The sequence below is a fragment of the Bacillus sp. JJ675 genome, from assembly GCF_036963165.1.
Classification (GTDB): domain Bacteria; phylum Bacillota; class Bacilli; order Bacillales; family Bacillaceae; genus Bacillus; species Bacillus glycinifermentans.
This window is the reverse complement of record NZ_JBALMR010000076.1, coordinates 56,974-112,052: the sequence shown is the minus strand read 5'-3', so window position 1 is coordinate 112,052 and position 55,079 is coordinate 56,974. Positions and strand designations below refer to the sequence as shown.

The following is a 55,079-nucleotide window of genomic DNA, read 5'->3' as shown; positions in this document are numbered from 1 at the left end:
ATGCTTCTCCTCCAAAATTTTCGATTTATTTTTCACTGAATCACACTCCTATTGAATATTCTTTAGGGCGTTTAACACTAATCAACTGATCCCAATTATATATCAAATCACTCCCTGCTTACCTTTCTATATACATTATATACTTTTAATTTGCTTATGTCTATAATTATTGAGCTGAATTATTCATCCAGCTCAATAATTTCAAATAAATCGGATAGCTCACAATTTAGGACAGACATTAATCTTATAGCATATGGAAGTGATGGGGGAGAGCTACAATAACCCTTTTTTCTGTATTCTCTAATTCTTTTTTGGTTAGAACCTTACCTTCCATACAACAACCTCCTTATTTTCATTTAGTAACTAATAAGGGTATTGTAACTTTTTATCCAAGGATTGGATAGTGAACTTGGTTGATTATCGTTGAATTATTTGTAATGAATTATGATGCTATCGTAATGAGGAGAGAGAATAGATGAAAAGACTACAACGACAAAGGATTTATGTGTTTTTTTATTGGGGAAGGGGGAGGATGAAAAATGTTTGTACCCAGGAGGTGAATTAAAGTTAAGGGACTGATTCATAAATATGGCTTCTGTATCAGTCCCTCTATAAAAACTCGTTATTTTTTTGTCATTTTGTCTAATAATTTTTCATCGTATTTTGATATATCAATAATATCAAAGCCAACAAATTCTTGAAATTTATCATCATTAAAACAAAAGGAAATCCCAAAAGCGTTATAAGTTTTATTTATTTCTTTATCAGATAGTCTAAAACTATAAATTAGACTATTGTTATCTTTATTTAAAGATTTGGAATATATTTTTTTAGCACCTGCAAAATTGGCTAAAGCATGTGCTGTATCTCCAAATAACTCCATCCCGACAATTCTATCCTCACTGTCAATATCAAGCATGATATCCTCATTGACTTCTAATTCATCTGTAGATTCAATTTTAGATTTCCTGGAAGGGGGTAAAACATATATATATCCTAACTCGGCTTCCATGTCAAATGTTATTAGTGATCTCATTTAGAACCTCCTTCTTATTTCCATCGTTTTTTCGGTGTTTTTGAACGGTAAGTAGTCGTTAAAGTACCACCTTTTTTTGCCACTGCAACACCTTTATAATAATAAACTGTTGATTTATACTTTGGATCATAGTATTTTTTTCCTTTTCTAAGAGCGTCAAGTACATCACCTGGAGATATATTTCGTTGAACCATACGTACTACCAAATGAAATGAAACTTTAACGGCTTTAAATCCAAACTTTTTTAATAAAGATTTAGTTTGAGCAAGCAAAAGCCTTACTGCTAATCCTGCAAATTGCCCCTTAACCTCTGTAAATTGTTCTTCATCTATATCTTTATCCATTTGATCAAGACTATCTAGGTCTATATCTGGATTAATAGTGTCTATGTAGGCTAAAGTTTCATCATCAATCAGAATATCTGATTCAGTTAAATTTTCTTCTATTTTCTTTTCAGCTTTATTTACTTCTGTTGTAGTTGGACTAGGGTTTTCATCTTCAATGTAAGACACTAACTTTTTATCTTTAATTAAGTCATCAATGTCAAGATCCAGCAACTCTTTGTTAGATAGGTTTGTCTGATTTTCTGGTTGAGTTATTTCTTTTTCTGGTGTACTCTGAATTGCTTCTGCTACTGATGTTCCAATAACACTAAAGAACATTACAAAAGCAGTTAAAGAAAAAATAAGTTTTTTTGAACTTTTAAGCATCCTTCTCCTCCTAAAATAAAAAATACTAGATTATTATACCATCATTGGTTTATTATTCAATAGTGTAAAGGAACTTTTATTCTTAATTTCATAATAAAAGGAGAAATAGATGAAAAAAGAATTAATTTTATCATTGATTTTAACTGTTATTTTTTTGGTTTGCCCGTTTCGCGAGACATATGGATTATCTAACGAAGTGTATTTAAAAAATCAATATAAAGAAGTGATAGGAAATAGAGAAAAATATAATGTTAACGGAGATGGAATATCAATTGCCTTGCTTGACTCAGGCTTTAGTAAAAAAAAGAACAAAGAAATAACTATGAAAGGTGGAATATCATTTAAAGAAACGAATAATTATGAGGATTTAAACGGGCATGGGACACATTTAGCAGGAGTTATTAATTCAATTGCCCCGAAGGCAGATATATATGCGGTAAAGGTTTTAGACAAGAGACTTTCAGGAAGTTATGATGATTTGATTAAAGGTATTGAATGGGCAATTGACAATAATATCGATATCATTTCTATGAGTTTGGGAGGTGAGAAGGAATCTGAAAGCTTACATAAAGCTATAAAAGAAGCACATGATAAAGGAATCATAGTAATATCATCTGTAGGGAATAATGGTTTTTCTATAAATGATACAGTTACATACCCAGCTAAATATGATGAAGTTATAGGTGTTGGGGCTCTAGGGAAAAATAAGAAAAGATGGTTTAGAACTAGTCGAGGAAATGGCATTGATATTTTGGCGCCAGGAGAAGATATATTAAGTAACTCTCTAGATGGGAAATACATAAAAAGAAGTGGTACTTCAATAGCCGCAGCATATGTGGCAGGCGTCGTTGCTCTTATTATGGAACAGAATGAAAGTCTATCAAATGATGAGATTAAAAACATACTCTCAAAAACAGCTATACCTATAGGAAGCAAATTAGAATATGGCAATGGGGTGTTAAGTATTAGTAAAGCTTTAGATCAGTCTAATAAAATAAAACTGCTTAAAAATATTGAAACTGGAGGGATGTTATTTTTATTGACAACTTTAGTTATTGTTTTTTTCTTTATTCGAAAAAAACGCAGAAAAGTTTTATTAGAGAGAAAATAACACTGAAGGAATGTGCGATTTTTTAAAACAGAACTTGTCAATAATCTGAATTTTATTTAGGTGATCAGCAATGATCATCTCTTTTTTTGTTTATTATGGTCAAAGATGCCATCGTGATGAGATAAGAAAATTTGAGGAAAGGCAACGGTGACAATAGTTTTCTAAGTTTTTTTAGGAGATATGAGGGAAGTTAATCGTAAAACATTTGGGGGAGAAGGGATTGGGAATGATTTGACATAGGATTTAGAGTGTTTTAGGGGGAGGGGATACGATGAAATGTGTTGATATTAATGAATTTTACGATAGCAATTACGATTGAATTTTGGCTGAAATCGAAAAAATGATCCTGGTGTGGAAATGGAAGTGCTAGGGGCGAATATAACCCTATTTGACGCAATTTGGATGTTAATATACCCCCTCTATAACCTAATATATGGAATCCATTTACGGTTATAAGGACTGTTATAACTGGATTTATTGAACCGTTATTCAGGAATTAACTGAGATCACATATTAATGAAAAGTCAATAGTTTGTGTGAATATTTTTCAAAAAAATTTTATTAATGTTCACAATAACCCTGAAACATTTCTTTTTTATTTATAATCGTGAGAATAACAGCAAGCCGCGAGCCGAAGACTTATTTTCTTTTTAACACATTTGTACTATATTAATTAATCCTCTCATCATTACACCAACACACATGTATCATAATCCTCTCATCAAAAAAGAGACCAGCCACAAGACTGATCCCCTTTGTTATTTATTCTATAGTTAACCATTTCGACCTAGCTTCATATAAATTCTCTCCGTTTGATGATTTTTTCAAGCCTACATATACAATAGCATCTGTTTTTTCTTCCGGATGTATGATAGTTATAGATTTCAAAGGAGTAACGGAAGTAAACGAACCTGTTGGCAGATTTTCACCCATTCCTATTGACCAATCTCCTTTCCAAGACAAAAACATTTCATAATAAATAGTCCCGCATTTACCGTTCTGTTCGGCTTTCACATCAACTGTCTTAGCTCTAGATGAGTAGTTCAATGCATCAGTATACACGCGAACTTGACATCCTTGTTTAAATCCATTAAAGCTTTGCCAATCTGACCAAGCCGCAGAAGCATTCTGAGGTGAGAACCCTAATAAGATCGCCATACTCACACCGAACAACACACATAGTTTTAATACTTTTTTCATCTCTTAACTCTCCTCCTTTTTGATGGAACTTTACATAAATAATTCCATCTGATGAAATCATAGCCTAGCAACTCTCTTAATTCAATGTGTCAATAGATTGGTATTTTATGTATGTTGAGAATCCAAACATAAACAAATTAAAAATAATTACATGATATATATTGACTATCTTTAATAGTCGTGATACAATTTAAATATAGTTAATCGATACATATATAACCGAAAGGGGAAATGAAAAATGGCAAAAGCGATCAAATTTATGGGTCAAAATGAAAAATTCGAGAAATGTTTAAATGAAGCGTGGGGGCTGCATTTAGATGAATTCGCGCCCGAACTTGATAACCTTGAAAGCAAAACGATTTCTAGTGTAATGTTTAAGGTTTTATCTGAGCGCGACCTTGCGATTGAGGGACATACGAATGTGCCTTCAAAACACATCAACAAAGTAGATAAATTCCTTTCCAAGTGGAAAAATCACATTGAAAACGATGATGAGAAAGCAATGTATAGGATCTTTTAAAAAAGGGATATGGCCCTTTAAATTTTTCTCTTTTATTTCATACTCATTGAATATATAATATGTTTAGAGGAAGGAGGATAATTTTGAATCATTCGCGAAAAATCTCGCAAGCGTTCGTTAAGACTTATCCAATCCGGTAAATGGTTTAAAGAGTTTGCCCATGCTGAATATAATAACGATCTAAACGTTATGACTCTTTTGCGTTTCTGTTGGGGCTTAGATGATTCAACTAAACAATGGGCAAAGTATAGGCTGTCAGTTGCAAAAGGTGAATGCCAGGAAATCAAAGCAACACGAAGACTGAAAGGTCTAGTAAAGGAACGAAACAAGAAAGGGATTCATAAAATGACAAAAACAAATTAAAAATAGAAATAAAACACGACTCAGTTTTATAACTGGGTCTTTTTTATTTCTATTCTAACCACCTTTACAGCCTCATACAGACGTTACAATCAAATCCTAACCCAAATACACTCATCAACTTTAATCCTTGTTATATCGAACGTAAACACTCTTTATCTATCATCCTAAAAATTATAAACAAATTAAAAATAATGATTGACTATTTAAAGGAGTCGTGATAAAATTAATATATAGAAAGGAGGGGAAAATGTGCTTGATAAGGTAGGTGTTGTATTGGCTACCGTCCTTTCTTTATCAACGTTAACACTTAATATCTTAACGATCATTGAGAAGCTGACAGCGATAAGAAAGGAACGCCAAAAACAGCAAAAGAAAAGGCGTATACATAAGCGAATCCGGGCAAGGCATCGCAGACGTACACGCCAATAATACAGCAAGGCTAGGGGAGACTTCTCCCTTAGCTACACCTACAGTATAACACAATCAAGCACATGATAAAACATGAAGCGTAATCCATTATGGCTAACACATTTATTGTTTATTGTTTGCTTTGTTCTATTCTTGTTCAATAAACAATACTTCAGCAGCACAACACAGATCATTATTTATACGGTGTTTATTGTTACGCTTGTCCTTATTGTGGTTTCATGGTTTGTTTACTTTGGAATCAAGCGTAATCAAAAAAGATGAGTGAAGGTAATCGCTCATCAATACATAACATAAATTAAAAGGAGATAGTGAATGACAAAAGTTAAAGTAATTGATTCAATAATGGGAAGCGGCAAAACAACGTATGTAATTAATATGATGAATAATTCTTCAGAAGATGAACACTTTATTTTTATTACGCCTTATCTTGATGAGGTGGCAAGAATAAAGAAATCATGTACGAATAGAAAATTTTATGAACCTAAAGTTCACAGCGAGGAAGGGGAAACAGTATATAAACTTGATTCACTTCACAAATATTTAGCAGAAAACAGAGATATTGTAACAACACACGCATTATTTAGCATGGCTAATGAAACAACAAAAGAACTTATTTATTCTGGTAACTATACACTAATCCTAGATGAAGCTATGGAGGTTGTAAAAAAATTAAACATATCAAAAGATGATTTAGATATGCTGTTTAAAAACAAATGGATTATAAATAATAACGGTCAAATTGTTTGGAATGCAGAACATGAAGAAAAGTTAAACAGGGAATACAAAGGAGAATTTCAAAACCTTAAACAATTAGCATTGAGCAGAAATTTAATTTTACATAACGACAGCGTTCTTTTTTGGCAATTTCCAGCCGATATCTTTAAACAGTTTAAACAGGTATATAATTTAACTTATTTGTTTGATGCCCAAATACAAAAATATTATTATGATCTGAATAATATTCAATACAGTCTATACACAGTAATTAACGATGGGAATGAATATAAACTAATTAACTATAATAAAGACAATGATAAGAAAATAAAAGCGGATCTAAAAGACAAAATAAAGATATATGAAGGGCAATTAAACAAAATAGGTGATGACAAATATGCATTATCTAAAAACTGGTTTGAAAGACGTTCAGCACTACATAAAAGACTTAAAAATAATATCTTAAATTATTATCAAAATATTATTAAATCAAAATCAAAAGATAATCTTTGGACAACATTCAAAACACATAAAAGCAAATTGAGCGGGAAGGGATACACAAAAGGCTTTTTACCTTGCAATACAAAGGCAACAAATGAATATAGCCACAAAAAGACATTAGTCTATTCAATAAACAGATTTGTCAATCCAGCTATTGACGATTATTTCAGATCAAAAGGAATATTAATTAACCAAGATATCTATGCGTTATCTGAGATGATTCAATGGATTTGGAGATCAGCTATACGAAACGGAGGAACAATAAATATATATGTTCCATCTGCAAGAATGAGGGGATTGTTAAAAAACTGGCTTGAAAACAAAATTTAAAAGAAGGATATGAAAAAAAAAGCAATAAACCATTTTTAAAAAGCTTGATACACAAGGGGTTTTTAGGCTTGTCTCGTAAAACAAAGGATGTATATAAATTAAAAGAATAAACAAATGAAAACCTTGGGATGCTGACAAACATTTAAAACAGCTTCGCTGCCTTAAATGTTTTGGTCTGCACCATCCCAAACCCTTCACAGACTAATACATAAATAAATTAAAAATAATACATAAATAATTATTGACTATCTAAAATAGTCATGATAATATAATGGTAGGTCGAATGAACAAATTAAAAGGAGATATTTATAATGGCATTATCTTATTATGATAAAAGAACGGCAAAAGTTGAAATCATGTGTGAACTTAAAAAAAGGGGTTGGAATGTATTCGGATATAAACCGGACAACAGTGATCCAATGACTGACTATTTTGATCCTGCATCATGGGATGGTATTGCAGAAAAAGACGGCTACATAATTCTGATTGATATTTATAAACACGATCTAAGTATGTCAGGCAAAAAGGTAACAAAAAAAGGTTACACTATTGATCATGCTAAAATTGCAAAACTTCAAGCAACAATTAACGATAGTGCAGCAAGTGAAAATGAAAAAGAAACGTCCAGAAAAATCATTGAAAAAATGAGACAGAAAGAAGAAATGGAAACTGTTGTTGTCTCTCAATATCCAGTCTTTAAACATGCCAACCCAAGCCGAACAAATTGGCATATCGAAAAAGATGGGGAAATCATTGCTAAAGGTAACCGCGCTTTTTCTTTCTTTGATTGGAATAATAAAGAAGAATCACAAGCTAAACTTGTGAAATTCATCGACGGTTTAGAAAACAAAATCAATGAACAATCAAAACTAATTCCAGTCAAAAAACAAGTTATCAAAAAAGTTGTCAAACCTGTATCAATTGATCTGACTATTGAAGAAGCTCAAGAGGGACAGACATACCTTGTAATTGATAAGCCTTTGACATATGGTGTACAACAAGGATATGTTTATAAATTAACTAGAAAACAAATGTTTAACGGTAAATTGTCTGTATCTTTCGTAAGAATGAATAAAAAATTAAATAAAGAGCTTACGGGTTCAAGCAATCCAGCAAACACTATGTACTTTTCCGAATCTAATTTCAAAAGACTTTTTGAAAAAGGGTGCTTTCACTTTGCAGAGTTGAAAGAGGTGGAAGAGGTCACGGAAAAGACTGTATATGTAAAGGCAAAAAGAGACACAGCCCAAAAAGAAAACCTTTTAACAGGTGAATCAGTCGAAACAACAAACAAAGCGGCAAATGAAAACGTGCAAGAAACAACAGAACAAGAAACAGTTACATATACACTTAACGAAGAGAAAAACGGTGTTGAAATCCGTTTCAGCTCTAAACCATCCGAAGAGATACGGGAGCAGATGAAAGCGGTCGGGTTCCGGTGGTCACGTTATTCTAAGTGTTGGTATGCTAAACAGTCAGACAGTACAATTTCACTTGCTAAAAAACTAAGCTCGAATGATCTTGAAAGCCAAGAAAACGCCTTTGAATATCCTGAAATAGATATTGATGATGTTGAAACATATGTCATTGATCAAACAATACAAGATCGCGAACATGATGCACATTGGATTTTTAGAACAACTAAAAGAGATCACACAAAGGAAATACAAAACCTGTTTAATTCTTGGAATGATGAAGTTAAAAAGCTAATTAAAACAACTGATAATCAAAGCATTATATACCATCTTAAAAAGGACTTGCAGCGGTTCAAAAAGCGTTATTATGATCTGTACGTGAAGTATTTAACTTTAAGGGGAAATAACCCTTCCTGGGCGGTAACTGGACGTGCTGGGCGTAATATGAATAGATATAACAAGCTAGTAGACAGAGAAAACTCCGTAATGCTTGAGTTTACGGGAATTCCGGAGGAATTTAAAAGAAAACTATCCGAAGCAAAGGACAGAATTAGACATACAAAGAAAGAAAAAATCAAAAAACTGGTTTCGAAGATTAATAATGTTATTGAGTTTAAAGCAGAAAATAAAGAATTTACTTTTATGAATAATCTAGAAAAAAAGCGGGTTTACACTCATGGGGATTGGTTTATCTGCAAGACATGTGGGGCTTTTAGGATTTTTTATAAAGGAAATGAAGTCCATACAATGCTAACAACAGAATGCTAAGAAATACGCGACCTATTTAATAAATCAATCCAATACAAAAATATCATAAACAAATTAAAAATAAGTATTGACTATTTAAAATAGCCGTAGTATAATAAAATCATAAGAGAAAGCGTTATTAAAAAACACTATAAACAAATTAAAAGAAAAAAACAAAGAGGGGAAGAAAATGAGAAATAAAAAGTTAATGAAAAAAGTAATTGATTTAGATACGCAAGTTTTACGAACAAGAGAGCAGAGTTTGAGGGTAATGATACAAATCGCAATAATTAGACAAGCGTTTGGAGTTAAAAACGATGAAACTAACCAGCCCGTTAGAGATTATGAACGAGATGTCATTCTATCCGATGATGAAATAAGAAAGCAATTCAATGAGGAATTAAATTGGCTAAACTTAGCTAAAGAAAGAAGTGATTTAGGGGACGTAAAAGAGTTTGAAAATAGAGTGCACTATTTTATTGACGGTGTAAGATTTTTTAATGCTAGCTTAGCAGATGAATTTGAAACATATGTTAATTGAAAAAGAATGGAGCGGTTAAACATGAGACATTTAGATTTAAAAACCATTGAGGAAATTTTAAGAGGTAAGATTTCAACAAATCCAAAACGGTTCGAATGTGCAAACGGAATTGTATTTTCATTGAACAATAGAAGTGGTAATGCCTTAGATTATTTGTCATCTAGAGGTATTGAAATCCATGAACTGGTTAAGGGCATTTATTACACTGAAACAGTTATGACCGTTATAGAGTTTGAAGGACTTGATTGCATTTCACATGTGATTCAGATTGCATAAAACAACAATTTTAAACTGAATGGAGAGAGCAAAATGAAAACAAATAAATGTACACTGGATTATCTCAAATTAAAAGAAGAGTTAGAACAAGAAAATATGATTATCGAAGCTGTAAGAAGTAGAAGAAATAGAAATCAGAAATTGACATATATCTTTCTAAAATCAATGTACATAAAATATTTTGTATTTGTTGATGGGGAAGGTTACTATTCAGAGGGAGAGGAAACTTGCGTAAACGTTTATTGTGGCAACGGTGATACTAAATACGGAGCGTGGTTTAGGAACTTTAGAGAGTTGGCGGCCGAGCTCAAGAAAATAAATAAACTTGGTTGAAATAAAACAGCAGTTTTATATGAAATGGGTTAAAAAGCCGACGGACTGGAAATAGTGAAATATTTAATAATCGATAAGGGAGAGGATTTATATGGAAAGTAAAATAATCAATAACCTGGTGATACTTGAGGCAGAAAAGGAGCGAGCTGCCCTACGATTAAAAGACCAAATAAGAACTATTCGAAATGCTTTAGATAACATGGAATCAAAAATGAATAACAACTAAGATTTGTATGATTCTGATGGTTTACAGGGCAATGGGGTATATATTGATGTTTATTTGAGTAAAGTGGTTGCATACGAAAGAGAGATCGAACGGTTTAAAGCGCTTTTGAGCAATGATGCGAAAATCTAAATAAAACATGAGTTTTAAACAAATAAAAAGGGGTTCAGTAAAATTGCTTGATCATATACATGATTGTTTTGTAAGTGTTTATGGAAGAGTTCCAAATAAAATGGAATTAAAAATTATTGCTAAGACTTTGCCCGCAGAAATTAAATTCCTTGCTGAACAATGGGGATGGAATGATACAGAAGTAGGGGACAAGGTTTTCTGTTGGATAGAGCAAATGAAAGCAGAAAGGGAGAGCCAAATATGAAGACAGAAAAAGAATATGCTGAAATGACTTATAGGATATGTCCAAAGTGTAAAAAGAAAATGCTGAAAGAGTTAGGAAAGGAATATCCTAAAACTGTGAAGTGTCCTAACGGTTGTATAACAACAAAAGAACTTGCTGTCTTTTATGCATAAACAAATCGAACTTAAAGGAGCGGCTTAAAATGAACTTACATAACACCCTATTCCACGAAACGACAGAACAAATCATACTTACTTACCCCATAATCCTGTGACATGACCAAAGAATGGGGGACGCAGGAGCAAGTGCTTGATGAACTTACTGAGGGATATATTGAATATAAAGAGGGATTCGGCGGTAGTATTAACGATTATCTTGAATGGTATGCAGAGTTGCCTTGCTACCATTAAAAACAAATTAAAAGGGGATATGAATAGTGAACAGGAAAGAACTTAGAGATTATATGATTAACATTAGTAACAACGGAATAGGAGACACGGCTAGAAAAGCAGCCCAAAGTGTTTTTAAGAAGGCTGATAAAACAAACGAGGATAATTTGATCATTACAAGCGCAATAGCTAAGAAGGCGTTTATTGATGCTTTTGATCTTGAATATGAACGCCTTTTTCTAATGGCTGAACTAGAAGAAAATATATTTGAATAAAAACACCATTTTAAAAAGAGTTTAAAGCAACCAAAAAGGGATACCCTTTATAAAGCGTATAACAGCTCTTATCCTTTTTTGCGGGCAAAATTTTGATACACAAATGGATTTTTTAAGATACTACATAGCTCACTAAAAAAATTAAAACAGTATAACAGCAGCGGTAAAAAGTTGCGGGCAATTTTTGCGGAAACGATATAACAGCCAACTTGAAAAATCGCGGGCATTTTCTTAAATAGGAAAATTTTGATTGACATTTTTAAATAGTCAAAGTAAAGTTGTATAAGAGGTGAGAAAAAATGATTAGATCAAATTTGAAGGCTATTGCAGATGAGGCAGGTATTTCAATTTCTCGATTAAGTGCCGAAATAAATCATGGGAAAGAAACCGTTAGAAAAATGTACAACGATGACATGGAACGATACCCACGGGAATTGCTTGATAAGCTTTGTAAGCATTTCAACTGTGAACCAGGAGATTTAATAAAATTCGAAAAAGATGAATAAATTAAATTTCTATTTTATTATTGACTATTTTAAATAGCCGTAATATAATTGAGTTATGAGGTTAAACGAATTAAAAATAATTTAATGGGGGATGAAATATGGTGAAATCAAGAGAAGATGTATTGAATTTATTGAAACGTAAAGGATTTGCTTTAAAGACATATGAAGATCAAGGACTTACATTTTATACAGTTACATATAGTGATCCTGGGATTGTAAAAGGGTTCATTGACAAGTTTTATGAACCGTTAGAAGAGGAAGAGGACTTCGATTGTACAGGTATTGAATTCGTTGTTGAGATTCGAGATGATTTTGAAACTCCTCAATGGTGCTTTGCTAATGGTTTAGAAAAATATCATATTTTTGATAGCGTAGATGAATTTGTTAAGTTCGTTGAAGAGCTGCCGAATATCTGAATGAAATCATACTTTTATGACAAAAAGGGGGGATATCCTTGGATCAGCTTATAAATCCAACGAAACATTCATTTTATTTTAGATTAAGTGAAAGAGACTGTTATAAAGTTCGTACAGGTAGATGTTCTTTGGATCTTAGTGATGAGGAATTTAAATCTTTAGAAGGAAAAGAATACGAATATGCACTTCGGTGTAGAAGATTGGCAGCACACTATATAAAACCTGATATGCATAAAAAACACTCTGGGATATTTGCAAGCATAAATGCTTGTGGGCATATTTCCTTTAGTGATGGCCAGCATAGAATGTGTATTTGTAAAAGATCAGGAGTAACTAAACTACTAGTATACCTTTCAGATAACGGCGATTATGTATGCCATATCTGTCAAGACAAAAACAAAAAGCTTACAGCGTTTGAAAAATTAAAACAACTTTTATTCAATAAATCTCCGAGAAAACTTGCAAGAGAAAATGATTTTATTGATGATGAATTTTTTGATTAAAACCAGTCTTTTATATAAATAAGGGGGAAACAATGAAATTAAGCTTGCTTGCTAATGGGATAGACTCTTTAAAAGCTTCATATAATTCTCTTGAGGATATTGACTATCTTGTTGAAGGGGGAGAGCATAGAGTTAAAGATGCTATCCTTTCTTTGAATCATGCAAATGAAATCCTTTTTAAATTACTTCTTAAACAAAAAGCAGAGTGTTTAGTTTTTGTTGATATTAAAGCCTATATGAATGCTAAAGAGGAAATGCGTTCTAGAGATAAGAGTAATGTGTTTGAGGTTAAGCCAGGTTTGCAGACAATAGGTATTTCTGAAGCAATCAAAAGGTTAGAATTGTTGTGTGATATAGAGGTCTGTTCTTACTTAAAGAGAAGCCTTGATTATTTAAAGCAAAAAAGAAATCAAATAATGCATTATGAAATTAACCTAAATGAAGGTGAATTCAAGGCATTGATAACTAAATTGAAAAATTGCTATGAAAATTCAGTCCGTTTTTTTTCTCAGTATATAGAAGGTCTAAGTGACAAAGTAGAAGATGCGAGATTTGAATTATATGAACAAGATCTAATTGATGATCCTGATGTTGAAGCTATGGTTGACGAAGCATACTATGATTATTTAGCCGGGTTGTCTGAACAACAATAAACCAAATAAAATTACGATTTTAATGGAAAAGGTGAAATCATGTTAAAAATCATTTTAAAAAATGGACGAGAGCTGTTGAATGATCCTGAACTAGGCTTGAATTTAGAATCAAAAGAAGAAATCGAAGAAAACTTAAGTGTAACTGGACGCTATGATTTGTGCACCAGTGATGAAGGATTTATTTGCTTATCTGTTGATGAGATTAAGGATATCATTTGAAATAATGATTGCGATAAAATGCAATTTTAAAGGGTGTTAACTATGAGAGTTAATCGAAATCCGTTAAGGGAAATAATAGGAACAATACAGGTTGAATTTTCACCTGACAGTATTTCAATACCCATGGAAGTTTATGAATGTGGACATTATGCTCCTCCAAAACAAGACATAATTGGCGAATACAATGCGGTAAGGAGAAGATGCGCGAAATGTGGAAGGGGGAAGCCTCCTCAACTTACAAATTTAGAAATAGAACAAATTAAGAACGGTAAACGATTGTTGAAAATAGAAGAGTAGACCGTGAAAATCGAGGTGAGAAAATAGATGATTAAGGCTTATACAGTCGGACATAGAATCCCTGAAGAGATCAAGGCATGTATTTCTGAATGGAATTACTGGAATTGGATTGTTACTGCAAATACACCGAAGAAAAATAAGGATGCTAAAGAGATTATAAACAAAATTGAGCCTGATGTTGATAAAGTTGCAGTATTTAAGAATGGGGATATTGACGTTTATGTTAGCTACATGTTTCCCGTTAAGTAACTTTAAATAAAAGAAGCATTTTAACATAACAGGCAGCGGAAGAAGAGAGGTTAAATACTCTTCTTCATCCCGCAGCGGCGACATTCACGCAAGAATATGCCGTCCTTAACTGAGCTTTTAAACAAGGTATTGTCACAATTATCACATCGGCCATGATGAGCATCTGGATACTCTTTGTAGTCGTAGACAATTGAAGTATCATATCCCTTTGTTTCAAACTCTTTCTCCATGAAAATCACCTTCATAAATAAAGTCAACTTTATAAGAATAACAAATTTCGAAATCCAAATACAGATCAATATCAAAGAAATGAGGAGACAAAATGAAACTGCCCAAAGTCAAAATTGATATCGAATGGAATGAGCTTAACAGTGATAAAAGAATTAAAGACATCGAAGGTTTGATGGAAGTAAACAAATTAAACAACAATGATTTCAGCTACTTTTTTGAATTGCATGAAGATGAAAATGCTGTAGTGTTTGTGAATGTTTCAGGGTATGACCTTGAGGAAGAAGATATTGAAAGTGGCATCGGAAGAGTTTTTCAAACTGAAACAGCAATTATTATCAAAAAAGCGGACAATGTAAAGCTAATCAATGAACTACGCTTTCGCGGCGACTATAATGGAGATATGCTTAATAAATTGAACAATTTATTAAAAGATAAACCTGTTTGGACAATAAATGATTTTGAAAAAGCTGGTGTAAAATTAAATGTTCACGGCTGTGATCCTTTTGGATATTCTTGGTACGATTACATCGATGAAGAATAAAGCATTACCGTTTAAATCCTAATTAAAAGTATAAACAAAACATAAATCAGACATAACAGCAGCCGACAATGATTACGGCCAATTTAATCGAATTAAACAAATTAAAAATAATTACATGAGGTGATTGAGATTGACTATTGAAAATTGGAAAGACAATTTGATCTTTATTGGTGTTTTAAGTCTAGGACTAACAGTGTTTGTATTATCTCTTGCATATTTTGGTCATTAATCCTTTCCTATGTTGTATAATGTTAATAAGGAGAATACATAAGATTGTGTTTGTATTATTGGTTAGAAGGGGAGTCAAATGGTTAAAAATCTGAAAGCTGAATTGGAAAGGTTTAATGTTACATTGAAAGATCAAGACAACAGCGTCTTGTGTGAAATGGAACTGAATATTAGAAATCGGGAGGAGACTATGACGAAAATTAGAGAACTCACTGAGTTGTATATGAAATCTATTGAGGGTGTTACTGCAATTACAGAAACAGTTCATGGCTTAAACTCTGGGCTAGAAATAGAAGAAACAGTGACAAAAATTTAAAAAATGATGAGGAGGAACAAATTATGATTTATGGATATGTCCGAAAGAGTTCAGAGATACAGAAACCTATGCTGCTTAAAAATATTGAAGAACTTAATCAAGCAGGCGCAGAAAAAGTTTATTGCGAAATTGCTTCTGAAAGCAGCGAGGAAAAGCAAGCCCTCAATGAACTTATAGCCGGCTTAAAAAGTGGTGATGAGGTTTATTTACTGGGTTTCAATCATCTCTCTAGAAATGAAAGTGAAGTGAAATCAATTTTGGAAGAGATTAAAGCAAGGGGCGCGGAAACTAAAGTATTGACTAAATAAAGACTGATGAAGATGATATGGTCGAGGATTTCTAAATAAAAACATCGTTTTAATTGAATTATGAATTAGAGAAAGGACAGCATATGCAAAAGAATCCTGTAAGGCAACATACAATTCCAAAAACATATTTAAAACATTTCTCTAAAGATCAAAAGACTATTTATCTATATGATAAAGAAAAATATGAGATTAGAGAGCAAAGTATAGCTAGCGTTTCCATTGTTAAAGACATATATACAGTTATTAATAAGGAAAATGAACAAAAGCTATATGATTTAGAACACCTATTGGCTGATGAAATTGAACCAGTTTACAACCCTACTTTATCATTTGTTGAAGAAAATAAGTATGTTGTTGATAAGAGACAGCTCGCATATTTTATTACTGCTCAATATTTAAGAAGCCCACGAGCCAAGAAACAAATATTAAAAGAAATCCAAAATGCTATAATTACTGGGGAATCAGGAGAAATATTTAACGAAAGAGATTTAAGAATATTTAAATCTGAAATTATTCAAGACAATGGAAAGAAAATAAATTTTAAGGAATTTGTTAAAAAAAGAGAAGAAGGCTTCTCAATAGATACGGAAATTGATGATAGTTGTTATGGGCAATATTTTGTCAACACTATAATTGGAATGTCAGAATCAATAGCAAAACAGAATTGGGCATTTATCAAACCTCCGATGAAGAGGAATTTTTTAACTAGCGATAACCCATATATTTCAGTAAAAGACTTTGAGGATTCTATTGGCTGGTTGAAAGGTGATATCTTTATTTTAAGCAAGAGCCTTGCTCTTGTCATTGGAGACCTTGAGGGATGGTATGATCTGGATTTAAAAGATGTTAAAATGATAAATGTTCATACAGTTAAGAACTCGGATCGTTTTGTATTTTCACATTCAAAGGATCTGTTAAACCGATTTATTAAATAATTAAATGAATTAGGACATTCCCATCTTTAAAATACAACTTCTTTTTGGGTGATTGGATGAAGAAATCATTATTAAAAAATGTTAAAACTTTAGCTACATTTAGTGATTGTTTTGAAGTTAAAGCAACAACTGAAGAGACAATATCAAGCTTAGTGAAAAGAGTGCCATTCTTTGATACATGTATCTTTTTGTCTAAAATGTCAACGGACGAAATGGATGAAGAAGTTTTCAAAACAGTACTCGTACAAACCCTTCTAAATAAAAGGATAAGGTTTAAAGAAGATGCGATAATTCCCAATAAATTATTTTCCCAGCAAACAATATTACAATTTTGGAAGTATCTAATTACATATGGAAATCCAGATAATGACAACAAACTGAACGGTGAGGAATTTGCTTTTTTGATAGGGTATATATCATTAATGATTAATGATACTCTTTGGTTAGAGAAAATTTCAGAATTAAAATCACAGGTGTTTAGTAATGGGATATTTAGTAGTGGTTACGATTTTGATGACTTTGCTGCTGCTATAGCGAGAACGGATTATGTGTATACAACTATTGCACAAGAAAAAAGCTTTTTTAATAAAAACGATTACATGGATATTAACAAAGATTTTTTTAATAAATATGGATATAGTATTAAGGACTATATAGCAGTATGGTTTGGGCTAATCACAGGTTTTATAAACCCTAATGGAAACGCAGACCATTGGTCTATGAAGCGTGATTTTTTTCAAAAAACAAATCTTTACTCTACAGCAAAAACCATATTAATGGAAGAAGGACAAAAAATTGATCATTATATTAACTTTTGTAAAACTAGTTTAAAAAAGCCAATAGATTTTTCTGGTTTTATCTCTAAACCACTGTTATTTATAAATGATGAATATTTTTTACCGATAAGTCTTTATTTAATAAAAAAAGAATTTTTCAAACTCTTATTCTATAAGGTAAAAGATGTTTATCCAAGAGAAAACAATAAGTTTTTATCTTTTTTCGGACTACCTTTTGAGGTTTATGCGCAAAATTTACTTAAAGAATCTTTAAGTAAAAAATTAAAATACAAATTCACTAAGGATTTCAAATATGGAAAAAATAATAAGTCCCCAGATATAATGATTCGCCTTGGAAATAGGTTAATTGTAATTGAAGTGAAAAGTTTTAGACTATCTTTTAGTACAGTTTTCGAGCCTGATACTAAACCTGTTGAGGATGAAATAGAAAAATTTGTAGTAAAACCTTTGCGGCAGGCATGCAAAAGGGTAAAAGAAATGATCGACCTTAATGTTGAATTTTTAAATAATGTGGAAAAAGTGGATTTTATTATAGTAGGTAATGGGGTCATACCTATCATGCAGGAGCATAAAGATATTATAAGTAGAGACATTAAAGAGGATTTTAATAACCTCCCTGTAAATGTTACCTCTTATAACTACTTAAGTATTGAGGAATTTGAATATTTTTGTAGTCTGATGGAAAAAAACAAACCTGTTTTTAAAGTGTTAGAGAGATATTTAACGAATGGCGAATTGTTTGAGAATTTTTTGAACTTTTTAAAACACAATTCTTATAGAGTAAAAAGACCAAAAAAATTAAACGAATTATATAAATTAACCATGGAAGAAATAAGAGACAATTTCTTTAATTAATTTGGAGGTGTTCTATGAGAGACGGTGAGCGAATTAACAGAATAGCAGGGTTGATTACTCAAATCTGGGAGCGACAGCACGACAAAAGCTTTCTGCAGCTTATTGAGACATTGAAAAGTGAGTATAACAGTCAGCAAACTATATTAAAGAAAGAAACGGATCTCAATGACCTTAATAATGATGAAGAGTTCGAAAAGTTTCTTAGAGAGCACTTAAATATCTTAATGAAAAAAGAAAATTGAAGATATTATATAACCTGTAATGCGCAGGGGAGAGTGATCTTCTGTGCATTTAAAAATTATAAACAAATTAAAAATAATAATCGACCGAAAGTGGGCGCCATGATATTATGAATGTATATTAAAAGGGGAAACGTGGTGAAAGAATTGGAGTTGAAAAGGTTATTAAAGAACAAATGCGAAGAAGAGCGAGGACTCGAAAAAGAACTCGCTAGTGTAGCTGGATATTCTAATTCATCTGGGTTTCATCAGTTTATTTTTAACGATAAAAAAGAAATGGATAACATCCAAGGCTTAATAGATGTTGTTCAAAGGGTCTCCCCTGATAATGAATTTGAATTAATGAGTGAATACATATTGACTTTAGATCCCAATAAGTCTGCTGCAAGACAAGGATTAGAATATTTAAGTGTAAATCAGCTAAACGATGCTTTAGATACTCATATCGAGAACTTAAGAGCTGCTAAAAATGCAATCAGTAAGGAATGGAGAAAGGTATACTCTCTCCAAAGAGAACTCGACTGCGGAAAGATAAGCATCGAAGAGTGCATAAGGATTCTGGGAGAAATTAATCCTAAATCACCTGAAATGAAGGTTTATTCAAGGTTAATTCCTATGTATTCCATTCTTGCTTCAAGGCAGTTTACCAGGCTTAAAGATATGAGTGAGAACGTCGTCTTAGACGTTATCAGGAACGAGAATTATGTTTATTATTCATTTAAAAGTAGATATATGCTGTTGTTAGCTAACTGTTTTTTTGGAACTAATGAACTTGAAAAAGCACGGGAGTATGCCAAATATGGAATGGAAAACTCAAATGTAAAAAGAATTAATTTTTTCTCGTTTCTTACCTATGGGAGTTCTTTAATGATGACTGATTATGAGAAATCTAAAAGTTGTTTTTTAAAAGGATTAGAACTTGTAAAAGGGGATGCATTTTATGAGCGATTTGCTATTAGGAACCTTTGTTTTTTAGAGAATTTATGGAATAAAGAAAACAAATATTTAAATGTAGACTCTAAGGAAATCATAGATAGACAAGAGGTTATTCATTATCTTATCAGAAAAGGGGATATTGGACAGGCCAAAAAAATGCTTTCTAAATTAGAGGTTTTAGAGCAAGACGCTAATGAAATGGGATTGCATTATTATTACAAAGGACTTGTTGAACATTCTAAAGATTATTTCTTAAAATCAGTTAAGTATTTTAAAATGAGCGGTGATAAATTCTCTTGTAGACTGCCTTTAATGGAGTTGGAGAAATTGGGAGTAGACAAAGAAATTTTAGAGATAATGGTAATGTAATTCGATATCCTTGAAAGGAGGTGATAGTATGAAGAAATTATTGATCGGAATCTTTGTTTCAGCTACTCTTCTGGCAGTAGGATACGTTGCTTCCCAAGTTAACAACAGCGGCTATTCTATTGCAGGGTTTACGGTTGGAGCATAAAGTTAAATAAAAGCACTTTATACATAACTGGACGTTTGACACTTTAGTCAAGCGTCTTTTCCATTTTCTTAGAATTTTTATTAAAATTCAAGTTCTCCATTTCAGTAAAATCATAAGTCATGCAGCACATTCAAAAAATCCAAAAAGAATGTGCTATTTGCCGTGGAAAAATAATCTAAAAGGGTTTACAAAGCTTCTTATATCAATTAAAATGATAATATATTAATAAATAGTTTAGTTAGAGAGGGGTTCAGATTATGATTCCATGCGGCCAACAAAGCAATAACACAATTGAGTACTTCAAACAAGCATATGAAAATAAATTAAGAAAGTATGGAGAAAAATGGATTTTTGATGTTGATCATGAAAAAGAGCAGCTAGATAAAGAAAAGAGAAAAAATATTAGAAAAGAACTCACAAAAGGTTATTTGGCGCTACTGAGTGCACAAATAGGGGAAAATAGATGAGAAATATAAAAAACAAATTAAAAGCAGATAATGATTATGGAGAGATTATAAAAACATTTCAAGACGAAAGGCTACATATTAGACATCAATTATTACGATCCAACAGCTCAATGGAGTTGTTTAGAGCGAAATTAAGAATAGATGAATTTTTTAAACAAATAAACGAATCGATTAAAATAATTAGAATAACTTGTAGTGATCTATTTGAAAAGAAAGAAAAGAATAAAGAAGTTCTAAAATTTTTATTAGACATAAAAGAAGACGCATTGAACGAATTTGGAGTTTTCCTATCTAAATAAAAACAAATTAAAAATATAAATCGAATACATAATATAGCTTATAAAAAGGGGGATTTACGGATAATGGGTGCTCAAGTTAAATCTATCCGGGAATACTCGGTCTTTAATGATATTTTAACTTATTTAAGAGAGAAAGACACCGAAAGCTTGGCCGGAAACGTTAAAGGATTTGACAGAAAACAAAAGAAAAAATCCAAGTACGGACTTCAATCAAACACAGCAATAAATTATTTAGGTGACATAAAGCAGTTCTTTAGATTTTATTGTAAAACTGAAATTGAATTTTTAAAAGAGGAGCATCTGTCTTTTAAAAGGTCAGATGTTTTGGCATTTAAACACCATCTTGCACAGAAGGGATTAGCTAACACAACAATTAATCGAAAGATCGCAGCATTGAAATCGCTTCACTCGGAGCTCAAGAGACTGTATCCTGAATTTGTTGACGATGATGCTTTCTATAAAATTAAAAGAAGTCCTGAAATAAAGAGAACTAGGGCAAACACTTCCCAAATTCAAGCAGAGATGATCTGTGAAAATATGTTCATATATGAAAAGCAAAAACCACTTTTGAAAAAATTGTTCGGAGGTTTTTTGCTTAGATCATCTTTCAGAATATCGGCTGCCCTGGACGTTAGATGGTGTGATTTTGAGGTTTCTTCTGAAAACCCGGATTGGTTTATTGTTACGGTCATTGACAAGGGAGCGAAATTGCGTACTACAGGTATACACAGAGTGTTTTATGAACAGTTACTTGCATTAAAGAGTGAAGAAACAAAAGACACTGACAGAGTGTTTGAAGGACTTTCAGAAGACGCTTTTAGAGAATCACTAAAGCGTGCATTGAAAAGACTTGGAATACCTGAAGAAAAAGGTATAGTACCTCATTCATTTAGAGGAGTGGGAATAACTGAAGTATTTGAGGCGACAGGGAAAGATTATAGAGCTGCAATGAAGCAAGCAGACCACAGCAGATTCGACACAACACTACGTTATTTAAATGATAATAAAGACATTTCACAGACTGCAGGTATTATAATGGATGAAGAATTAGATGTATCCATTTTGAAAGACATTACAAAAGAAGAATTCTTACGTTTTTTTGAGCAGTGTGATAAACAAACGTTAAGAAAGGCATTACATTTTTTCGCGGTTAAACCATTATAATCTTGATTAAAAAAAGGCGATCTGCTACATTTAATTTAGATTAAATGAGGTGATGTAATGAATTCTCCAATCATTTTTGATGCGGAAGCAGATAAAAAATTAATGGATGGGTTACTTGATGTTAAATTAAAAATACAACACGATAATAAATTAATGATTTCTTTTAGAAATTTGATGGCTAAAGATAAATTTCAGCCTGGGAAAACGCAGGAGCTTTTTAAACAATTGAGTAACCCAAATGCTGTTTTTACAACAATTGAAAAATATTTTCTTGCAAAAAATTTGTATACTTTAACAAGAGATGAAACAATTTCACCTGAAAATTATTTTCCCCCTAACCGTATTAAAGAGATGGAATTAAATTGGGAGGGTTATGAGAGTGAAGAGGTTTCATTTCCCTATACATTTACAGATGTAACAAAGGTTTCAGAAGATAATTTTATTTTTCTTGTTAAAGCAAGTGAACTGCATAAACTATATGAATCACAGCTATTGCGCTATAATCCAAAAGCTCAGAGAACAGATAAAACACTTTATATCGAAGAGATTGAAGATGAAATACCAGTTCCTGATCTCGTTGATGCTTCCGTTGAAGCAATTGCAAAATTAGTGGAACAAAATGATTTAAATAAATCGGTATTGACTTTCAATGCCTTATTAGGCAGCTCAGAAGAGGGAATTGAACTGTTATTCGATCCGGAAGAAAGAAAATTAACTGTCACTAAAGGAACGCAATTGGATGTGATTGATGGATGGCACAGATTGAACGGTATAAATAGAGCATTCAGAAGGAATCCAAGCGTTAACGATTTTTATTTGAAAGTTGATTTGTATAACTATACAATGAAAAAAGCGAGAAAACATTTTGGACAACAAAACACCATCAATCCTGTGGCAAAATCTAAAGTTGCAGAAATGAGTGAGAATGATTATCTGTCAACTATTATTAATTTTATTAGAGATAACAGTGATATAGGTGAGTACATTAAAGTAAATAGTGATGAAATTTTTAGAAATGAAAAATTCGTCATTACATTCCAAAGGTTTATTACAGGTTTAAAAATGGTTCTCAATTCTTTAAATTACAAAGTGGATAATCTAGCTGAGGCAAGAAAGTTGGGCATGTATCTTACGGAAGTGTTCAATACTGTTTTTAGTTCATACATCGATGATTTTACAAATCATTCATTTGGTAAAGAGAGAAGAAGTCTAATCACCGCGTCTCCTATTATAATAGGCATTTTAGCATTAGGAGTAAAAATGAAACAGAAATCAAAATCTGCCGAGGAAATCGATAAGGCACTTTTGAATGTGGATTTTTCCATGGATAACGACCTATGGAAAAGTCTAAAAGTATTAAATAATAAAAAGCATGTTCAGTTTAGGTATGGCTTAAAACATGTGATTGATTACTTTTCCAAGTTAGATGTCTAAGTTTAGAGGTGCTTATAATGAAATTATATAATGAGGATATAAAGAATAAATTTTTAGAAATAGTCAATGAGAAAGAGGTGCCTCAAATCCTTTCTATATTTAGAAGAGGAGCAGAGGTTGAAAAATTTTTAAAGAAAGATCTTTATGATTTTAACTCTAATGAAATCCTTGATTATTTGACACTCTTGAATAGATCTACAACTTCATCTTTATTGAGCTGCTGGTCACACATTACAAAGTATATTGATTGGGCGATTTATCAAAAAATAACTAAAGGCACTACAAACTTGTCTAGAGATTTGACAATTGAAGATGTTAAAAATTGTATTGACGAAGGAAAAAAACTTTATATTACTGCTAATGAATTTGAAGGGATTATTGACACTTTAGTTAATCATAGGGATAGAGCTATGTTTATGCTGCTGTTTGATGGAGTTCAGGGACATAGATGTAGTGAAATACGTAATTTAAAAAAACCCGATGTTCTAAAAGCAAAAGAAAACGGAAACATCCTAACTGTGCATGATGATAAATATGGATCAAGGGAGATCAAGGTCAGCGATGAATGTATAAATGAATGCCTTCTTGCAGCAGATGAAAACAAATATCATAACAAGAATGGAGCTTCAGAATCATCAAGAGGGAGTATGTTTACCTTAGCGGATAATGAATATGTTATTCGGAATAAAAAAACAAGCACCCAAAAAGACTTAGAGAGATCTTCTTTTAATGTTGTTGTTTATACCATGAGGACTGTACTGGCCCCAGAAGTTAACGATTATCCTTTCTTAAATCCGACAAGGATAAATAGATCGGGTGTTTTGTATGAAGGCTATAAAATATATAAGGAAAAGGGTAAATTAGAGAAAAAGGATTATGAGCAGATCATCAACAAAAGAAGTGAACGGTATGATGACTTATCTAAAAAAATTTATAGCATCAAACAGTATGTAAATGAAGAAGAGATTAAAAAGTATTACGCTAAAGAACTTGGAATTAAAGACGGCATTAAAATGCGTTAATGAAATGAGCGCCCAGAGTAGGGGTGCTTTTTTATTTTACTAAAAATCAGATTTGAAAATTCAATAAAATTTTGAGTAAATTTATCGGAGAAATCCATTCAAATGAGTCTATTCGACATAATGAGACAAAAATAGCTATTCTCTTAAGAATTGACATATAGTAACATAGTCATACGGAACGAAGAGATGTTGGTGAGTCTAATGAGTCATAAGTCCTTTTTATTTAGGATATACTTTCAGAATATTATAAATAAGGTCTTTTAGCCTAGTGATTTGAGGATATAAAAATACCTCTAGAAATGTTTAGCAAAAAGAGGTATAATAAACTCACGAACAAAACAGAACAAGTGTTCTGTTCCAGAAATTCATTATATAGGGGAAATGATAATGGCACAACAAAAATATCTAAACAATTGCTTACTACAGATTGACACTTTCATTGAGAATTCAGCAGACTCTGTGAAATCTTCAAAAAACAAAGCTGAATTTTTACTTGAGAAATTGCAAGAGGCTTACAAAATTGTTTTTATAAATATAGACGGGGAAGCTGAAGAGTTTGATATCTGTAACCTTGAGTATGAAGTTGAAGACACAGAAGAATGGGAAGACGGCTATATAGAGGATACAGATGCAGCATTGAATCAAATGATTAAAATTTAAAAGGACAACTGAAATGGATATATCAATTGATATTGCCTTAGATAACATTGAAATCAAATTGAAGAGCAAAAGTCTTTCGTCTAATAAGTTTTCGGCCGTGATAGTCCTTCATGACAAAACCGAGAGCAATTTGAAATTAACGATTACCACTGAAGATATAGTGAAGTTAAGAAATGAAATCAACGAGTTCATCTTCAAAATCAGATGACAGTCAATGTCAATAGGGATGGATGAAAGTAAATAAATTTAATGACTTTTCAAATCCCTATTGACTAAACATTTTCTGTATAATACAATGTAAACAAATTAAAAGTATAAAAAAGGTGGTGTTAAAGATAGAGATTGTTTTTCAAAAGATGAAGAAGATACTTGATTCACACAGTAGAGCACTACATGATATGAAACAAGGGGATTTCAGACGGGCAATCGGGGACTTGCATTTTGTTATCGAAAACGCCCAGGAAGCAACATACATACTGAATGAACTCATTGAGGAGAGGGAAGAGAATGATTGCAGCATACCCGACGAAAATTTTTATGAAAGATTACAATAAAATTAGCTTATTAAAAAGAATTAGAGAAAAAGAGGCAGTAGGATGGGAGTGCGCTCAACGTATTTCAAAAAGATGTGTAGAAACAGTACTACATAACTGCAATAAACGTACATATTCAAGTCGATTCGAATATTTTGTGGTAATGAAGAAGTCAAACACTAATTAAAAGTGTAATTGAAACATTGTTTTAAATAAAAGATGCATTTTAAACGAATTAAAAAGGGAGTATGATTCATGGAGGTTTTGCAACCAAGTCAATATTTCGAAATGGTTAAGTCGAAACAAAACAAAGTTACAGATGAAGTTCTTCAGCAATATTACGATAATTGTTTGGTGTTATTAAACAAATATAACAGAACTAACCAAGTTAAGGCAGCAAAAAAACTGATTTTTCATCTTGAAACAATTGAAAAAGAACGTGAAATTGTGAAGCTGGGAATCGATACTTTTATTTATAGAGATGATATCGAGGAATTCATAGACAATATTGCAAAAAACACTGTAAAGATCATTGAGCTTGAGAACTATGAACGAGAGATCCCTGATGACGTGATTCATAAATATGAAAAAGTAAGCGATAAATTCGACCGATTTTACGTTGTGTTTACTGACTATACAGGGAGGATCGAAAAACAGGTGGAGAAAGAAAGGCGGGATAAAGATCCAATTCTTTTTGGAACATTTCAAGATGAATCTAGTGGTACTTTAATTGAACGGTTTTATTACATAGGTGATTGGGAAGACGAGTATTGCGATTTAACTTTGGACAAAATGATTTCTGAAGTCAAGAGATCTAAGAACAAGGATATTTCAATAACAATCAGTACTCCTCAAGACATAAAGCAATTAAAAAATCAACTAAATAATATGGATGACAGCGTTGACGGGTTCAGAATAAATCGAGAACGTAAGCTACATAAACTACATAAACGTTCAAGTTGGTTAAAAAAGCTTTTTGGGAATAAGCAATGAAAAGAAACGTAGATCTTACGGACAACAGGGATTTTCAGAAAATTAAACAAAGCCCCTTGAACTTGTCAGTTTATAGAGTGCTGAAAAAATCAGTTTTTCCTTGGAGTACGGAAGCACGTGTAAAGAGCGGGGATTTATATCAATCAGAAATAATATTAACTGGGAATGCCATGCAAAGGAAGCAAAAGAGAGAATCTAATGCATTTGATTTGAGTTGCCAATGCTGCGGTAGAAAAGACTCTTTTTATCAGACAATTACAAAGTCGACTCTTTGCAAGGTGTGTGATGAATTGTTAGAAAATGATTCTTCCAATAAGTTTCCGTGGTCGGGATTTGAAAAATAATGTGAGACAGGTGATTATGTGTTCTACTTGGGGATTGCTTTATTCGCTTGGTTAGCAATTGGATTCCTAGCAGGAGTCAAAATGGTTTTTGTCGATCAAATCCTTGAAAGAGATCTGGTAAGGGAAGCTCAAAAAGAACTAGATCAGATGGATGCAGATGTGGCTGAGTTTTTCCTGGGAAACAAAAAGGCTTTTATCGCGGCCATGACTTTGTTGGGGGTTGTAGTGGTTGTTGTCCTGCTCAAAGAAAACATAAAGTCGTGGATGAAGAATTAGTTTCAAAATAATTAAAAGGGTGATTAGGATGTTTATTAAAAAACAAACCAAAAAGATGGTTATAGAAGTGTTTCATAATTCCTTGGATGAGATGTGGGAAACAATCAAGCGACTGGAACAAGAGGGGTGGTCTGGGAACACAAGAGTGAGCGTTGTAGGGATGCCTCTCTTTGAACTTAAATTGCGTAACGATGAGGAGGTAAAGAGGTTTAAAGAATTATATCAGACAACAAAAGTGCAAGAGCCTGAAGGAGACTCGCTCTTTGATGACTGTACATATGTTCTCTATACAATTCATGAACGGGAAATTAAATAAAATTGAAGTTTTAAAGGAAAGAGGAGGGGGATTGCAGTGAAACACAAAGTGCTAATAGAAGAGCTAAAATGGATGATCGAAAACAAAATCTCACAAACAAGTATAACAGATGGAACCAGGTACTATCTACTGAGCAGAGATCAACTAGAAGAAATTATTGAAGCATTAAAGAGAAATTAAAATGAAAAGGAGATCTTTATGTTAACTAAAAAGGAAGTTGTTGTTTTTGATCCAGAAATTGCAAAGGTGGGGAATCCCATCAAAGTAGTTTGGTATAAAGATAGACCAGATGAGATAAGGGATTGTGGAATTATTTTAAAAAATAACGGGGCGCTCTTGGTTTATGGGGTGGTTGATAGTGATGGAAAACTCAAAAGGATTGAGCTAGAAGCGCAGAAGGTTGCAAGGTCTTCAGTTGAAGTGAAGGTAGGTAACTGGGATTTCTAATAAAAAGACTGTTTTAAAGAAAAGGGGGAGAGCACGTGAAGTTTAAAAATAAGAGCTGCGATGAGGTTCATGTTGAAATCAATGGGGAAAGAGTTGATGTAAATTCACTTGAAGAAGGCAGCGTAACTCTAGAAAGATATAAGAATACCAGGGCAAATTCTGATGGATTTGAAGCACTTTATCCCAAACTAAATGATGAAGCACTTATACATGCTGCTAAGAACCACATCAGAAATATCCCTATAAAGAGAAACCCGGTTACATATGAAGAGTCATTAGCCGCGTGTATTGCTCCAGAACTAATTAAACGATTGGAATTAAAATAAAAGGATTATTTTATCCAGAGAGGGGATGGAAGTATCGGTTACATCAAATACATATTCGAAACAGCCTGGTTCAACTTAGTATGGTTTAAATGGCATTTGAAAGCAGATATCAAAGTATTTGAGAATTGCAGATGGGAAGACTATGTAGAATCCAAGAGGAGGCACAATGATGAATTACAATCTTAATGATGAGACTCTTAAAGAGATTTTTGATTTTTATTTTGAGTCTCATGGACAGAAAGTGGAAGAAGTTCAGTTTCTTGAAAACCGTGTTCTTGTAAGAACTAAATCAAAAGTCAATAAGCGTATTGATATTCCTGAATTCATACATAAAAGACCGCACAGAACAAAATATGCGAAAGTGAAGGCACTGTTAGCTGTTAAATGATAAAGCGAAATAAGGAAAGGGTGAAAAGAATGGATTTAGTTGTCTTTAAAAGAGATGTTTTCTTTGAGGATGAACACAGGAACCGCATTTTCAAAAAGGGTAAGGAATATGAAATATTAAGCGAGGATAAAGAGTTCATATATGTCAATTCCAAGCCGAAAACAAACGAATGTTCACAAATCCCAAAAAAAGAAGAAGGTTTTATTTTTGAATACAAGTAATGTGGCCTTCACCAAAACAGGGGAAGGGAAGGTGGGGAAATGACAGAAGAAAAAGAGTTCACACGGCTAAAAAGAAAGACACAAAAACTCATTGAAAAATGCGACGAAAAAGGGATCGAGTTTAATGATATTGAAATTTCCACGATTTCAAGAGTTGGACATGCTGAAAGCATGAAAGATTTATCTTGGTTAGTTTTATATATGATGGAAGGTTTTTTTGAAAAATATAAGGTCAGGTAATGGCGCGGGTGCCGGAAAGGAGAATGAAAGATATGAAAAAGGGTTATCGAGTTTTTGATTCCCGAAACAACGCTTCATTTTTTGAAGGAACTGAATGGGAGTGTATGGATTTTATTCTAAAGAATTACCCAGGAGAAGATTTTGCACATGTTTTAATTGGGGAAAACGAGTTTTAAAAACACGTAATGCAGCGATAGATTAAATTAAAATCGTCATTTTAAACAAATTAAAAGATTACTTCATCGAGTGGGAGGAGGATTATATGGGTTTAGATGTAACACATGGCGCCTTCAGTGGGGCATACTCGCGTTTAATAATCTTAGAAGGTTTTTATTAAGATCAATTGGAGGTAGTTGGCCGCCTCACGATGATAAAAAATTAAAGGATGGCTATTGGTATTTTGGTGATGGTTATTCCACAAAAACGCATAAGGGGCTAACTGCGTTTTTCGGTCATTCAGATTGTGATGGTGAAATTAGTCCTGAAATGTGTAAAATTGTTGCGGATGAATTAGAAGCCATCTTGCCATATGTAGAAGAGTTAGCGAAAAAAGAAATGTCTCATGGTCATATATTACGTGATGGTGGATACATAGTGTGTACAAAACAGTTTATTGCTGGCTGCAGACTAGCACATGAATTAAATGAACCATTGGAGTTTAGATAAAAGCATGTTTTTATCTGAAAGTAATTAAAAGGGGAAAATTAATGAAGGATATTCAATTTTTAAAGGAGCTGCAGGAAGAACTACGAACACAAGACACAGATTGCCAGGCAGCACCTCGTTTTTGGGCATTGATGGACTACAGGTGGAGAGAAACCACAGAGGGAGAACATGAAAGGGTAAGCATTTATTCTTCCGATGAAGCCGAATGTTATGAGTTAAGCGAATATGCTGAAGATATTCTCGATGATAAATACAACATGTACGCAGAGGAAATGCTTGAAGAGCTTAGAGAACTCTATGACCTGGATGATGAAAGCGAAATGCTGGAATGGATAGCTCAAAATGTTAATGATGAAACTTTTCCGATTTTTGAAATAGAAGAATCATTTATTGTTCCTAACACTATGTTTCTGACAAAAAAAGAAGCAAAAGAACATATCAAAAGAAATCGACACCATTACACTAAAAAGGTACATACATACGCTATGACAGCTTGGAGAGCACCAAAAGTTGAGCGCTTAATGAAAATATTAGAGACGTTTGATTGGGATTCAATTAAAACCAAATAAATATGGTTTTAGCTCAAATACTCAAGGCAGAGCCCACCGCATCTACAATACCAGCAAAATCAACAACTGTAGATACATTACTCATAAGTTCTAAAGAGTGGTTTGTCAAATACATAAAATCAGCCCCAGTTAAAAAATTTGTTGCTAAGATTAAGAATGTCAAAAAAGTGAATTTTAAAGCTGGTTTGTTTTGGGTGTAGGAGCAGCCTTGAATATTTGAGCTTGTACATAATGTACCATATTTTAATCAATTAGTCTAAATACCTCTTACGTTCTAGTTAAATAGTTATTTTATTGGAAAAGGTGAGATAGGGGAGGGTAGTATTGTTACCAAATCAACGATCAAAAGAACAAAGGATGCATGATTATATTACAGCCATACAACAGATTGAATGGATTTGCAACAGAGCACGTAGACACGGAGTAGATATGAATAATGTAACAGAGATAGAAGAAGCAGTAGACATGGCGTTGGGGAGAGATGAAGAAACTCAAAAGTGGATGAGAAAACAAAAACTAATTGAATAATGTATTAAATTTTCACTTAGGAAATGGAGGATGGATTGTAGCAAGAGGTTTATGTAATGGAGAGCATTAATCTCTCCAAGAATTAAATGAGGGGATACGAAGCTTGCCATTTTTAGTCTTAAAACGGTGCTTCACATTACATAATAAAGGCTTAATGAATACATAATCATCAGTTTCATATTCTATTTGCTTGATAGAATGGAAGTATTTGCGCTCATCGAATGGCATAAATTCCATGAATCCGGCAGCTAAACCGTCAGGATAACTTAGAAAAAACTTGATATCCTCCTTAGTGTATCCAGTAATAAGCACGTCAGTGTACTGATAATTTATAATCTTGATCCAGTTTACTGATCTATTGTTGATCTCGTAAGGGGAATTTGCTTTCTTAAGTACGATTCCTTCAAGATTCTTTTCTTTGGCCATTTCAAAATAAGCTTTGCCTTTACCTTGAATTCCTTCAACAGTGAAGACATTCGGATGGTTAAGGTTTAGCGATCTTAGGAATTCCTTGCGTTTAACAAGTGGCTCTGAAGCTATTGAAATTTCATTTAGTCTTATGACATCAAACACACAATAAACAATTTGATGAGAAGATTTGCTTGATTGAAAACGTTCCATAACAGATTCAAAATCGGGTAACCCATCTGAATTAGTAACGATAATTTCCCCATCTAAGACTGTCCCTTCGGGAATATCAATATCATGCAGCTCAGGGAATTTATTTGTGACTTCATTATTATGGCGCGTGTAGAGCTTAATCTTACCATCTTGCTTAGATAGGATGATTCGTATTCCATCAAATTTAAGCTCAGTAATGTAGTCTTCATCATCAAAGGGCTCTTTGGCTGAATCAAGCAGCATTGGAGCTATAAACAAAAAACCACCTCCATTTAAATATCTTATCTAAGGGGAGATGTTATTTAAAGTAAAATGCTGATGGTACTTAATGGATTAAAAGGAGGGATGTAATGCACCAAGCAACAGTGCAGCACAAAGATGTGAAAGTATTGATTAGGGGAATCTGGACAAAGAAGAAATTCACTGAAATAGAGCGCGGCCAGACGTTTATGATAGAGGAAGATGGAGTTTTTAAGAAATACATAGCAAGAACAGAACCGTATTGGGATGAGGAATTTGAAGCTTTTGTTGTTGATGTGATGGATAAAAACAAATTGAGAAGAGGGATTAGATGAGAAGTAATGCTGTAATTAATGAATTGATTCAAGACCGATTATTCAACGGTTACAAGAAGAAGAAAATCACTCCAGATGAATGTTTTGAGTTTTTAGGGGATATTGTGGCCGATGAATTGGCTTTTGATAATGATGGGAAAGTGGTTAATCTTAAAAATTTTGCAGGAGAAATGAGTTTAGCATTACAGGTGGTTGAGAAGCTACAAAAAGATTATGGACTGAATTTTTATTTATCAAGAGAACACGATTTTATCGGTCTGGAAGATTGGTGTGCTTCTTTTGATGAGTATGAAGCTTGGGCAGAAAAGCCAGAGAAAGCAACATGCTTAGCGGCATTAAAAGCACTGAAAATTAGATAAAACAGAAATTTTATGAAAAATTAAAGGAGGATATTAATGAATTATTTTTATGAAGAAGATTTTTATCATGAACCAAGCGAATTTGAGATGAAGATGAATGAATTGAAGGAAAGTTTATTGAGTTCAGTTAAAGAAGAATATGTAGCCGAGATGAATCGTCTTAAAAAGGAAAACCAAGAACTGCAAATCATTAAAGTAAATTTCGAGAATATAAAAAATGACTACAGGAAAAAGAGATACGAATTAGATTGTGAGCGCCAAGAATTAAAAAGAAAAATTAGAAAAGAACGGCTATCAGAGCTTATGAAAGATTTTGAAGTAACTATGTACCGAGCAGATTATGAACTTATAGAGCAACCTAAATGTAATAAATGTAATGCTCAACGAAAAATTGAATATCTGACTCCCTTGGGCAAAATGGCGTATGAGACTTGTGATTGTGCTGAAAAAGAGGAATTTTTTATTCCAAAAGAGTTCATTTGTCACGAGTTTCGTATGAATAATGATGGAAATAATATTCTTGCTTGGTACAAATCGAGAGAAAGTTGTGGTGAAGATTATTTTACTCATGAAATATCAACATTTGCCAAAACAATTTACAACTCTGGAATGGACTTTGAAAAATTAGATAGATGGGACACTTTCTTTAAAACAAAAGAGGAATGTCAGGACTATTGCGATTATATGAATAAGAACAATATTGAATAAAAACAATATTTTATTATAAAAGGAGAGGATGGATTGAAGTATAATAAAACTTTTGTAATCAGTGATATACATGGTGAGTATGAAAAGTTCGAGGAATTAATGAAGCATTGGGATCCGGAAACGATGAACCTTGCTATTCTCGGAGATATGATTGATCGAGGCGAGAATTCATTAAAAGTCGTTCAAAAAGTTATGCAGCTCAAAAAGGAATACCAAGACCAGGTAGTTGTCCTGAAAGGTAACCATGAAGACATGCTTTTGTTATTTTTGGAAGTGCAGGACTATGAAACAGGAGACTGGTATTTTAATAACGGCGGCAATCGAACTTGTGCAAGCTTCGTTGAGGATGAATACATATTCTTTAAAAGCTATGAGGAAAGAGCAAGACAGATGATGCAGCGAAAAGATGAGATTAAATTTATTAGAGAACTTCCAATGTATTATGGATTTGGTGATGTTTTATTTGTTCATGCAGGGATAAACCCTTTATTAAATGACTGGAAGGAAACACCTAGGAATGAATTTCTCTGGAGCAGAGGATGTTGGAATTTCAAAAACCAAACAGGGAAAATAGTTGTTTTTGGTCACACCATTACTCAATTTCTTCATCCAGATAAAAGAAATGATATTTGGATTAGTGAATGCGGAACCTATGTCGATATTGATGGAGGCGCAGTTTTTGGAGGACAGTTAAATGCAATAAATAAATGATAAAGGTGAAATCCTAGAAAAGTATAAAGTATTATAAGTATATAAACTAATTAAAAATAAAAAGGGTGAATATTCATGTCGGTTGAACAACTATGCGGAGGACAATGTACAGAAGAAACAATTGAATTGGTCAGAAAGCAATTACTGCAGCAACAAAGTTCCTTACTCACTCAAAAAGCAAACATTGAGGCTAAGATTAGACGTCTGACAGATTTACTGCAATTAGAAAATGACAACCTTGAAAAGGTTAAATGTAAATTAGGAAAGATACAGTGTGAGCTTGAGGAACTGGATTGTTTAAAGAAAGCCTTGTATGAAGAGGAATTTTGATAGGAGAATAATAAAATTCCAAAGAAAGGATCTTTTTAGATCCTTTTTTCATTTAAACATCTTTGGAAATAAACCCATATAAATGGATGTTTAAACCCAAAAAAACAAAAAAATAGTTGTTTTTGGGTTATTCGTATGTTAATTTATAGTATTAATGTCAAAGGAGGGGATTGTTTGAATAAAAAGGTATTGATTACTCTTGCTTCAATGTCGCTCATTTTTACAACACCAATTGCTCAGGCAAAAGGAGAAGAACTAGAAACGGAGATTAATCCAAAATCAAAGGAAGTAATGTTGGATTGGAATGATGTTGGGGATAGGTATGAAGTTTATTCTGAAGGTAAGCTGGTATGGAAGGGGACTGAGTCGAACTATATTCAAAAAGACTTATCTCCGTCTAGTCCACAAAGATATGATATTGTAGCATATAAAGATGGTAAGAAAGCGGACACGATTAATGTTGATACTAGGACATTGCCAGAAAAACAAGCAGCGATTAAAAATGTCTCTGATGAAGAAGCGCCTAATCCATTACAGTCTGATGGGTACATAGACAGTACGATTAATGATAATGTGCTGACTTTAAAATTAAGAGGAAATGTCCAAGATGATTTTGATGGAAAACTTAAAGTATACAAAGATGAAAAACTCTTAGACGATGACGCTGAAGAGACATTCGTAGATGAAGATGTTAAACCTGGGGAAATTTATGTTTATAAATTTGTTGCTTTAGAAAAATTAAGTGAATCTGAAATTGAACAGGTGAACAAGGAGTTTGAAAAAAGAGGGGAAACAATCAGATTTGATCAAATGAAAGATTATTATTTTAGACCACATGAATACATTAAAGCGATTAAGATTCCTGAGCAGAATGAAAAAGTGAATAGCCTAGCTTGGGAACCTCCAGTTGGCCCACATCCCAACCAGACAGGTATAATGTATAGAACTTTTATTCCTGACAAACTTGTACCTGCTAAATCGATTTGGAGTGGGCTTGTTGGGAGTGATAAATTTGGTGGTGATAACAGATCTTTTAGTTTTTCGGGTGGATCTCATCGCACTCAAGTTGAGGCAGTAGCTAGATTTACATCAAGTGGATCAACAACATACTTTAGGAAGCATGTTGGTTTGACAAAATTATATGATAAAAACGGAAAATTCAAAAAACAAAAGCGAGCCTCGTCTAAGGATATCACTTTACAGCAAGGAAATAAAAACAAGAGCCAGAATTACTTTCTTATTAATCATAATGCCAAAGTAGCTTTTAATGATTTTGGTTGGGTTACTCCCGGTATAACTTATACTGTAGGCGTAGTAGTCTATAAAAATGGCCGGTTAACGGCAACCGGAAACAGAGACCAGGCGCCAAGCCATGAAATGTACGCCTATATTCCGTATTCTGATGCAATGGTTCCGCTATTTAAAGCAAACAATAAGGGCTTTGAATATCTTGCGCCACCAATGCCTAATGCTCGTATAAATGTAAGCATATAAAACATTAAAAACGCACTGGCTTTTTAAGAGTCAGTGCGTTTCGTCTTTATAAAAGGTAAAATTAGGCTCATTAGTAAAGTGCTTATTGCTGTCATGCCTGCAATTAAAATTTCTTTTGATTGAAAATAGAGAATCGAGCTATTGACCAAGGTCGTTAATAATGCAACTAAGGTTACTCTAACTGAGAATTTTAAATTAATGAGCTTTAAAACGAAATAAAAGATGAAATACTCGATTAATGCCAATATTGGAATATAAGACAATACGATTGCTAAGTAATTGAAAGAACCAGTACTAATCCATAGATCAGCTTGACCAAGACGGTAAAGATTCAAATAAATCAAAGACAAAAAAGTAAAATGGAAGATAAAAAATCCTACAACAATCTTTTTGATTATATTCATAAAATATCCTTTCATTCCTTTTTATGAATATTATACGTGAATGTTCATCTTTAATAAAGACTGCAAAAGTATCAGTGTCATAAAGTGAAAAAGGATGTTTTGAAAACATCCTTTTTCATAATAACGTATCACTCATCCTCCTATGATATTAATTATATTCTCACCCCCAGTTTACTTAATTGGCAAGTCTATTTCCTTTAAAAATATAGATCTTTTACATGGTTTATCGTTAACCATTTTAGGGAATGTAATATAAAGATTCTTTTTTGGTCTAGTAACGGCCACATACATTAAGCGTCTCTCTTCTTCAATTGTGGATGGTGGCTCTGCTTTTTCAATCAACTCCTGTATCATTGAATTATCTTTTGGAATAGCCCTATGACTGGGCAGCCCTTCATTATGTAGTCCAATTAGGAATACATTAGGGAAAGAAAGGCCTTTACTCTTATGAATTGTTAAAAGATATAATGCATTTAGATTTCCACTATGATAGTCCATTAATTGTTGATTCATTTCATCTTTTTTCTTTGTTAGTTTTTCGTACTTAGCGAGTAATTCTGACCATCCCTTAACAGAATCAAGTTCTTTTTGAATCCATATTGACTCTTCGGTGGATATTTGCCTTTTAGGAAGAGGAAAAGATAAATAAAGTTCAGCTAATTCAAGAAGAGAGGACTTTAAGCCGTTTTTTATTTGAATGAGAACTTCTAAATACTTTTCCACATCATTCTTAAACTTTGTGTTTTTGGGGCTGCAAATAAATTCAGCAGCAACCTTTGCGGTAATGAATCCTTTTGACTTACTGATGAATTGATTCATTTGGGCTTTATTTTTATAAAATAGGTAACCCGTTTGTTCAATAACGCTGTTCCATGTATGTTTCTTTTTTTCAGTAGACGTAGCTTCCATAAAACTTTTCCATGACTTAAAATCGTTTTTGAATTTATCAATATTGAAAATCCCCAGAAGATCTTCGTTAGATTCAATTACATAGGGTATTTGTTGTTGTTCTAACGCGAAAAATAGATTTTTAAGCTGTCCGACTGATCGGTAAAGAACAACGGACTGAGTGTAATTAGGTATGTTAGTCATGTTTTTAAAAGGGGTGGCCTTATGTCCAAGATCTTTTATTTGCTTAATTATCCATTCAGCTTCTTTATCTGAATTATTAAACCCTTTTACAAAACAATCACCATTTTCTTTATGGAAAGGTTTCATTGTCTTTTCAATACGGTCTCCAGAATTAGCAGCAATTACCCTATTGCCGGCCTGTACGATATGTTCGGTCGATCTGTAATTAGTCATTAAAGTAGATGTATGTGTCTCATAAATTTTATCAAAAGTCTTGATGTACTTTGGCTCCGCACCCCTAAAGAAATATATACTTTGATCATCATCTCCAACAATAATCATCTTTGCTGATTTGTCAGAGTTAGGAGGGCAAATCAGTTTAAGTATCTTCATTTGAAGAGGGTTTGTGTCTTGAAATTCATCAATAAAAATATAGTCAAACCTATTCTGAACATAATCCCTGGCAGAAGCATCTTCTTCTAATACATTTAATAAATTTATTAAATAATCATCAAAAATGACAATTCGTTTTTCTTTTCTTAATGTGTTAAATTCATTCATCATATTAAAAAATCTTTCACTCAATGGATGATCAGTTTTGTTGTCTAAATCATCGAAGTGTTTTTTTATGAACTCTGCCATGTCTTTGAATGTGAACCCCATATTTGTCCAATAACTAATTCGCTCAATTAAATTCTTTTCACCGTTATCATCTAACTTTTTTAATCCATATTTCTTAATCAATGAATATAAGAGTTTTCTGTACTCTTTTTGACCTCTAGTAGGTTCATCATCACCGTTAATTCCCATGGTTTCAACATAAGGGAATTTTGACTTAAGCTCTTCATATATTTGTTTGAATATTTTGTGGAATGTGCCAATTTTTATCTGGCTATTTTCGTTATCAGAAAACATTTTAACACGCACAGCCATTTCCTCAGCGGCCTTAGTTGTAAATGTAATCATGGCAATTTTATTTTCTGGCACATTCTCCATCATAGTTAAATAAGCTGCTTTTGCACATATTGTTTGAGTTTTCCCGCTTCCTGCCCCTGCAATGATCCTCAAATGTTTTTTCATATCATATCGAATTGCAGATACTTGATCTTCATTAAAAGGATTATTGTCGTTTTTTGGTAGTAAAAATTCAAAAAAGCTACTATCCTCATCGAGAGGAGAAACTGATGAGAATTTCTTCGGTTGGTTATTAACAGAAATCTCCCCGTAAGTTAATTTGTATGCATCTAACGATGACAATTGATGTTCATAAACCTTAATTTGTTCGTTGGCAGAATCAATTTCAAAAGCCAGTTTTTTTAGTTGGTCAAGTTGTTTTTTGTTCAATTCTTTTAATTCAAAATTTAGATTAGCTAATTCCTTTACTTTGATTTGTAAATTTTTCTTCTCCCTTTGTAGGGTGTCTATTTGCAATTTCTGTTTCTCGATTTCTTGTTTTAATTCGGATCGCCCTGTTATTTGATCTAAAAATTTCATATAGTCCTCCTGTTTATTTCTAAATCAAGTATACTTTAATTGGAATCATAGGTAAATTATCTGCAACTAAACAGGAATCAAAAATTAAAACATGTGCATGTTCTCGGGATTGTTGTACGTTAATTTATAGATGCAATATGTGTAAAAGACGGAGTTTTTAAAAGGTGCCTGCGTTGTTACTTAATCAATAAAACTGTCATTTTATCTAAAAAAATTTTTAATTTGCATTTACATAAACAAATTAAAAGGATATAATGTAATTATCCTATTGAGAGAGAGGTGAGAAAATGAAGATGTTAAAAGTTACAAACGATGCTTTAAATTACTACAGGAAAAACGTTAAGGGGAATAAAAACATAACAGAAGAACAGGCAAGAGCGAAACTTACACGAAATGTAAAACTGGTTCAAGCTGAAACACCGGAGCGTGTTCTAAGAATTGGGCTCTTTTCAAAGGTTTATATGTACCATGATCTCCATATAACGGTGAGGAATGGGAAGGTTATTAAAATTGCAAACCATAAGAGACCAAGATTTTCGAAGAAAAGATACATAGAATTATCGAAAGCTTTAGGCATCAAAGACATAAAGTATTACAGAAAGCATTGCATAGCCAGGTAGCGTACATAAACATGTTCTGAGGTAACTGATAAAATATTCTCTTGTTGAATTTGCCGAGATCGGTTTGAATAATCAGGTTTTTGGCAACGTCTATGTTGGATTTGATGTAGCCTTAGTAATTTCAAAATTTCTTGATTTTAAAAAACAAAATGCAAAAGCACATATTAAGAACTCGCATAACGGAGAGTATTTTGATTCATTTTTTATAATCTAATTAAAAATATACGCATAATAAAGGAGAGTTGCTGGATGGCAGAAAATCAAACAGTATTGCGTGAAGCAGAAAACAAAGTAGTTTTAGAAGGATTACTTCTAGAAGTGCGCCACAATGAATGGAAAAATGGAGAGGGGCTAAATATTGAATTAGACATTGAAACAGCTCCAAATGAAGTACATACAGTCACTGGAATGTCCAAGTATAAAAAAGAAGATGGATCAGACAATGGGATTGCTAAAGGCTACAAAACAATCATTAACGACTATAAGTCTGTAGCTACTCATGGCAAAGAAGAAGCTGACAGAGTTCGAGTAACACAAGGAAGAATTGGGTTGAATGAATATTTTGTCCAAGATAATTTAAAATCGTACCCGCAATTGTCAACTAATTTTGTTAACCGTTTAAAGTCGGATGAAGAATATAATCCGAGAGCAGAATTTGAAGTCGAATTATTTGTAAAAGGCGTTAAAGAAGAAAAAATTAAAGGCGAAGAAACGGGCAGAGTCCTATTGGAAGGGTACATCCCTCTGTATGGTGGAAAGATTATTCCTTTTACGTTTGCGGTTACAAAAGAGGGGTCTGATTACGTAGAGAACAATTATGAAAAAGGCAGCAGTGTAAAAGTATTTGGAAACATCATCAATTTCAAAGAAAAGAAGGTGACTCTTCAACAAGCTGCCTTTGGTAAAGACAAACAAAACATTACATATAATACAAAGCGCGAATTTTTAATTACAGGTGGCTTTGAGCCGTATGACGAAGACGATAAAGCAGCTTTTGACGCTGAAGCGATTAAAGCGGCATTGACTGAAAGAGAGCTTTACTTAGAGCAAATGAAGAATGACAGTAAGAAAAATAATAAAAACGAGAAGAAAACAGGTTTCGGAGGAAAAGCAAGCACAAGCGCTTCTAAATCGATTTCTAAAGATGGTCTACCATTTTAATAATTAATGACAATCGAGAAAACGTTAATAAATCAATTAAAAGGAGAAGTGTTTATGGCATTAGATATTTTTAACCCTCAGATTTCCGTAGTAGCAAAAGGACTTGAAGGTAAAGTTATTACGATATATGGATCTAACAACTTAGGAAAAACAAAACAGAGTACCAGAATGAAAAAACCACTTTACCTTCCATTTGAAAAAGGATTAAACGCAATTGCTGGAGTCCCTTTCATGCCGATTAATAGCTGGGGAGATTTCAAAAAAGTGAACAAGCAGCTTACAAAAAATCCTGAAAAGGCTAAAGAAGTTTATCAAACCATAATTGTTGATGAAGTAGATGCTTTTTCAAAGTATGCAACGAGATATGTATGTGACCAATATGATGTTGATCGAATTAAGGATGGGAACGATGGATTCGGTTTATGGAAAGAGTATGAAACGGAAGTCTGGGAGGAAATTAACAAGCTCTTAAATGTAGGATTCACTGTAGTCTTTATTGCTCACGCAACGGAAGATAAGGATGGAAAAATCATTCCTAAAGGGGATAAGCGAGTGCTTGCACCAGTCATCGATAATAGCGATATCGTCTTATTCCTGAGCTCAAATGGTGTGGATGAAGATAATAAAGTAATTAAATCTAGTGCTTGGTTAGCTGAAACTGAGAAGTTCTTTGCTCGAAGCCGTTTTGATTATATTGATACATATATTGAAGAGTTTACTGCTGAAAATCTAGAAAAGGCAGTTGTTGAAGCAATTAAACGACAAGAAGAAGCAGAGGGAATTCAAGCCGTTACATATGAAGAACAGAAACAAAAGAACTTATCAGAAAAACTAGACTATGATCAACTAATGGAGCAGATTATTGAAATTGGGTCAAAGCTAAACGAAGAAGGCAGACTTGAAGAAGTTAATGAAGTAACTGAAAAACATCTCGGACAAGGGGCTAGGGTGACTGAATGCACTAAAAAACAAACGGATATAATGTCTGTTATTTTAGACGATCTTAGAGACCTTCTTGAAAACTAAAGTGGGGGAGTTTATCTCCCTCTTTATTTAGAGGTGAGTATATGGCACGTCGTGTTAAATGTCCATACTGTGAAAATTATTTAGACAAGGATGATGCAATCCCTTATAAAAAAAGATATTATCACAAGCAATGTTTTGAAACATGGAAGATGGAAGCAGAACATCGGAAAGAGTTAATCAAATACATATGTGAACTATATAAAATAGAAGCTCCAACAGGGATGATGCTTAAGCAAATTAAAGAATTTCAAGAGGAGTATAAATATAAATTAAAAGGGATTGAATTAGCATTAAGGTACTTTCATGAAACCTTGGGTAATCCAGTTCGTGAAGGTGATGGTTTGGGAATAGTTCCATTCATTTATGAAGAAGCGAAAAAAGACTACCTGCAGAAAAAGGCCATTGAAGAATCAGTGAAAAGCGCAATAAATCAAAAACAGAGAGAGAGAATTGTTGTAATAAAAAAACAAAGCAGAAGAAATACAAAAATTGTTGATATATCTACTTTGTAGAAAGGGGAGTTCATTTGTTACAAGACAAGAAAGCAATTATTCAAGTGTTAGGCAGCATCTTAAAGGAACCTTCGCTTTTATCGGACAGCAACAAATACCAAATTACAGCAAGTGATTTCCCTGAACGTTTTCACTCAATTCTTTTCTTTGCGATGTATAACTTATTTCATCAAGGAACAGAAGTCATTAACGAAATTGAAATTGATGGATATCTTAGAGATTACGATATACAATACAAAATTTTCAATGAAAACAATGGACATGAGTATATCGAACAAATTCAAAAATTGGCTGTTGTTGAAAACTTTGATTACTACTACAACAGGTTGAAAAAATTTAGCCTTCTCAGAGAGATGGTCGGTCTAGGATTCAATATTGATGAGATATATGATGAATCAATAATTGATCCCAAAGATCAAGAAATAATGAAGGAAAAATTTGATAAGACATCAATTGAAGACATTCTCTCTTTTTATGAAATGAAAATCGTTGAAATTAAAGAAAAGTTCAGTACAAATTCTGAAAGTATCGGAATTCAAGGTGGGGAAGGAATAGACGAGCTTCTCAAGCGACTTGAAGAATCACCGGATATTGGGGTTCCAATGAATAGTGAGATGTTAACGTCTATTTTTCGTGGATCTAGGAAAAAGAAATTTTATTTAAGATCGAGTATGACTGGCGGAGGGAAAACCCGTAATATGGTGGCCGACGCTTGTAGGCTAAGTGCAGATCAACTTTATGATTTAAAAGAAAATAAATGGGTTAAAAATGATTTTCAGGAAAAGTCGGTAGTCATTTCAACTGAAATGATCTCTGAAGAACTGCAAAGTTTAGCTTTAGCTTATATCAGCGGGGTTGAGGAGAAAAATATACTGAGAAACACCACTACAGAGAGTGAAAAAGCGCGAGTAAAAAAAGCTGCAGAGGTGTTGAAAAAATCACCCATTTGGTTTGAGCATTTGCCTGATTTCAATATCAAAGAAATAGAAAGAACTATTGAAAAAAACGTCATAAGAAATGCAGTTGAATATGTTTATTTTGATTATATTCATTCATCTGTAACAATCTTCGCTGAAATGAGTAAGAAAAGCGGAGTTAATCTTAGAGAAGATCAAATACTATTGCTCATGTCAGATAAGCTGAAGGCGCTTTGCAACAAATACGATATCTATATGATGAGTGCAACACAGTTAAATGGTGAGTGGAAAGACGCTTGGCTAAGAGGGCTTCAAATTGATGCTACATATTTAAGAGGCAGTAAAGCGATTGCAGATAAAACTGATGCTGCAATGATTGTTTTGCCATTAAGCAAGAAAGAAAAAGAAGCGGTTGATGTTATTTTGAAATCTGGATTTTATCCGGAGCCAAACTTCGTAACTCATGTATTTAAAAATAGAGGGAACGAGCATGATAAAGTTAAAGTCTTTTCACATATCAACATGGGGAACATGAGAATAAAAGATTGCTTTGTTACTAATGTTGATAATGAATTGATTCAAATTGAAAAATTAATTATTAAAGCAGGGTAGCGGGGTGTAAAGCCCTTTGAGATACGACAAAGATCAAGTTAAAGAAAGTTTATCAATTGAAGACATACATAAGATTTTAAGGGAACTTGGCAGCGAAACATATCAAACTGATAGCAACGGAAATCCAATCTATAGAACGGTATGTCACAATAACACAAACGGGAGTTTTAAACTTTATTACTATCATGAGGCACAAAAGTTTCACTGTTATACCGAATGTGGCGATACTTTTGATATTTATGAACTGATTATCCGATCTAAAAAACAGCAAGGCGTTTCCCTAACGTTTACACAAGCGATTGAGTTTGTGGTTAAAGTATCAGGGAAAAGCTTTGGATTTGGTTTTCTATCTTCAACTCCAAAGGAACACATAATAGATGATTGGGATTGGATTACTAAATTTAAAACACGGAAAAAAATTGATACTACGCTGCCAGCCTATAGTGAGACAGTTCTAGATGTTTTTATGAAATACCCTCATGAAGCGTGGCTAAACGAAGGAATTAGTTATGAAACCATAATGGAATTCGAGATCGGATATTATTTTCGAAATCGAGAGGAAGGGATAGCAATTCCTCACAGAGACATTAATGGGAGATTAATTGGCATACGTAGGCGTTCAATGATCCAAGAAGACATTGAGAATGGCAGAAAGTATATGCCGTTAACCGTCGGGAATACGATGTATAATCACCAAACAATGATGAACCTTTATGGATTACATAAAACAAAAAAAGCAATTAAACGCTTGAAAAAGGCGATGATTTTCGAATCAGAAAAATCAGTTTTAAAATGTCAAGATTTCTATGGGGATTTAAATTTTACCTGTGCTGTTTGTTCAAATAATATTTCAAATTTCCATAGAGACATTCTTCTTTCCTTGGATGTGCAAGAAGTGTTTATTGCTTTAGATAGATTTAGAGGGATTAAGGAAGGTGAAAGCAACGAAAAGTACAAAGAAAACCTAAAAAATTATGAAGAAAAAATATTGAATTTAGCAGCAAAATTTTCGCCATTTATGCGTGTATATGTTCTTTGGGATACTAAAGGGTTACTTGATTATAAAGACAGCCCAGCAGACAAAGGAAAAGAAATTCTAGAGGAGTTGATGAGAAATAAAATTGAAATTGGAACAAGAGAAGGTGAATAGTTTTTGAAATATAATTTAATTGGTAATAATGATTTTTGTTTTTCTCCTCTAAAAACCATACTAAAGAACAGAGGGATTGAAGACGTTGAAAGCTTTTTAAATTTATCAGAGGACGTAGTCAATCATTATTCTGACTTAGAAAATATTGATGAAGCAGCAGAATGCCTAATAAAGCACCTCAGAAACCAGGCTAGAATTTTTATTCAGGTGGATAGCGATGTTGATGGAGTTACTTCAAGCTCTATTATTATTAACTACATAAAGAGACTCTTCCCCGAAGCTAATGTTGAATGGAGAATACATGAAGGGAAACAGCACGGGATAATTTTAGAAACTATTCCTGAAGGCGTTGATCTTGTATTAATACCCGATGCAGGCTCTAATCAATATGAAGAGCATTATGTCCTTAGACAAAAAGGGATTGATGTTATAGTAATTGATCACCATGAATGTGATAAGGAGTCCGAAAATGCTATCGTGGTAAATAATCAGCTTTCGCCAAAGTATAAAAATAAAGCTTTAACTGGAGCGGGAATGGCTTATAAGCTGTGCCAAGCCTTAGATGATAAACTTGGGAAAAATGAAGCAAAACGATTTATAGATCTTGTGTCTGTCGGGAACATTGCGGATTCGGCAGACTCAAGGGAGCCAGAGACACGATACTATATGAATCAAGGGCTCAAAAAGGTAAGGAATCCTTTGATTAGAGAGCTCTTCATAAAACAAGAATACTCAACCAAAGGGAAAAAGAACATACAGAGCACACAGTTCTATATCAATCCATTAATTAATGCAGCTATTCGAATAGGTTCCCAAGAAGAGAAGCATCAGATGATGAGATCGCTGCTTGAATCTAATGAAGAAGTATACTACAAAAAGCGAGGAAAAGATGAGGGCGAACTGGTATCGATTCATTGGGATACAGCAAGAATACTGGGGAATATTAAGCAACGCCAAAAAAAATTAGTTGACAGTGCGGTATTGGAAATCGAGAAGCGGATTGAAGAAAAAGGACTTTTAAAAAATAAGGTCTTGATAGTTTATATTGAAGGTATCTTAGACAAGAACTTGGCTGGACTTGTTGCGAACCAATTAGCAAGTGAATACAAGAGACCAGTTTTATTGGCTAGGGAACTTGAAGATGGAACTCTAGGGGGATCAGGAAGGGGATACGACAAAGGGGCAGTAAAAAATTTCAAACGGCTTTTAGAGGAAACAGGTAAATTCGAGTTTGTAGAGGGACATGCTGAGGCATTTGGATTCAGCATTGCACCAGAGAATTTAATCCAGGTCAATGATATTCTAAATCATAAATTAAAAGATATTGTGATTAATCAAAATGAATATGAAGTTGACTTTGAGATCGCTGCGAGCAATCTCACTAAACGATTTATAAAGCTAATTAATAGTTACCAAGACTATTGGGGATATAAAGTCGAAGAACCGCTACTTGCCATTACCGATATTGAAATAAATAAAGAGGATATTTGTCATATTGGCAAAAAAACAAAAAACACTGTCAAGTTCAAGGTTGGCGGTATTGAGTACATAAGATTTAAAAGCGATGAAGAATTCTATGAATCTCTCGTTAATAGAGGAGATCGATTGGTTCTTACTGTAATCGGAAAAGCCAAAGTAAATGAATACAAGGGTAAAGAAACACCTCAGATTGAAATCGAAGAGATGGAGGTGGTAAAAACAAAGAAAAAAGCACTTGTTTTTTAGATAGGGGGGATTGCTGTGATTGGATGTCATTGTCATACATGTAAAAGTAACATCAGGCTGCTGGATTCCACAAATTCAGTTAAGGGCTTACTTGAAACTGCTTTGGAAATGAATTATAAAGGACTCGCTATTACAGACCATGAAGTTCTGTCAGCACATCTAGAAGCAATACAAACTGTTAGAAGCATGAAAAAAGAGGGGAAAATGCCTCAAGATTTTAAACTTATCCTTGGTAATGAAGCATATCTGGTTGATTCCTTAGAAGAAGTAAGAGACAACTACCAGCCAGGTAAAACAAAATTTCCTCACTTTTTAATGTTGGCCGTTGATCCTAAAGGTCATGAGCAATTACGAATTTTATCTTCTAAAGCATGGGAAAACTCGTTTTATACTGGAACAATGGAAAGGGTGCCAACTGTAAAACGGGATGTCGAAGAACTTCTTAAGAAAGATCCTGGACACATAATTGCAACCACGGCCTGTCTAGGTTCAGAAGTAAATATCTACTTACAGAAGATCATGGAAATCGAAAAGGGCGATGGAGATCCTGATCTAATCAAAGAATATAAATTAAAAATACATCAGTTCATCACATGGTGTATTGATGTGTTTGGGAAAGACAAATTTTTTATAGAGCTACAACCAGCTTTGAGAGAGGAACAAATTTATTGTAATAAAAAATTGATTCAGATAGCAGATGGTTATGGTTTAAAAAGAATTGTAACCACTGATGCTCACTATTTAAGACCAGAAGACAGAGCCATACACCAAGCATTCTTAAATGCCAAAGATGGGGAAAGAGAAGTCGACTCATTTTATGAAGCTTGTTTTGTGCAGAATATAGATGAGATCCATGAAAGAATGAATTATATTGATAAAGAGATTGTTAAAGAAGCAATTCAAAACACTCTTTTAATTGGCGAGATGATAGAAGATTATACGATTGAGCACGAGCCCATTATTCCTAAAATGGAACTGCCTAACTTTGAACTTAGGCATTTGTTTAAACCAGCCTATGAGAAGTATGAATACATTAAAAAGATGTCGGAGTCGGAGGAGGAGCAAGACAGATACTTACTAAAGCTTATTGAAGACGGGTTTGAAGCCAAATTATTAAAAGACGACCTAACCAGAGATGGATTCCATAAAATTTTATTCAGGATTAATGTTGAATTGGGTGAGCTTTGGGAGATCAGCCAAAAGCTAAACCAATCTATGGCCTCTTATTACATAACTGTAAGGGAAATCATTAATATCATTTGGGATGATGAATGCGGTGGAGACAGTTTAGTTGGTGCTGCAAGAGGAAGCGCGGCGGGATTCTTAATCAATTACTTGCTTGACAATACCCAAATTAATCCAATGCAATATGATTTACCACATTGGAGGCATATTCATAAATCAAGGCCAGATTGTCAATCTTAACTTACCTTATTTTGAAGAAAAACCGAAATAAACAAAGAGGAGGTGATTTTATGAACAAGAGAAAGTATAGGGTTAATGATTCCTTTTTTGAGACAATTGATACTGAGGAAAAGGCATATTGGTTGGGGTTTATAAGTGCTGATGGTTGTGTGTATATTAAAAAAAATTCTGGATCAAGAATTTTAGAAATAAGTCTAAATATCAAAGATGTTAATCACTTAGTTAAATTCAATAAATGCTTAGACTCGAATTATCCAATAATACAAAACACTAATAGCTGCAGAGTATCAATTGTCAGCAGAAAAATATTTCAAGATTTACTGAAATTAGGTGTGACTGAAAGAAAGTCAAAAACTCTTATTCCACCTACAGAACAGTTAATACCACCTAATTTAATGTTTCACTATATTCGGGGTTATTTTGATGGAGATGGAGGATTTACCACTCATGATAAATACCTTACTTATGCAGTAAACTTTTGTGGAACGCCACAGGTATGCGAATTTATTTTAAGTCAATTAAATAAGCAAAATTTGCGGTTAATAAACAAAAAAGATGTGGAGTCTTTTGCACAAATTAGAATTAAAGGGAATAAGCAATCATTAGATGTTGCAAACAAGCTCTACAATAATGCAACAATTTATTTAGATAGAAAGTTTAAACAATATCAGGATTTAATATTGCTTAATGAAATTAATCAATGTATTGATGAGATAAATAAATTAGAGTTTAAGATCAAGTCTTTACACATGGTAGAGATGCTTAGAAAAGGATACACGGGAAAAGATATTGCAAAACATTTTGACTGCGGAGAAGCCAATATAACAAGGTATGTGAAAAAATATAGAACAGCTCTTAGTAAAGATAAAGAAAAACAAGTTCTTGGCCTTTTTCATGATGGAATAACTAATAAATCAGAAATTCATAGAATCACAGGTTTTTCTAGAGACTACATAAGAAAAGTTTTAAATAAGGTAAATTAAGATACACGATAGTCGTGCATATTGGAAACAGTATGCTTAAAGAGCCTCGAATTGCTGGGAACCCCTTAGAGCATTATTCACTACAACGTGACTGGAAACGGTGAACGTGAAAGTTTGAAAAGAATAATGATTGGGCAATCAGCAGCCAAGTGCCTGTAAAATGGTAAAGGTTCAACGACCAGTTCAAAGGAACGTAGTGGAATATAATTCTGCGAAGCGGGGCAGCCCTAACAGATTGTGCTGAGGGTGAAGATATGGTCTATTCCCGATTAGTGCCAAGACACTATGAGAAATATCTCGAAAGAGAGGGTAGGGAAGTTGCCGGATATTGATATAGACACTGAAGGATCAAAAAGGGAAAAAATACTTAAAGCGCTTAGAGACAGATTTGGTGAAAAACGTGTACTGCAGATCGCTACATTTGGGACTGAAGGTTCTAAGTCTGCTCTTCAGACAGCATGTAGGGGATTAGGGATTGATAACGATATTTCTCAGTTTTTAAGTGAAATGATTCCTTTCGAAAGAGGATCAAACTGGCCTTTAAAGCACTGCTTTTATGGAGATGCAGAAACAGGCAGGAAGCCAATTAAGGAATTCATTAGGGAAGTTGAACGCTATCCTAATCTCAAAGAAACTGCTTTGAAAATCGAAGGGCTAACTAATAAGCGCTCATCGCATGCTGCTGGGGTTATCATTTTTAATGATGAGTACACCAAGTCTAATGCAATGATGAAAACTCCTAAAGGGGCTTATATCACACAATTCAATATGGGCGACAGTGAAGCAATGGGGTCTGTAAAATTTGATCTTCTTACGATTGAAGCATTAGATAAGATTCGGGTAACACTGGATCAATTGATCGAAAACGAAGAAATTCAATGGCAGGGCTCTTTAAAAGAAACATACAATAAATACATTCATCCTGATGTACTTGAGTATGAAAATGCAAAGTTGTGGGAGATGGCCGGAAATGGAGAGGTAATGGACTTGTTCCAATTTTCGACCGAGGTCGGCCACCAAGCTGTAATTAAAGTTAAACCTAAAAATTTGCTTGAGGCAGCAGTTACAAATTCTCTAATGAGACTCATGTCCGATGGGGAAGAGCAACCTGTAGACACATATGTGAAATATAAAAATAATTTATCACTATGGTATGAAGAAATGCGGAAATATGGCCTAAGTGATGCTGAAATAAAGGTAATTGAGAGACATTTGAAAGACATCTATGGGGTTGCTGACACTCAAGAAGTTGTCATGCAAATGGTAATGGATAATGAAATAGCTGGGTTCGATATTAAAGAGTCAAATTATCTAAGAAAATCCATAGCAAAGAAAAAAGAGGATGTGTTAAAAGAGGTTCAAAAATTATTCTTCAAAAAGGGGAAGGAAATTGGAGCGTCAGACAACCTTTTGAATTATGTATGGAATGTTCAATTTAAAAGACAGTTTGGCTACAGTTTCAGTTTACTTCATACTTTGGCGTATTCGATTATTGCGTTACAAGAATTGAACTTAAACTATCGGTATAACCCTTTATACTGGAATACGGCTTGCTTGACTGTAAACAGCGGAGGTGTTGAAACTGAAGAAGAATTTGATGACCCAGACAAAAAGAAGAAAACACAAAAAACAGATTACGGTAAAGTAGCTTCTGCAATAGGGAATATACGGCGCCGTGGTATTAGAGTTGATTTGCCTGATATTAACAAAGCAGGATTTGGTTTCAAGGCTGATATTGAAAATACTTCAATTATTTTTGGGATGAAGGGGATGAACGGGATCGGTGACGAGGTTGTTCATCAAATCATCAGCAATAGGCCTTATGCTGATTTTGAAGATTTTTTAGAAAGGATGTACCACAGTGGCATCATAAAGAAAGGACAGGTTATTCAACTGATCAAAGGGGGCTGCTTTGATTCATTTGGGGAGAGAAAAGATTTAATGAAATCGTTTATTTCTTTAATTTCTGAACCTAAAAGTAAGCTAACCATGTCTAATTTGAAGATGCTTATTGAAAACAATTTAGTTCCAGAGGATTTTGCATTAGAAATACGATTTTTTCGCTTTAAGGACTATATTAGCAAGAGAGTGTTTAAAAAGATCGATTCCCCAAAAGACAAATTACTGCTACTTGATGATATAGCGTCTGCTTTTTATAATGAACACTTTGATGAGAGCAGCATTGTTGATGTACATAACGGTCATCTTGTGATATCCGAAAAGGCATTTAAAAAGGAATACGACAAAAAAATGCTGAAGTTAAAAAACTGGATTGGAACCCAAGAGCCATTAATAAAGCTAAATGAATGTCTTTTTATGCAAGAATGGGAAAAGTATGCAAGTGGATCTTATGGCAAATGGGAAATGGATTCACTAAGTTACTACTACCATGATCATGAATTAAGAAATGTGAATTTTTCAAAGTACAACATTGTTGACTTTTATCAGTTGCCAGAAGAACCAGTTAAAGGCCGTCCATATAAATGGAGAGGAAAAGAATTATATGAGTATGAGACTTCAAGAATCATAGGCACGGCTCTAGACAGAGACAAAACCAAGCATACAGTTACGCTCTTGACTCCTACAGGAGTTGTTACTGTAAAACAGTGGGCAGGGAGCTTCAGTCATTATAATAAACAAATTTCACATAACGTGAACGGAAAGAAAGAAGTTATTGAGAAGTCCTGGTATACAAGAGGAACACTGCTTATGTTTACTGGTTATAGGCGAGGGAATAATTTTATTCCTAAGATATATAAAAACAGTGTCTATCAGCATACTGTGTGTAAGATTGAAGATGTAGACGAAGAAGGGAACTTAATTTTAACCACAGAAAGAAAGCAAATATAAACGGATGTGATGGAAATTTTTAAAAAACTGATAGACTTAAACAAATTAAAAGTATATAATATCTACAAAGAAATGAAGATATATTCAGTTATCTTCTTACTGGGGGTGGGATCAACATTAACATACAAATCAATCAATGATCAATTGTTGCATCCAAACAAAGACCCAATAAAAGAGCCATTTTATAAAAAACTCAACATTTGGGATTTCGAATTTGGAAGTGAGGTGCTGCCGCATTTAAAGACAAGTCAAGAGATCATTAATGAAGCGCAAGATAAGTATTTACATATAAAAGTAGAAGAAATAAAAAAGAAAAAACATAAAAACAAATTAAAAGTGAGACGCGAGAGTGAGGAGAAGGGATATGAGCAAAAAACAAAAAAGAAGCCTGAAGAACAAGCTCAAGTCTTTAGTATGGTTGCCACAGCCTACATTTCATTTTGCGATACTGGCTGCATAGGTACAACAAAAACAGGCTACGACGTGTCAAATACGATTTACTACAGGGGGAAGAGGGTCATTGCTGTTGATCCCTCTTTAATCCCTTTAAATTCATTAGTAAGAGTTTCATACGGCAGCAATTCATTTGAAGCCTACGCAATAGACACAGGAGGTGATATTAAAGGAAATAGGATTGATGTTCTTGTTGGATCTGAATCAATTGCAAAAGATTTTGGCCGGAAAAATGTTAAAGTAACAGTTCTTAAAAAAGGGAGATGATTTATTGCCGAAGTACTGGTCTTATGACATTAATGATGAAGTTGAGGTCAACAGTAACGCCAAATATGGAATGCCATCGTATGTTGGGCTTAAAGGTATTATTATTGATCGAATAAACAGTTGGCAATATGATTACGATGTTCTTCATTTCACTAATGGAGAGGTTGGAAGATACAAAGAGTCGGAACTGAATTTAATACATAAAGCGAGTGATACATATTGAAGCTTAACCAAAAGGCATACGTAGATGAAATGGGAACTGGGGTTATTTCATACATAGATCATGAAAACAAAATAGCTGGAATTGATTTTGATGGAATTGGGTATGAGGAATATGACTTTGATGAAATTATTTTGTACTAATTAAAAGGATGTGTGTTTAGTGTACAAGGTTGATGAGAAAGTCATTGTTAACCATTCCGGCGAAAGAGCTACTGTAAAAACAGTGGATGAACGATATCATCAAGTAGAAGTTCAATATGAAGATGGATCTTATGAGGTAGAGGTATTGGGATTCCATAAAGTTCGAAAGGAGGTGGATTAATGCTGATAATTTTAGAGGGAGCAAGAGGGACTGGAAAATCTTCAGTAGCTTATAAACTTAGGCAGCGGCTGAAGCATAGTACATTAATTAATCCAACAGGTTTCCACGAAGATGGTGAAGTTGGGCTTAAGAAAATATCTAATTATTATGATGGCATGTTTGAGCTCTTTCACAAATGGAAGTCAAAGATGAGTGGCTACACAACGATATTAGATCGTTTCTTCCCAACAGAAATGGTGTTCTCATCCCTATATAAAGAATATGATTTTCATCAAAAATTTAAGAGTCTGTGTAAGCTGCTACCAACGCTTGATGATGAAATCTACATTTTCTTTTTTACGGTATCCGATAAGGATGTGCTTAAAGAAAGATTGAAAAGAGATAAGGTTCCGTTTGCTCAAGTGGAGGAAAGTGTGGAGGAATCATTAAAACAGCAGGATTCTTATTATAAATACATAGATGAATTAAAAAGATATATTGATTGGGACTGCAAGGGAAGTTTGAAGTTGATTGGAATTGATACTGCTCATATGAATCAAGACGAGGTTGTTGATTTCGTTTTTAGACAAATTCAAAACGTTTCTGAAGGACTATGGTGAGTCAGGAGGAGAAAAAGCAGCTTCTAATTTTAGAAATGAAAAGAGACAGCCTTACTTTTGAGAAAACAATTGTATAAAATATCTCTTTTAAAGAGAAAAAGGACGTGAAGAGAAATAGATTACAAGATTCTAAACAAGATACATAACTATGATTGCATTCAGTTTATGAAAGAGTACATAGATAGCTGCTCCATTGATCTAACAGTTACTTCTCCTCCTTATGATGATTTAAGAAATTACAATGGCTATTCATTTAATTTCGAAAAAACTGCTGAAGAGTTGTACAGAATCACAAAAAAGGGCGGAGTGGTCGTTTGGGTTGTTGGAGACAAAACACACAAAGGGTCGGAGTCAGGGACAAGTTTTAAACAGGCTCTATTCTTTAAAGAAATTGGCTTTAATCTGCACGATACAATGATTTATCGAAAAGAAAATCCGCTGCCTCAAAACCATAACAGGTATGAACAAGAGTTTGAATATATGTTCGTTTTTTCTAAAGGAAAACCAAACGTGTTTAATCCAAAAAAAGAACCTTGTCGAACCGCGGGAATGAAATATGATTATTCTAAAAGAGGTGGAGTAGCTTCTATTGAGGAATGCAATCCCGCGGTAAGAAGAAAATCAGTATGCTTAGTTACTAAGGATGAAAAGACTAAGGGGAATATTTGGAGTTATTTAGTTGGTATGCATAAGAGCACTAGTGACAAAATAGCTTTTCAACATCCGGCAATATTTCCAGAGAAGTTAGCCGAAGACCATATCTTATCGTGGTCTAAGGAAGGAGACATTGTTTTTGACCCTTTTATGGGTAGTGGAACAACGGCCAAGATGGCTGCTTTAAATAATCGCAAATACATAGGCACTGAGATTAGTAAAGAGTATTGTGAAATTGCAAATAAACGCCTGAGCAGTTACATAAAAATCTAAATAAAATATCAAATTTAAACAGAGAAAGGTAAGTGAATTTGGGGGAGAATTATTTTAGAGTATTGTGGAACGGGACAAGGGTTAATCTTAAGTTCCCGACTAAAAAGAAGGCAATTGCGTACATAAACAAACGAAGAGCGTTCAATTGTGAGATCCAAGAGCGCACATATGATCACAAGCTGGTGAATAGTTGGATTATCCATACATACTGAACGGAGGGAAGAAACATTAGCAATCCTTATAGATTCATAGTATATCACTTAGATTTGATCGAAGATCGCCTTGATAATTTACATACATATTTAGAAGATACAATTTCTGATGAAGCCTGGAAACGTGTAGACAATGATTTGATTTTTTCTCTTATGAAAATCAAAGAAATAAAAAATGAAATTTGGTGAATTCTTATTTACTTAAACAAATTAAAAGGATATAAT

Annotated in this window: 71 protein-coding genes and 2 pseudogenes; 67 read left to right on the top strand and 6 right to left on the bottom strand. The window is 33.3% G+C overall.

Annotated features, from left to right (window positions below):
• Positions 1-622 precede the first annotated feature (622 nt).
• Together V7126_RS19335 and V7126_RS19330 are read right to left on the bottom strand one after the other, a co-directional pair.
• The gene (locus V7126_RS19335; protein ID WP_046132670.1) at positions 623-1,036 is read right to left on the bottom strand and encodes a DUF2283 domain-containing protein; all 414 of its coding nucleotides are present in this window, start codon (positions 1,034-1,036) and stop codon (positions 623-625) included.
• A 14-nt stretch (positions 1,037-1,050) separates the two neighbouring features.
• The gene (locus tag V7126_RS19330; protein ID WP_065894422.1) at positions 1,051-1,746 is read right to left on the bottom strand and encodes a DUF4258 domain-containing protein; all 696 of its coding nucleotides are present in this window, start codon (positions 1,744-1,746) and stop codon (positions 1,051-1,053) included.
• 109 nt (positions 1,747-1,855) lie between these two features.
• On the opposite strand from V7126_RS19330, the gene V7126_RS19325 reads away from it, so the two are divergent.
• Positions 1,856-2,857, top strand: a complete 1,002-nt coding sequence (locus tag V7126_RS19325; RefSeq protein WP_046132668.1) for a S8 family peptidase — start codon at positions 1,856-1,858, stop codon at positions 2,855-2,857.
• 762 nt (positions 2,858-3,619) lie between these two features.
• Here the strand turns inward: V7126_RS19325 and V7126_RS19320 are convergent.
• The gene (locus V7126_RS19320; RefSeq protein ID WP_046132667.1) at positions 3,620-4,057 is read right to left on the bottom strand and encodes a hypothetical protein; all 438 of its coding nucleotides are present in this window, start codon (positions 4,055-4,057) and stop codon (positions 3,620-3,622) included.
• Positions 4,058-4,295: 238 nt separating this feature from the next.
• Here V7126_RS19320 and V7126_RS19315 point away from each other — a divergent pair, with 238 nt between their 5' ends.
• From V7126_RS19315 to V7126_RS19230, 18 genes are all read left to right on the top strand, one after another.
• A complete protein-coding gene (locus tag V7126_RS19315; RefSeq protein ID WP_006640599.1) occupies positions 4,296-4,577 on the top strand; it encodes a hypothetical protein in 282 nt (93 codons plus the stop codon).
• A 612-nt stretch (positions 4,578-5,189) separates the two neighbouring features.
• Positions 5,190-5,369: a type I TA system toxin YonT gene (gene yonT / locus V7126_RS19310; protein WP_006640598.1), complete on the top strand. Its 180-nt coding sequence runs from the start codon at positions 5,190-5,192 to the stop codon at positions 5,367-5,369.
• Positions 5,370-5,681: 312 nt separating this feature from the next.
• Positions 5,682-6,914, top strand: a complete 1,233-nt coding sequence (locus V7126_RS19305) for a hypothetical protein (protein ID WP_065894424.1) — start codon at positions 5,682-5,684, stop codon at positions 6,912-6,914.
• Positions 6,915-7,225: 311 nt separating this feature from the next.
• Positions 7,226-9,097, top strand: a complete 1,872-nt coding sequence (locus V7126_RS19300; protein WP_231947452.1) for a hypothetical protein — start codon at positions 7,226-7,228, stop codon at positions 9,095-9,097.
• 169 nt (positions 9,098-9,266) lie between these two features.
• On the top strand, positions 9,267-9,617 hold the full coding sequence (locus tag V7126_RS19295; RefSeq protein ID WP_046132662.1) for a hypothetical protein: 351 nt from the start codon (positions 9,267-9,269) through the stop codon (positions 9,615-9,617).
• Between the two features lie 21 nt (positions 9,618-9,638).
• Complete coding sequence (locus V7126_RS19290) at positions 9,639-9,893, top strand: hypothetical protein (protein WP_046132661.1); 255 nt, start codon at positions 9,639-9,641, stop codon at positions 9,891-9,893.
• A gap of 33 nt (positions 9,894-9,926) precedes the next feature.
• Positions 9,927-10,226 carry a hypothetical protein gene (locus V7126_RS19285; protein WP_046132660.1) on the top strand — a complete coding sequence of 100 codons (300 nt, stop codon included), beginning with the start codon at positions 9,927-9,929 and terminating at the stop codon, positions 10,224-10,226.
• Positions 10,227-10,317: 91 nt separating this feature from the next.
• Positions 10,318-10,452, top strand: coding sequence for a hypothetical protein (locus V7126_RS19280; RefSeq protein WP_335498410.1), 135 nt, complete (start codon positions 10,318-10,320; stop codon positions 10,450-10,452).
• A gap of 172 nt (positions 10,453-10,624) precedes the next feature.
• Positions 10,625-10,825, top strand: a complete 201-nt coding sequence (locus tag V7126_RS19275; protein ID WP_046132659.1) for a hypothetical protein — start codon at positions 10,625-10,627, stop codon at positions 10,823-10,825.
• On the top strand, positions 10,822-10,977 hold the full coding sequence (locus tag V7126_RS19270; protein WP_157759329.1) for a hypothetical protein: 156 nt from the start codon (positions 10,822-10,824) through the stop codon (positions 10,975-10,977). The genes V7126_RS19275 and V7126_RS19270 overlap by 4 nt, the downstream gene beginning before the upstream one ends.
• 263 nt (positions 10,978-11,240) lie before the next feature.
• Positions 11,241-11,468, top strand: coding sequence for a hypothetical protein (locus tag V7126_RS19265; RefSeq protein ID WP_065894426.1), 228 nt, complete (start codon positions 11,241-11,243; stop codon positions 11,466-11,468).
• A 299-nt stretch (positions 11,469-11,767) separates the two neighbouring features.
• Positions 11,768-11,974 (top strand): helix-turn-helix domain-containing protein, encoded by a 207-nt coding sequence (locus V7126_RS19260; protein ID WP_006640584.1) that lies wholly within the window; start codon positions 11,768-11,770, stop codon positions 11,972-11,974.
• 98 nt (positions 11,975-12,072) lie between these two features.
• Positions 12,073-12,390 carry a hypothetical protein gene (locus tag V7126_RS19255; RefSeq protein ID WP_046132657.1) on the top strand — a complete coding sequence of 106 codons (318 nt, stop codon included), beginning with the start codon at positions 12,073-12,075 and terminating at the stop codon, positions 12,388-12,390.
• Between the two features lie 38 nt (positions 12,391-12,428).
• Positions 12,429-12,893 (top strand): hypothetical protein, encoded by a 465-nt coding sequence (locus V7126_RS19250; RefSeq protein ID WP_046132656.1) that lies wholly within the window; start codon positions 12,429-12,431, stop codon positions 12,891-12,893.
• A 32-nt stretch (positions 12,894-12,925) separates the two neighbouring features.
• Entirely contained in the window at positions 12,926-13,546 is a 621-nt protein-coding gene (locus V7126_RS19245; protein ID WP_096891761.1) for a hypothetical protein, read from the top strand.
• Between the two features lie 39 nt (positions 13,547-13,585).
• Positions 13,586-13,765, top strand: a complete 180-nt coding sequence (locus V7126_RS19240; RefSeq protein ID WP_048356248.1) for a hypothetical protein — start codon at positions 13,586-13,588, stop codon at positions 13,763-13,765.
• A 42-nt stretch (positions 13,766-13,807) separates the two neighbouring features.
• A complete protein-coding gene (locus tag V7126_RS19235; RefSeq protein WP_048356247.1) occupies positions 13,808-14,062 on the top strand; it encodes a hypothetical protein in 255 nt (84 codons plus the stop codon).
• Positions 14,063-14,089: 27 nt separating this feature from the next.
• The gene (locus tag V7126_RS19230) at positions 14,090-14,311 is read left to right on the top strand and encodes a hypothetical protein (RefSeq protein ID WP_006640579.1); all 222 of its coding nucleotides are present in this window, start codon (positions 14,090-14,092) and stop codon (positions 14,309-14,311) included.
• A gap of 50 nt (positions 14,312-14,361) precedes the next feature.
• Here V7126_RS19230 and V7126_RS19225 read toward each other — a convergent pair whose 3' ends face one another.
• Positions 14,362-14,541: a hypothetical protein gene (locus V7126_RS19225; RefSeq protein WP_065894433.1), complete on the bottom strand. Its 180-nt coding sequence runs from the start codon at positions 14,539-14,541 to the stop codon at positions 14,362-14,364.
• 92 nt (positions 14,542-14,633) lie between these two features.
• Between V7126_RS19225 and V7126_RS19220 the strand changes: the two genes are divergently transcribed.
• The 26 genes from V7126_RS19220 to V7126_RS19095 all read left to right on the top strand — a co-directional run bounded on the left by V7126_RS19220 (position 14,634) and on the right by V7126_RS19095 (position 31,104).
• Complete coding sequence (locus V7126_RS19220; protein WP_048406372.1) at positions 14,634-15,083, top strand: hypothetical protein; 450 nt, start codon at positions 14,634-14,636, stop codon at positions 15,081-15,083.
• Positions 15,084-15,390: 307 nt separating this feature from the next.
• Positions 15,391-15,627 carry a hypothetical protein gene (locus V7126_RS19215; protein WP_065894435.1) on the top strand — a complete coding sequence of 79 codons (237 nt, stop codon included), beginning with the start codon at positions 15,391-15,393 and terminating at the stop codon, positions 15,625-15,627.
• Between the two features lie 23 nt (positions 15,628-15,650).
• Positions 15,651-15,935 carry a recombinase family protein gene (locus V7126_RS19210; RefSeq protein WP_065894437.1) on the top strand — a complete coding sequence of 95 codons (285 nt, stop codon included), beginning with the start codon at positions 15,651-15,653 and terminating at the stop codon, positions 15,933-15,935.
• A gap of 83 nt (positions 15,936-16,018) precedes the next feature.
• Positions 16,019-16,870 (top strand): DUF4238 domain-containing protein, encoded by an 852-nt coding sequence (locus tag V7126_RS19205; protein ID WP_065894439.1) that lies wholly within the window; start codon positions 16,019-16,021, stop codon positions 16,868-16,870.
• A gap of 56 nt (positions 16,871-16,926) precedes the next feature.
• Positions 16,927-18,522, top strand: coding sequence for a hypothetical protein (locus V7126_RS19200; RefSeq protein WP_335498398.1), 1,596 nt, complete (start codon positions 16,927-16,929; stop codon positions 18,520-18,522).
• Between the two features lie 14 nt (positions 18,523-18,536).
• On the top strand, positions 18,537-18,764 hold the full coding sequence (locus tag V7126_RS19195) for a hypothetical protein (RefSeq protein ID WP_006640571.1): 228 nt from the start codon (positions 18,537-18,539) through the stop codon (positions 18,762-18,764).
• A 135-nt stretch (positions 18,765-18,899) separates the two neighbouring features.
• Positions 18,900-20,066 carry an AimR family lysis-lysogeny pheromone receptor gene (locus tag V7126_RS19190; RefSeq protein ID WP_083217252.1) on the top strand — a complete coding sequence of 389 codons (1,167 nt, stop codon included), beginning with the start codon at positions 18,900-18,902 and terminating at the stop codon, positions 20,064-20,066.
• Positions 20,067-20,468: 402 nt separating this feature from the next.
• Entirely contained in the window at positions 20,469-20,678 is a 210-nt protein-coding gene (locus tag V7126_RS19185) for a hypothetical protein (RefSeq protein WP_065894445.1), read from the top strand.
• Positions 20,675-20,977: a hypothetical protein gene (locus V7126_RS19180; protein ID WP_065894446.1), complete on the top strand. Its 303-nt coding sequence runs from the start codon at positions 20,675-20,677 to the stop codon at positions 20,975-20,977. Before V7126_RS19185 ends, V7126_RS19180 begins: the two co-directional genes overlap by 4 nt.
• A 63-nt stretch (positions 20,978-21,040) precedes the next feature.
• Complete coding sequence (locus tag V7126_RS19175; RefSeq protein ID WP_065894448.1) at positions 21,041-22,141, top strand: tyrosine-type recombinase/integrase; 1,101 nt, start codon at positions 21,041-21,043, stop codon at positions 22,139-22,141.
• Positions 22,142-22,198: 57 nt separating this feature from the next.
• A complete protein-coding gene (locus V7126_RS19170) occupies positions 22,199-23,575 on the top strand; it encodes a DNA sulfur modification protein DndB (RefSeq protein ID WP_065894450.1) in 1,377 nt (458 codons plus the stop codon).
• A 17-nt stretch (positions 23,576-23,592) separates the two neighbouring features.
• Positions 23,593-24,597: a phage lytic cycle repressor MrpR family protein gene (locus V7126_RS19165; RefSeq protein ID WP_335498392.1), complete on the top strand. Its 1,005-nt coding sequence runs from the start codon at positions 23,593-23,595 to the stop codon at positions 24,595-24,597.
• A 387-nt stretch (positions 24,598-24,984) separates the two neighbouring features.
• Positions 24,985-25,257, top strand: a complete 273-nt coding sequence (locus V7126_RS19160) for a YopT family protein (RefSeq protein ID WP_048356239.1) — start codon at positions 24,985-24,987, stop codon at positions 25,255-25,257.
• A gap of 788 nt (positions 25,258-26,045) precedes the next feature.
• Positions 26,046-26,783, top strand: a complete 738-nt coding sequence (locus V7126_RS19155) for a hypothetical protein (RefSeq protein ID WP_046132647.1) — start codon at positions 26,046-26,048, stop codon at positions 26,781-26,783.
• Positions 26,780-27,127 carry a hypothetical protein gene (locus V7126_RS19150; RefSeq protein WP_065894454.1) on the top strand — a complete coding sequence of 116 codons (348 nt, stop codon included), beginning with the start codon at positions 26,780-26,782 and terminating at the stop codon, positions 27,125-27,127. Before V7126_RS19155 ends, V7126_RS19150 begins: the two co-directional genes overlap by 4 nt.
• Positions 27,128-27,208: 81 nt before the next feature.
• Positions 27,209-27,403: a hypothetical protein gene (locus V7126_RS19145; RefSeq protein ID WP_212941603.1), complete on the top strand. Its 195-nt coding sequence runs from the start codon at positions 27,209-27,211 to the stop codon at positions 27,401-27,403.
• A gap of 28 nt (positions 27,404-27,431) precedes the next feature.
• On the top strand, positions 27,432-27,719 hold the full coding sequence (locus V7126_RS19140) for a hypothetical protein (protein WP_065894459.1): 288 nt from the start codon (positions 27,432-27,434) through the stop codon (positions 27,717-27,719).
• Between the two features lie 36 nt (positions 27,720-27,755).
• Positions 27,756-27,899, top strand: coding sequence for a hypothetical protein (locus V7126_RS19135; protein WP_164918155.1), 144 nt, complete (start codon positions 27,756-27,758; stop codon positions 27,897-27,899).
• Between the two features lie 18 nt (positions 27,900-27,917).
• Positions 27,918-28,166, top strand: a complete 249-nt coding sequence (locus V7126_RS19130; RefSeq protein WP_128748129.1) for a hypothetical protein — start codon at positions 27,918-27,920, stop codon at positions 28,164-28,166.
• A 35-nt stretch (positions 28,167-28,201) separates the two neighbouring features.
• Positions 28,202-28,492 (top strand): hypothetical protein, encoded by a 291-nt coding sequence (locus V7126_RS19125; RefSeq protein ID WP_065894462.1) that lies wholly within the window; start codon positions 28,202-28,204, stop codon positions 28,490-28,492.
• Positions 28,493-28,661: 169 nt separating this feature from the next.
• Complete coding sequence (locus V7126_RS19120) at positions 28,662-28,880, top strand: hypothetical protein (protein WP_048355015.1); 219 nt, start codon at positions 28,662-28,664, stop codon at positions 28,878-28,880.
• 260 nt (positions 28,881-29,140) lie between these two features.
• Positions 29,141-29,341, top strand: coding sequence for a hypothetical protein (locus tag V7126_RS19115; protein ID WP_048355017.1), 201 nt, complete (start codon positions 29,141-29,143; stop codon positions 29,339-29,341).
• 32 nt (positions 29,342-29,373) lie between these two features.
• Positions 29,374-29,517 carry a hypothetical protein gene (locus V7126_RS19110; RefSeq protein WP_164918129.1) on the top strand — a complete coding sequence of 48 codons (144 nt, stop codon included), beginning with the start codon at positions 29,374-29,376 and terminating at the stop codon, positions 29,515-29,517.
• Positions 29,518-29,587: 70 nt separating this feature from the next.
• Entirely contained in the window at positions 29,588-30,007 is a 420-nt protein-coding gene (locus V7126_RS19105) for a hypothetical protein (RefSeq protein WP_231592135.1), read from the top strand.
• 41 nt (positions 30,008-30,048) lie between these two features.
• Positions 30,049-30,576 carry a hypothetical protein gene (locus V7126_RS19100; RefSeq protein ID WP_046132636.1) on the top strand — a complete coding sequence of 176 codons (528 nt, stop codon included), beginning with the start codon at positions 30,049-30,051 and terminating at the stop codon, positions 30,574-30,576.
• Between the two features lie 324 nt (positions 30,577-30,900).
• Positions 30,901-31,104, top strand: a complete 204-nt coding sequence (locus tag V7126_RS19095) for a hypothetical protein (protein WP_046132634.1) — start codon at positions 30,901-30,903, stop codon at positions 31,102-31,104.
• Positions 31,105-31,170: 66 nt separating this feature from the next.
• On the opposite strand, the gene V7126_RS19090 is transcribed toward V7126_RS19095, so the two are convergent.
• On the bottom strand, positions 31,171-31,983 hold the full coding sequence (locus V7126_RS19090) for an ATP-dependent DNA ligase (RefSeq protein ID WP_046132633.1): 813 nt from the start codon (positions 31,981-31,983) through the stop codon (positions 31,171-31,173).
• A gap of 92 nt (positions 31,984-32,075) precedes the next feature.
• On the opposite strand from V7126_RS19090, the gene V7126_RS19085 reads away from it, so the two are divergent.
• From V7126_RS19085 to V7126_RS19060, 6 genes are all read left to right on the top strand, one after another.
• Positions 32,076-32,300 (top strand): hypothetical protein, encoded by a 225-nt coding sequence (locus V7126_RS19085; RefSeq protein ID WP_335498380.1) that lies wholly within the window; start codon positions 32,076-32,078, stop codon positions 32,298-32,300.
• On the top strand, positions 32,297-32,659 hold the full coding sequence (locus V7126_RS19080; RefSeq protein WP_046132631.1) for a BC1872 family protein: 363 nt from the start codon (positions 32,297-32,299) through the stop codon (positions 32,657-32,659). Before V7126_RS19085 ends, V7126_RS19080 begins: the two co-directional genes overlap by 4 nt.
• 36 nt (positions 32,660-32,695) lie before the next feature.
• Entirely contained in the window at positions 32,696-33,367 is a 672-nt protein-coding gene (locus tag V7126_RS19075; protein WP_335498377.1) for a hypothetical protein, read from the top strand.
• Between the two features lie 33 nt (positions 33,368-33,400).
• A complete protein-coding gene (locus V7126_RS19070; protein WP_301207953.1) occupies positions 33,401-34,078 on the top strand; it encodes a metallophosphoesterase family protein in 678 nt (225 codons plus the stop codon).
• A gap of 75 nt (positions 34,079-34,153) precedes the next feature.
• The gene (locus V7126_RS19065; protein WP_048355023.1) at positions 34,154-34,408 is read left to right on the top strand and encodes a hypothetical protein; all 255 of its coding nucleotides are present in this window, start codon (positions 34,154-34,156) and stop codon (positions 34,406-34,408) included.
• 174 nt (positions 34,409-34,582) lie between these two features.
• Complete coding sequence (locus V7126_RS19060) at positions 34,583-35,902, top strand: hypothetical protein (protein ID WP_301207954.1); 1,320 nt, start codon at positions 34,583-34,585, stop codon at positions 35,900-35,902.
• 575 nt (positions 35,903-36,477) lie between these two features.
• Here the strand turns inward: V7126_RS19060 and V7126_RS19055 are convergent.
• Positions 36,478-38,871 carry a UvrD-helicase domain-containing protein gene (locus tag V7126_RS19055; RefSeq protein ID WP_335498373.1) on the bottom strand — a complete coding sequence of 798 codons (2,394 nt, stop codon included), beginning with the start codon at positions 38,869-38,871 and terminating at the stop codon, positions 36,478-36,480.
• A 287-nt stretch (positions 38,872-39,158) separates the two neighbouring features.
• Between V7126_RS19055 and V7126_RS19050 the strand changes: the two genes are divergently transcribed.
• The 16 genes and pseudogenes from V7126_RS19050 (at position 39,159) to V7126_RS18975 (ending at position 54,642) form a co-directional block, all read left to right on the top strand.
• Entirely contained in the window at positions 39,159-39,491 is a 333-nt protein-coding gene (locus V7126_RS19050) for a hypothetical protein (protein ID WP_065894474.1), read from the top strand.
• A gap of 249 nt (positions 39,492-39,740) precedes the next feature.
• Positions 39,741-40,652, top strand: coding sequence for a hypothetical protein (locus tag V7126_RS19045; protein WP_065894479.1), 912 nt, complete (start codon positions 39,741-39,743; stop codon positions 40,650-40,652).
• Positions 40,653-40,706: 54 nt separating this feature from the next.
• A complete protein-coding gene (locus V7126_RS19040; protein WP_046132621.1) occupies positions 40,707-41,678 on the top strand; it encodes an ATP-binding protein in 972 nt (323 codons plus the stop codon).
• Between the two features lie 41 nt (positions 41,679-41,719).
• Positions 41,720-42,190, top strand: a complete 471-nt coding sequence (locus tag V7126_RS19035; protein WP_046132620.1) for a hypothetical protein — start codon at positions 41,720-41,722, stop codon at positions 42,188-42,190.
• Between the two features lie 14 nt (positions 42,191-42,204).
• Positions 42,205-43,719, top strand: coding sequence for a replicative DNA helicase (locus tag V7126_RS19030; RefSeq protein WP_065894480.1), 1,515 nt, complete (start codon positions 42,205-42,207; stop codon positions 43,717-43,719).
• Between the two features lie 16 nt (positions 43,720-43,735).
• Complete coding sequence (locus V7126_RS19025) at positions 43,736-44,869, top strand: hypothetical protein (RefSeq protein WP_335498368.1); 1,134 nt, start codon at positions 43,736-43,738, stop codon at positions 44,867-44,869.
• A gap of 3 nt (positions 44,870-44,872) precedes the next feature.
• Positions 44,873-46,594, top strand: coding sequence for a single-stranded-DNA-specific exonuclease RecJ (gene recJ / locus V7126_RS19020; protein WP_046132617.1), 1,722 nt, complete (start codon positions 44,873-44,875; stop codon positions 46,592-46,594).
• Between the two features lie 15 nt (positions 46,595-46,609).
• Positions 46,610-48,007 (top strand): annotated as a pseudogene (locus V7126_RS19015) (PHP domain-containing protein); the annotation flags it as partial.
• Between the two features lie 62 nt (positions 48,008-48,069).
• A complete protein-coding gene (locus V7126_RS19010) occupies positions 48,070-49,002 on the top strand; it encodes a helix-turn-helix domain-containing protein (protein WP_052948566.1) in 933 nt (310 codons plus the stop codon).
• 288 nt (positions 49,003-49,290) lie between these two features.
• Positions 49,291-51,852: pseudogene (locus V7126_RS19005) on the top strand (DNA polymerase III subunit alpha); the annotation flags it as partial.
• A gap of 9 nt (positions 51,853-51,861) precedes the next feature.
• Entirely contained in the window at positions 51,862-52,572 is a 711-nt protein-coding gene (locus V7126_RS19000; RefSeq protein WP_065894485.1) for a 3D domain-containing protein, read from the top strand.
• Between the two features lie 4 nt (positions 52,573-52,576).
• On the top strand, positions 52,577-52,795 hold the full coding sequence (locus V7126_RS18995; protein ID WP_006640523.1) for a YorP family protein: 219 nt from the start codon (positions 52,577-52,579) through the stop codon (positions 52,793-52,795).
• Complete coding sequence (locus V7126_RS18990) at positions 52,792-52,935, top strand: hypothetical protein (RefSeq protein ID WP_164918157.1); 144 nt, start codon at positions 52,792-52,794, stop codon at positions 52,933-52,935. The genes V7126_RS18995 and V7126_RS18990 overlap by 4 nt, the downstream gene beginning before the upstream one ends.
• Before the next feature lie 19 nt (positions 52,936-52,954).
• Positions 52,955-53,116: a hypothetical protein gene (locus V7126_RS18985; RefSeq protein ID WP_006640522.1), complete on the top strand. Its 162-nt coding sequence runs from the start codon at positions 52,955-52,957 to the stop codon at positions 53,114-53,116.
• The gene (locus V7126_RS18980) at positions 53,116-53,715 is read left to right on the top strand and encodes a hypothetical protein (protein WP_006640521.1); all 600 of its coding nucleotides are present in this window, start codon (positions 53,116-53,118) and stop codon (positions 53,713-53,715) included. The genes V7126_RS18985 and V7126_RS18980 overlap by 1 nt, the downstream gene beginning before the upstream one ends.
• A 165-nt stretch (positions 53,716-53,880) precedes the next feature.
• A complete protein-coding gene (locus V7126_RS18975; RefSeq protein WP_082094166.1) occupies positions 53,881-54,642 on the top strand; it encodes a DNA-methyltransferase in 762 nt (253 codons plus the stop codon).
• The last annotated feature ends 437 nt before the right edge of the window (positions 54,643-55,079 follow it).

Coding starts and splice junctions, on each gene's coding strand:
- V7126_RS19335 (WP_046132670.1), bottom strand. CDS start 1,036: ATGAGATCACTAATAACATTTGACATGGAAGCCGAGTTAGGATATATA.
- V7126_RS19330 (WP_065894422.1), bottom strand. CDS start 1,746: ATGCTTAAAAGTTCAAAAAAACTTATTTTTTCTTTAACTGCTTTTGTA.
- V7126_RS19325 (WP_046132668.1), top strand. CDS start 1,856: ATGAAAAAAGAATTAATTTTATCATTGATTTTAACTGTTATTTTTTTG.
- V7126_RS19320 (WP_046132667.1), bottom strand. CDS start 4,057: ATGAAAAAAGTATTAAAACTATGTGTGTTGTTCGGTGTGAGTATGGCG.
- V7126_RS19315 (WP_006640599.1), top strand. CDS start 4,296: ATGGCAAAAGCGATCAAATTTATGGGTCAAAATGAAAAATTCGAGAAA.
- V7126_RS19305 (WP_065894424.1), top strand. CDS start 5,682: ATGACAAAAGTTAAAGTAATTGATTCAATAATGGGAAGCGGCAAAACA.
- V7126_RS19300 (WP_231947452.1), top strand. CDS start 7,226: ATGGCATTATCTTATTATGATAAAAGAACGGCAAAAGTTGAAATCATG.
- V7126_RS19295 (WP_046132662.1), top strand. CDS start 9,267: ATGAGAAATAAAAAGTTAATGAAAAAAGTAATTGATTTAGATACGCAA.
- V7126_RS19290 (WP_046132661.1), top strand. CDS start 9,639: ATGAGACATTTAGATTTAAAAACCATTGAGGAAATTTTAAGAGGTAAG.
- V7126_RS19285 (WP_046132660.1), top strand. CDS start 9,927: ATGAAAACAAATAAATGTACACTGGATTATCTCAAATTAAAAGAAGAG.
- V7126_RS19280 (WP_335498410.1), top strand. CDS start 10,318: ATGGAAAGTAAAATAATCAATAACCTGGTGATACTTGAGGCAGAAAAG.
- V7126_RS19270 (WP_157759329.1), top strand. CDS start 10,822: ATGAAGACAGAAAAAGAATATGCTGAAATGACTTATAGGATATGTCCA.
- V7126_RS19260 (WP_006640584.1), top strand. CDS start 11,768: ATGATTAGATCAAATTTGAAGGCTATTGCAGATGAGGCAGGTATTTCA.
- V7126_RS19255 (WP_046132657.1), top strand. CDS start 12,073: ATGGTGAAATCAAGAGAAGATGTATTGAATTTATTGAAACGTAAAGGA.
- V7126_RS19245 (WP_096891761.1), top strand. CDS start 12,926: ATGAAATTAAGCTTGCTTGCTAATGGGATAGACTCTTTAAAAGCTTCA.
- V7126_RS19240 (WP_048356248.1), top strand. CDS start 13,586: ATGTTAAAAATCATTTTAAAAAATGGACGAGAGCTGTTGAATGATCCT.
- V7126_RS19235 (WP_048356247.1), top strand. CDS start 13,808: ATGAGAGTTAATCGAAATCCGTTAAGGGAAATAATAGGAACAATACAG.
- V7126_RS19230 (WP_006640579.1), top strand. CDS start 14,090: ATGATTAAGGCTTATACAGTCGGACATAGAATCCCTGAAGAGATCAAG.
- V7126_RS19225 (WP_065894433.1), bottom strand. CDS start 14,541: ATGGAGAAAGAGTTTGAAACAAAGGGATATGATACTTCAATTGTCTAC.
- V7126_RS19220 (WP_048406372.1), top strand. CDS start 14,634: ATGAAACTGCCCAAAGTCAAAATTGATATCGAATGGAATGAGCTTAAC.
- V7126_RS19215 (WP_065894435.1), top strand. CDS start 15,391: ATGGTTAAAAATCTGAAAGCTGAATTGGAAAGGTTTAATGTTACATTG.
- V7126_RS19210 (WP_065894437.1), top strand. CDS start 15,651: ATGATTTATGGATATGTCCGAAAGAGTTCAGAGATACAGAAACCTATG.
- V7126_RS19205 (WP_065894439.1), top strand. CDS start 16,019: ATGCAAAAGAATCCTGTAAGGCAACATACAATTCCAAAAACATATTTA.
- V7126_RS19200 (WP_335498398.1), top strand. CDS start 16,927: ATGAAGAAATCATTATTAAAAAATGTTAAAACTTTAGCTACATTTAGT.
- V7126_RS19195 (WP_006640571.1), top strand. CDS start 18,537: ATGAGAGACGGTGAGCGAATTAACAGAATAGCAGGGTTGATTACTCAA.
- V7126_RS19185 (WP_065894445.1), top strand. CDS start 20,469: ATGATTCCATGCGGCCAACAAAGCAATAACACAATTGAGTACTTCAAA.
- V7126_RS19180 (WP_065894446.1), top strand. CDS start 20,675: ATGAGAAATATAAAAAACAAATTAAAAGCAGATAATGATTATGGAGAG.
- V7126_RS19175 (WP_065894448.1), top strand. CDS start 21,041: ATGGGTGCTCAAGTTAAATCTATCCGGGAATACTCGGTCTTTAATGAT.
- V7126_RS19170 (WP_065894450.1), top strand. CDS start 22,199: ATGAATTCTCCAATCATTTTTGATGCGGAAGCAGATAAAAAATTAATG.
- V7126_RS19165 (WP_335498392.1), top strand. CDS start 23,593: ATGAAATTATATAATGAGGATATAAAGAATAAATTTTTAGAAATAGTC.
- V7126_RS19160 (WP_048356239.1), top strand. CDS start 24,985: ATGGCACAACAAAAATATCTAAACAATTGCTTACTACAGATTGACACT.
- V7126_RS19155 (WP_046132647.1), top strand. CDS start 26,046: ATGGAGGTTTTGCAACCAAGTCAATATTTCGAAATGGTTAAGTCGAAA.
- V7126_RS19150 (WP_065894454.1), top strand. CDS start 26,780: ATGAAAAGAAACGTAGATCTTACGGACAACAGGGATTTTCAGAAAATT.
- V7126_RS19145 (WP_212941603.1), top strand. CDS start 27,209: ATGGTTTTTGTCGATCAAATCCTTGAAAGAGATCTGGTAAGGGAAGCT.
- V7126_RS19140 (WP_065894459.1), top strand. CDS start 27,432: ATGTTTATTAAAAAACAAACCAAAAAGATGGTTATAGAAGTGTTTCAT.
- V7126_RS19130 (WP_128748129.1), top strand. CDS start 27,918: ATGTTAACTAAAAAGGAAGTTGTTGTTTTTGATCCAGAAATTGCAAAG.
- V7126_RS19120 (WP_048355015.1), top strand. CDS start 28,662: ATGAATTACAATCTTAATGATGAGACTCTTAAAGAGATTTTTGATTTT.
- V7126_RS19115 (WP_048355017.1), top strand. CDS start 29,141: ATGACAGAAGAAAAAGAGTTCACACGGCTAAAAAGAAAGACACAAAAA.
- V7126_RS19110 (WP_164918129.1), top strand. CDS start 29,374: ATGAAAAAGGGTTATCGAGTTTTTGATTCCCGAAACAACGCTTCATTT.
- V7126_RS19100 (WP_046132636.1), top strand. CDS start 30,049: ATGAAGGATATTCAATTTTTAAAGGAGCTGCAGGAAGAACTACGAACA.
- V7126_RS19085 (WP_335498380.1), top strand. CDS start 32,076: ATGCACCAAGCAACAGTGCAGCACAAAGATGTGAAAGTATTGATTAGG.
- V7126_RS19080 (WP_046132631.1), top strand. CDS start 32,297: ATGAGAAGTAATGCTGTAATTAATGAATTGATTCAAGACCGATTATTC.
- V7126_RS19075 (WP_335498377.1), top strand. CDS start 32,696: ATGAATTATTTTTATGAAGAAGATTTTTATCATGAACCAAGCGAATTT.
- V7126_RS19065 (WP_048355023.1), top strand. CDS start 34,154: ATGTCGGTTGAACAACTATGCGGAGGACAATGTACAGAAGAAACAATT.
- V7126_RS19055 (WP_335498373.1), bottom strand. CDS start 38,871: ATGAAATTTTTAGATCAAATAACAGGGCGATCCGAATTAAAACAAGAA.
- V7126_RS19050 (WP_065894474.1), top strand. CDS start 39,159: ATGAAGATGTTAAAAGTTACAAACGATGCTTTAAATTACTACAGGAAA.
- V7126_RS19045 (WP_065894479.1), top strand. CDS start 39,741: ATGGCAGAAAATCAAACAGTATTGCGTGAAGCAGAAAACAAAGTAGTT.
- V7126_RS19040 (WP_046132621.1), top strand. CDS start 40,707: ATGGCATTAGATATTTTTAACCCTCAGATTTCCGTAGTAGCAAAAGGA.
- V7126_RS19035 (WP_046132620.1), top strand. CDS start 41,720: ATGGCACGTCGTGTTAAATGTCCATACTGTGAAAATTATTTAGACAAG.
- V7126_RS19010 (WP_052948566.1), top strand. CDS start 48,070: ATGAACAAGAGAAAGTATAGGGTTAATGATTCCTTTTTTGAGACAATT.
- V7126_RS19000 (WP_065894485.1), top strand. CDS start 51,862: ATGGAAATTTTTAAAAAACTGATAGACTTAAACAAATTAAAAGTATAT.
- V7126_RS18980 (WP_006640521.1), top strand. CDS start 53,116: ATGCTGATAATTTTAGAGGGAGCAAGAGGGACTGGAAAATCTTCAGTA.
- V7126_RS18975 (WP_082094166.1), top strand. CDS start 53,881: ATGAAAGAGTACATAGATAGCTGCTCCATTGATCTAACAGTTACTTCT.